We start from the raw sequence: 57,671 nt of genomic DNA, 5'->3' as shown, positions 1-57,671 counted from the left end.
CATCATGGCCGTCGATGTCGAACCGCGCGAAGCCCTCGTCTACGCCTCGCGCAGCGTTCTCGACACCCTCACTGCCGCCTATCTGGAGCCCATCCGCCTGCACCACCTCACCGACACCACCATCGTGCGCCGCAAATTCGTGAAAATCCCCGGTGTAAAGTATGTCCCCAATCAGGCGCGGCTCACCATCATTGCCGACCGCATGGTCGAGAAGACCGTGGAAGTGCCGGTGCAAGGGGTCAATTTCCCGGCCGATAAGACACTGCGCACCTTCCCCGCCAAGGTGAAGGTGACGTTCCAAGTCGGCATGAGCCAGTATAAGAAGGTGACGGACGAGAGTTTTGTCATCGTCATCAATTATGCCGACCTCATCGGCCGCAAAGAGCCTTCCATCCCCCTCTCGCTCAAGTCCACGCCCTACGGAGTCTACCGCCCGCGCCTCACGCCCGACCATGTAGATTTTATTATTGAAGACATCAATCCCTCCGACTTCCCCGACAATGACACACCTTGACGCCGCCCCGCAGCGCTGGGGCATCACGGGGGGCATCGCTTCGGGCAAAAGTTATGTGTGTCGGCAGCTGGAAGCCCAAGGTGCTCCGATTTTCTACACCGACCCCGAGGCCAAGCGCATCATCCGCACCGATGCCGAGGTGCAGCGCCGGCTACGCGATCTCGTAGGCGCGGAAGTCTACGATGCCGAAGGGCAACTCGTCAAGCGTGTGCTCGCGGCCTACCTCTGCCGGGGGCGCGACCACAGCGCCCGAATCGATGCCATCGTCCACCCCCGCGTGGCAGCTGCTTGGCAGGATTTTGTCGCGGCTCATCATGGCGCGCCCCGCGTCTTCATGGAGTGCGCCCTCCTCTTCGAGAGTGGTTTCGACCGCTTTGTCGATTGCACCCTTCATGTGTCGTGTCCCGACGACGAACGCCTGCGCCGATTGATGGCGCGCGACGGCATCGACCGCGAGGCCGCTCTCCGCTGGATGGCACTCCAACTCCCTGAAGCCGAAAAGTGCCGCCGCGCCCACCACGTCCTCCTCAACGACGGCCGCACCGACCTCGCCGCGCAACTCGTCCGTCTCGGCCTGGTCGGAGATTGAAAGAAATCACGATTTACCCACACAAAAACCTTATGCTCACCGAAGCCCGCATAGACAAATGGCTCTGGGCAGCGCGCATCTACAAGACCCGCACGCTCGCCACCGATGCCTGCAAAAACGGCCGCATCACCCTCGGCGGCGCCTTGGTCAAACCCTCCCGCACCGTGAAGGCCGGCGATGTGGTGACCGTGCGCAAAGCCCCCATCACCTACTCCTTTCGGGTGCTCTCCCCGATTGAAAAACGGGTCGGCGCGCGCCTCCTCCCCAAAATCCTCGAAAACATCACTCCACCCGAGCAATACGAACTCCTCGAAATGAGCCGCATCAGTGGATTTGTCGACCGCGCCCGCGGCACAGGACGCCCCACCAAGAAAGACCGCCGCGCCCTCGACGACTTTGCCGAAACGCCCGTCTTCCTCGATGGCGACTTCGATTTCGACCTCGACGACTGACACCGATTGCCCCCGAAAAACGCTCTGCCTCAGCGATAGTCTGTGCTATCTCTGAGGCAGAGCGTTTTTTCGGGCCGAAGACATTGCCCTTTCCGAAGCAGAAAGGTTCAGCCTAAGTCTCGGGATTGTGCGGCAGCCTGCTGCGGCGTCCACCCTTGGGCTTGGAGGGCAAATTCGTTGCCGTCGCGGGTGACGAGCTGCGCTCCCAGTTCGGCACGGGTGATGTGGCCGATGATGCGCACGTCGTCCATCGCCGCCACACGGTCGTGGTCGGTGAGGGGGACGGTGAAGAGCAGTTCGTAGTCCGCTCCGCCGTTGAGGGCGCAGGTGGTGAGGTTCATGTTGAAGCCCTCGGCCGCCACTGCCGTCTGATAGTCGATGGGGATGCGCTCTTCGAAGATGCGGCAACCCACACCGCTCCGGCGGCAGATGTGGAGAAGTTCGCTCGCCAGCCCATCGCTCACATCGATCATCGCCGTGGGGCGAAGGCCGGCCGCACGAAGAGCCTCGACGATGTCGCGGCGCGCTTCGGGTTTGAGGAGGCGTTCGAGGAGGTATTCACGGCCGGCAAAGTCGGGCTGGAAGTCGATGGCGCGGCGTGCGGCCTCAGTCTTTGCGGCGTCAATCTGCGAGAGGTAGACCGCCTTTTCGCGCTCCATGAGTTGGAGGCCCATGTAGGCCGCCCCCAGATTGCCCGACACGCACACGAGGTCGGTGTCGTGCGCACCATCGCGCCCCACGAGGTCGGCCTCCGCCACATCCCCGATGGTGGTGAGGGCGAGCGTGAGTCCCGTGAGCGAAGCACTGGTGTCGCCGCCCACGAGGTCGACGTTGTGGCGCTCGCAGGCCATCCGCAGCCCGGCATAGAGTTCGTCGAGGTCCTCCACCTCAAATCGGTTCGACACGCCCAGCCCCACGAGGAGCTGACGCGGGACGCCGTTCATGGCGTAGATGTTGCTCATCCCGGCCATCGCGGCCTTGTAGCCGAGGTGGCGGAGGGGGGTATAGACGAGGTCGAAATCGATGCCTTCGAGCATCAGGTCGGTCGTGGCGAGCACGCGCGTGGCGGGATAGGCCATGACGGCACAGTCGTCGCCGGCCGCGGTGAGGGTGGCGGCATTGACCGGACTCACGCCTTCATTGAGGCGGTCGATGAGGGCAAATTCGCCCAATTCTGCAATCTGCATGAGAAAGGAGGTGGAAAAGGTGGCGGAAATCAAAAAATCAACAACATCGCGCGGACTACGTCCGTCCCCGAAGGGGGCAATCATCAGGAACAACAGATGCCGTGGGGCTATAATAAAGTGATATTCGCCCCCGTCGGGGACGCACCGCTGGCGATACCCCTACCGTAGGTTCGTCGGGCTCTGCCCTCCTCGCCTACGGCTATTGGGAGAAGCCCCCTTCGGGGACTCCATGCGGCGTATGGGGGCACATTATGTATCGGTTGCGTTGTTCCCCTGTGCCCTATAGACCGTGCATCGTCTACATCGTCCCTCTGTGGCATAGGTATATGTTGTCACTGAACCGCAGATGCATAGCGGCGTCCCCGGTGCTGAAGACACCACCGCTCAAGGGGGAGTTGTCACTGAACCGCAGATGCACAGCGGCGTCCCCGAAGGGGGCGAATCTGAATAACCGTAGGCGAGGAGGGCATAGCCCGACGAACCTACGGACAGACATCGTGCATAGCGAAGCGTCCCCGAAGGGGGCGAATATCGTGATGCTTCAGAAGTAGAAGCCCAAGCCGAGGCGCACCCCCACCTCGCTGCCGCCGCTGAAGTCGTTGAGCGAAAGGCGATAGTAGGCCGCCGGCTCGATGGCCACGTGGCGGTTGAGATAGTAAGTGTAGCCCACTTCAAAGGGGAGGCGCAGGTTGTCGATGCCGGGGGAGAGATGGGAAAATTCCAGTCCGGCGCCGAGGGAAATGCCGTTTTCGAGGAAATAGTAGCGCGCACCGCCGCCCATCGTGAAGCGCTTGGCATCGCCGGGATGGCTATCGATGCCGAGCGTGCCGTGGAGCATGAGTTTGTCGATGATGAAGTAGCCGGCATCGGCATTGAGGCCGAGCTGGAAGTCAGTGTTTTTGCTGTAACTCATGTTCAGCCCCGTGAGCGAAGCGCCCACGTAGTAAGTGCCTTGTTTGAACTGTGCGCGGGCGGTGGTGGTCACGGCCAGGAGCAGGAGGAGTGCGGTGAGAATTTTCTTCATAAGCGAAAAAACGGCAGAGTGCCAACTAAAAAAAGATGAAAGTTTCGTGGTGGAAAAGGGCGTTTGCCCAATGGGCAATACCCTCCAACAATGCAGCAAAATTAAGCATAATCGCTGTAACCTCCGAAAGAATTAGAAACATTAACACTGCAAAGCCCCCTTTCTCGCTCCGATTGCGCGGTGGTCGTGCCCATCGGCTGCCGATTTCCCCTCCGCCAAGACACAGAACCTCTCCACCATAGTCCACCACGAACGTTCTTTCAAAAAGATAGGAGATAGAAAAATTTACCTCTGAGGTAGTTTTTTCTATCTCAGACGTAGAAAAAACTACCTCAGAGATAAATTTACCCCCGACACCGAAGGCTGAAATCCGCCCTGTTGCGGTGAGCGAGACGAGGAGGTGGCGCGGCCACGGACGCCCTTTTCCCCCGAGGAAGCGGACAGAAAAAACGACAGCCGAAGCGTGGGAAAAGTAAGCAAGAAGTGGGCAGAATGCAGCAAATGTCGTACCTTTGCAGCAGAAAGAGGGGCGAACGCTGCCGGCCGAAAGGCGCTGCGGTCGTTGTGCCTCGATCGAACTGAAGTGTCTTTGCTTTTCCTTTCTCCCCGACTTATGCCCAAAATCCACCACTACCACGGACTCACGCCCGACGAGGTACGCACCAGCCGCCAAGCCCACGGCGCCAACGTCCTCACACCGCCAGAGAAAGCGCCTTTGTGGCGACAATATCTCGACAAGTTTGGCGACCCGCTCATCGTCATCCTCCTCATTGCCGGCCTGCTTTCGGTCGGCATTTCCGTCTATGAATCTCATGGTCTGGACAAGGGGAGCGAGGTGTTCTTCGAACCGGTGGGCATCTTTGTGGCGATTTTTCTGGCCACGGGCTTGGCGTTCTACTTTGAGCGCTCGGCCGAAAAGGAATTTGCCGTGCTCAACCAAGCGGCCGACGACGAGGCGGTGGAAGTGGTGCGCGAGGGCAACGTGACCCTCGTGCCGCGCTGCGAGGTGGTGGTGGGCGACATCGTGGTGCTCAGCACCGGCGACGAAGTGGCGGCCGACGGCGAACTCCTCGAAGCGGTGCATCTGGGCGTGGACGAGTCGTCGCTCACCGGCGAACCGATGTGCGCCAAAAGTACCCGGCCGGAGGAGGCCGACCCCAACGCCACCTATCCCACCCACCACGTGATGAAAGGCACGAAGGTGATGGAGGGGCACGGCATCCTGCGCGTGCTCGCGGTGGGCGATGCCACGGAGCAGGGGAAGGTCTACGAGGCTGCGCAAATCGACGACAGCGTGACCACTCCTCTCAACGAACAGCTCGGCGGTCTGGCACGGCTCATCACGAAACTCAGCTACGGTTTTGCGGCCTTCATCATCGTGGGCCGCTTGTTGGCCTTTTTCCACTGGGCCCCCATCGCCTGGACGCTCGCCCTGCCCACGGCTCTCTTCTTCCTGCTCGTCATCACCCGCTTTGCCCGCTGGACGTGGCGCACCACCCTGCCCACCACCACGGCCTATTTTGTCGTGCTCCTCGGCCTCACCCTCCTGCTCCACTCCGCCCTCCACACCGGCGAAGACATCGCGGTGCTCATTGCCTACACGCTCAACACGCTTATGATTGCCGTCACGCTCGTGGTCGTGGCTGTGCCCGAAGGGTTGCCCATGGCGGTGACGCTCAGCCTGGCCTACTCGATGCGCCGCATGCTGCGCACCAACAATCTCGTGCGCCGCATGCACGCCTGCGAGACGATGGGCGCGACGACCGTCATTTGCACCGACAAGACGGGGACACTCACGCAAAATCAGATGCGTATCGACGACATCCGCCTCTATGCCCCCGACCTCGACCGGCGCGTGTTTCACGAAGGGCTGGCGGTCAATTCCACCGCGGCACTCGACTTTTCCGACAAGGCCCACCCCTTGGTGCTGGGCAACCCCACCGAGGGTGCGCTCCTGCTGTGGCTCAACGACGAGGGCGTGGACTATCGGACGCTGCGCGAGGCGGTGACGGTGGTCGACGAACTGCCCTTCTCGACGGAACGGAAATATATGGCCACGGTGGTGGAGTCGGCCGTGCTGGAAGGCCGTCGCGTGCTCTACGGCAAGGGGGCGCCGGAGATGGTGCGTGCCCTCTGCACCACGTCCGACGTTGCTCCCAATGCGCTCGACACGCTCCTGCGCGACTATCAAGGTCGGGCCATGCGCACGCTGGCTTTTGCCTGCTGCGTGCTTCCCGAGGGCGACCCCGGCATGACCGGCGGGCGCATCGTGACGCAAGGGCTTCGTCTGGTCGGCGTGGCCGCCATTGCCGACCCTGTGCGGGAGGATGTCCCGGCAGCAGTGGCCGAATGCTTTGCCGCGGGCATCGAAATCAAGATGGTGACGGGCGATACTCCAGGCACGGCTTGCGAAATCGGTCGGCAAATCGGGCTTTGGACGGGCCGGATGCCCGAAGACGCCGTCATCACAGGGCCGGAATTTGAAGCCCTGAGCGATGCCGAACTTGCCGCACGCGTGGGACGACTCAAGATCATTGCCCGCGCACGGCCGATGGACAAAAAGCGCCTCGTCGAAGCCCTCCAAAAGCAGGGCGAGGTGGTGGCCGTGACGGGCGACGGCACGAACGACGCGCCTGCCCTCAACGCGGCTCACGTGGGGCTGTCGATGGGCGACGGCACCTCGGTGGCCAAAGAGGCGTCGGACATCACCATCATCGACAACTCCTTTGCCTCCATCGGGCGTGCGGTGATGTGGGGTCGGTCGCTCTATCAGAACATCCAGCGCTTCCTCCTCTTCCAGCTCACGGTCAATGTGACGGCCTGTTTCCTCGTGCTCTGCGGTGCCTTTATGGGCACGGAGTCGCCCTTGACGGTGACGCAGATGCTCTGGATCAACCTCATCATGGACACGTTTGCGGCCATGGCTCTGGCTTCTCTGCCTCCCTCGAAGCGGGTGATGCACGACCCGCCGCGCGACCGCAACGCCTTCATCCTTTCGCGCAAAATGATGCTCAACATCGTGGGCGTGGGCGGCTTTTTCTTCCTCCTTCTGCTCGCCCTGCTCTACCTCTTCCAGCACGCCGACATCCGGCAGCTCACGGACCTTTTCTCCCTCCGCCTGACTGAGCAAGGCCACGTCACGCCCTACGAACTCACGCTCCTCTTCACCATCTTCGTGATGACGCACTTCTTCTACCTCTTCAATGCCCGCGCCTTCGGGACGGGACGCAGCGCGCTCCACTTCAAGGGCTGCCGCGGCCTGCTCACGATGAGCCTCATCATTCTCGTAGGGCAGGTGGCGATGGTCGAACTTCCCGGACTTCGGCAGTTCTTCAACGTGACGAGCCTCCGTCTCGACGATTGGCTCTTCATCATCCTGGCCTCCTCCCTCGTGCTCTGGGTGCGCGAGGGATGGCAACTGATTTCCAAGCGCTGAGCGCACCGCCATACAGTAACAGCCGCACACCTCCACGAGAGAGATGTGCGGCTGTTTGCGTGTTTTCAGCGGAGCAGCGCCCGACTTACTTCATAGCGCAGGTGGGTTTGATTTGCGTGAAGAAGTCGTTGCCTTTGTTGTCCACGAGGATGAAAGCGGGGAAGTCTTCCACTTCGATTTTCCAAATCGCCTCCATACCGAGTTCGGGATATTCGACACATTCGATGCTCTTGATGTTGTTTTGCGCAAGAATGGCGGCGGGGCCTCCAATCGAACCGAGGTAGAAACCGCCGTGTGCCTTGCAGGCATCGGTGACTTGCTGCGAGCGGTTGCCCTTGGCGAGCATCACCATCGAACCGCCGTGGCTTTGGAACAGGTCGACATAAGAGTCCATGCGGCCTGCCGTGGTGGGACCCATCGAACCGCAGGCCATGCCTTTGGGTGTCTTGGCAGGTCCGGCATAGTAGATGGGGTGGTTTTTGAGATATTCGGGCATCGCTTCACCGCGGTCGAGACGTTCCTTGATTTTAGCGTGAGCAATGTCGCGTCCCACGATGATGGTGCCGTTGAGCGACAGACGTGTCGAGACGGGATATTGGTCGAGCTGAGCCAGGATTTCAGGCATGGGACGGTTGAGGTCGATGCGCACGGCACCTCCTTCGCCGGCCTGACGGAGGGCTTCGGGAATGAGGCTGCCGGGATTGTCGTCCATCTTCTCAATCCAAATGCCGTCCTTGTTGATTTTGCACTTGATGTTGCGGTCGGCCGAACAACTCACGCCCAAGCCTACGGGGCAGCTCGCACCGTGGCGGGGCAGACGCACCACGCGGATGTCGTGGGCAAAGTATTTACCGCCGAATTGTGCACCCAAACCGATTTTGTGTGCTTCGGCAAGAAGTTCTTTCTCCAACTCAAGGTCGCGGAAGGCACGTCCGGTCTCGTCGCCCGTGGTGGGCAGCGCATCGTAGTAGTGCGTAGAAGCCAGTTTGACGGTGAGCAGATTTTTTTCGGCACTCGTACCGCCGATGACGATGGCAATGTGATAAGGCGGACAAGCGGCAGTGCCGAGCGTCTTCATCTTGCCCACGAGGAAAGGCACGAGCGTAGCGGGGTTGAGAATGGCCTTCGTCTCCTGATAGAGGTAGGTTTTGTTGGCCGATCCGCCGCCTTTGGTCACGCAGAGGAAGCGGTATTCGTCGCCGTGGGTGGCTTCGATGTCGATTTGAGCGGGCAGGTTGCAGCGCGTGTTCACCTCGTCATACATGTTGAGAGGGGCATTCTGCGAGTAGCGGAGGTTTTCCTCGGTGTAGGTTTTGTAAACACCGAGGGCAATGGCCTCTTCGTCTTCAAAGCCCGTCCACACCTGCTGACCCTTTTCGCCGTGGACGATGGCCGTGCCGGTGTCTTGGCAGATGGGGAGCTGACCTTTGGCCGACACTTCCGCGTTGCGTAGGAAGGTGAGCGCCACATACTTGTCGTTGTCGGAGGCTTCGGGATCGGTGAGAATTTTGGCCACTTGCTCGTTGTGCTCGCGGCGGAGGAGGAAGGATACATCGCGGAAGGCTTGGTTGATCATTCGGGTGATGCCTTCGCGCTCCACCTTGAGGATGGGCTTGCCTTCAAACTCGCTCACGCTGACGTGGTCCTTGGTGAGGAGGTAATACTCCGTGGTGTCTTCGCCCAACTGAAACATCGGGGCGTACTTAAATTCGGGGGCTTGTGCCATGGTTATGAAGTTGTTATGTTATGGTCGAAGGAAGAAGAAAGGGGAGGTTTATTCTTCGTTGTTTTCGTCTTCGTCGTCGCGTTTTCTGCGGCTGGTGAAGTAAAGCGCAAGGGCACCGACAAACAAGAGAAGCGGAAAAAGGATTTGCATAGGGGGAGATGTTTTTTTTGAAACGAAAAAGAAAGGAAAATCTTTCCGATGTCAAAAGAAAAGCGTCCGCTGCTCACCCTTTGAGGCTGCTCCACGTCCCAAAGCGGCAAGTGGAGCAGCCTCAGCGGGAGGCGGTGGCGAAAGAGGTTCAGTCCGAGGGGTTAGGCCTCCAACTGTCGGGCGATGAACTCCTGCATCTGCGGCATCGCGGCTTCCACACACTGGAGCAGGCGGAACTGATTTTGCGTGCGTTCCAAGTTGTGGGCGGGGTGCTGTACCTTGAAGTAGGTATCGCCGTTGAGATAGTCGGCCAGGAAGCGCACGGCCTGCATGTAGGGGAAGAGGGCGGTGGCGTAGGGCAGGTTTTCAATCTCAATGGGCAGCAGGAAGGAGCGTCCGCCGCGCAGATAGCCTTCGGTGAAGGCTTGGAAGATGTCGAAGCGGAAGGCCACGTTGCTCAGTTCGGGGTCGTCCTCGCGGGTGGCGTTGGCCGCCGAGCGCAGGAAGTCGCCGAAGTCGGAGAAGATGAAGGAGGGCATGACCGTGTCGAGGTCGATGACGCACAACACATGTCCATCGCGGTCGAAGAGGATATTGTCGACCTTCGTGTCGCAGTGGCAGATGCGTTTGGGGAGCTTTCCTTCGCGATAGAGGCGCTCGCTCTTCGTCATTTCGGCCTCACGCTTGAAAATCTCGTCGAGCAGAGTCTTGACCGCCGGCTCTTCCACGCGGCCGGCCTTGTTGTCGGCCACCGCTTCTTTGAGTTGGCGGAGGCGGAACTCGATGTTGTGGAAATCCTTGATGGTCTCGCCCAGTTCGGCGGGGATATCGGCCAGCATCGATTGGAAGCGGGCAAAGGTTTCGCCCACAATGGTGGCATTCTCCACACTCACCCCGCTTTTAGAGATGGTGTCGGGGATGAGCTTCATGATGCGCCAATACTTTTCGCCGTCGAAGTGGTAGAACTTACCATCGCGGGCAGGGATGAAAGTGAGCACCTTGCGCTCGATGTCGGGCGTACCCTCGGCTTCGAGTTTGCGGCGGATGTGGGTAGTGACTTCCACGATGTTGCGCATCAGGAGGTCCATATCGGGGAAAATGGCGACATTGACGTTTTGCATCACATAGTCGCAGCCGCTGCCTTCAGTCACGACGGCATAGGTGGTGTTGATGAGTCCGTTGCCCAGGGGGTGGATGTCGGTGATGTTGCCCTTGATTTGAAATTGGAGGGCGATATCTTTCATTTTTTGGTCCATGATATAGATGAGAAGTTAATGAGTTGATAGCGCAAATTTACGGAAAAAGGCGAGAATAGCCGTCTTTCTGCCGAAGAATTGTGTGTTTTCATCGGCTTTTTTCCGGAAGGCGGGCTTTCCGAGCGGGCAGGCAGCGAGGAGGGGAGGCACAAAAGGCGGTCAGAGGTTTTGTCCATTCCGAAAAAAGCACTATCTTTGCAACCGCTTCGGCACACTGTGGCCCGAATGGTGGAATGGTAGACACGAGGGACTTAAAATCCCTTGGCCATTGCGGCTGTACGAGTTCGAGTCTCGTTTCGGGCACAGCACAAAGGCTGATCATCGCAATGATGGTCAGCCTTATTTTTGTGCCTATACGAGGCGTGCCTATATTATATGGTGTGCCTTTATTGCATGATGTGCCGGCCTCAACCGCGAATCATGGTGAGCAGCATCTTGAAGCGCTGCTTGGCGTTGAGGGCGTGAGGCACACCGGCGGGCATGATGAGCATTTCGCCGGCTTTGGGGTAGTGGGCCACGCCGCCGAGGAGGATTTCGGCTTCGCCGTCGAGGATGGTGACGGTCGCGTCGAAGGGGGCGGTGTGTTCGGAGAGGCCCTGACCTTGGTCGAAGGCAAAGAGGGTGAGGGTGCCGGCAGTGTTGCGCAGGATTTCGCGCGACACGATGCTGCCCTCGGCATAGTCTACGCCGGCTTCGGGAGCGAAGACGCGGCCTTTTTCGATGAGTGCCATGATGAGAAGTGTTGAGTAGGTGAATAAATGAGAGATGTGCGGCAGCGTTCCTCAAGGCCCGCTTCGAGCAGGTGGGTTCTTCTGAAAGTCCGCCCTCCGCACCTTGCGAAGTTACGTCTTTGCCGAGGAACGACAAAATCTTGTTACTATTTTTGTGAGAAGATATCTCTATTTTTCGTTTTTTTCTTCCCGTTGATGCCGTCCGGCCGTTGCTGTCCCTTTGCTGCGAAACCATCCGTTGGCTTCCTTCCGAAGGGAAATGAGGCCGAAAGGGGGCAAACCGCTCACTTTGCAAAATCCTGCATAAGCCAAAGACACAACAATCTGTGAGACAGCTTACTACATCTCACTCTATGCAAGATTCTGCAATGTGAGCACTCTGCAGATTGCAAGATTTTGTGCACAGATTGCAAGATTCTGCAATGTAGTTTTAACACTTGGGAGTGTATCTTTGCAGCATCCATCAAAAAAAAGAAGTATCGCCATGGAGTCGTCACCTCATTCTGAAAAACAACCGCAGAAGAATCGCCGCTTCACCGACGACCGCATCCAGCTCCTCGACACCATCCGCGCGATGATAGACCTCGAACTCGATCGGCGCGAACAGGCGCGCAACTCTGCGCCTCACCCCGGGAAGCCGCCTCCGAAGGGATGGCGCTCCCTCTGGGGCTATCTCACCCACTGGTGGCGCTGAGGACACGCTGCTTCGACCGATATTCGCCCCGACAGCAGACGCATCCCAACCACTCTAAGTCGTAGAAAAATTTACCTCAGAGGTAGTTTTTTCTACCTCTGAGCCAGGAAAAATTACCTCTGAGGTAAATCTACCCCCTACCAAGCCACATTTATTCACCCGCAGCCACAGCGGCTGCACAATACTTCTACCTTATGAAAACAACTTTATTCCGGAACCTGCTTGCGACCCTTGTCGCACTGTTCGCTGCCCTGCTTGCCCTGCCGCAACCGGTGCAGGCGCAAACGAAAAACACCATCACCATCGACGGTTTCAAAAAAGAAATCCTCTCCACGGATTTCCAGAAAGATCCCAATGACAAGCATGGCTTCATGGTCTTTTTTTTCCTCTCGGAGGACAAGAATGAGTTCCTCGGCATCATGGGAAACGAAAAACTCCATGCCTTCTACGACTCCTTCCCACTCGATCGTTATGAAAGTAAACATCTCGGGAAGTCATATTGGGGCATCGCCTATCAGAAGAAGGGAAAAATCTTGTTCCAAAGCAGCGGCCACCCGGACCTTGGTCGTGTCCACTTCAGGCGTGGGGAGCTTCGTATTGACGGGCATCCTCGCCCCGACCGCTCCGTCTGCTCCTTCCAGCTTTGGGATGGAGAAATCATCGATGCAAAGCATGGCGACGGCAAGAAGCACACCCTCTCGATCGACTATCGCCACGATCGGGAAGCCCCCACAGCCGGCAAACTCAACGTGGGCACAGTCGACAAGACTTCCATCTCACTCTCGTGGACACCTGCCACCGACGAGGTCACCCCTGCGGACAAAATGCACTACGTCGTGGAATATCAGCGCATGGGGGGCCATGGTTGGATGATGCTGCCGGTGAAGAGTGCCACCTCCTACACCATCAAAGAGTTGACACCCGACACAGAGTATCGCGTGAACATTCGTGCCCTTGACGAGTCGGGCAACTACATCCGCTACGATGAACAAACCATCACGACTAAGTCTGAGACCACCATCTACGACCTCAAGATTGCCGGCACAGAGGTGACCTCGGCCAACTGCAAGGACCTCTCCGTCATCGACGGCGTGAGCGGGACGGTGACCTACGACCCCGACACCAAGACCCTCACCCTCGACAATGCCACCATCAAAACCACAGAGACAAAATCTTGGGGGCACTGCATCAGTAACCAGATAAATGGACTGAACATTCATCTTATCGGCAACAACGCCTTCACTTCGGAACAAAGTGGGCTTATCTACAACGATGATGATAAACAAATGACTTTCACCGGTGAGGGCAAACTCACCCTATCCAGTGGATTGACCGTGCCGGAAGGATTTCGTTACGGCATTCGGAATAGAGGGCATATCCTCGTAAAGGATTGTCATCTCGAAATCAGCACCGAGGGCAGTGCGTTGCTTCGCGGCACTTGGGAGTTCGACAATTGTCACGTGCGTGCCAAAGGTAATGCCGAGGGCAGCATCGTCCATTTGAAGGCAGAACCCACCTTCAAAGGATGCAGCATCACCAGTCCTCAGCACACCGTGTGGAAGTCGGTCGGTGCTGAATACTTCCTCCAAGATGCCGACGGAAAGAACGTGACCGACTGGGTGGAAATCAGCACCAAGCCCACTTCTGCTCAGGCCCTCCGGACCGATGCGCCTACCCGCTGCGGCATCTTCACCCTCACCGGTGTGCGGCTCGACACAAGCTTCAATCGCCTGCCTGCCGGCGTCTACATCGTCGACGGCAAGAAGATGGTGAAGCCCTAAGATAAGATTTGCCCCGCTTCCTGCGGTGGCCCTATTCCTAAAAACCCCACAGTGGGCAAGTCCTTTCAGAGGACTTGCCCACTGTGGCTTGTGTTGTGGAGAAAAGCCGCCGCGCTTTCCGTCACCACCTTGTCGTTTTCTCGAAAATAAAGCGTTCCGTCTTTGCTGTAGAAGGTCGGATTGTCGGGATGAATGCGGATGTATGGCACGCAGGGTCGTCCACGCACTCCTCGTCGTAGAAATCACGGGCAATCTCCCGAAGCGTTGAGGGCAGGGTGATGGAACACAAGGTACTAAAATTGTCATAGCCAATCTTCTCTACACCCTCGGGTCGGCAGGGTAAATCTTTTCTTCCATTTCTCAACAGATTAGGGTATTTTTCAGCATATTGGAATAATGCACACGGCAGCACATCCTTCCGAGGAAGAAAGTGCTGCCGTGGTGGGATGAGGGGCTGAGCCGAAGTTTATTTCACTTCGAGCTGAGCGCCGGCCTTGAACTTCACTACCTTCTTGGCAGGGATTTGAATCTTCTGCTTGGTAGCGGGGTTGATGCCTTCGCGAGCGGGGCGTTCGTTCACCGAGAACGTGCCGAAGCCGAGGAGAGCCACTTTGTCTTCGTTCTTGAGTGCACCGGCGATAGCGTCGAGCACGGCGTCTACAGCGGCTTTAGATTGAGCGTTGGTAAGGCCGGCCTGCTTGGCAACTGCGCTTACGAGTTCTGTTTTGTTCATATTGATAGCGTTTGTTTAGAGTTGTTGTCTTGTAAATCAAGAGAATTGGTGCTGCAAATATATTGTAATCTACGCATCTGCCCAAACATTTTGCGGCTTTTTTGAAAAAAAGTGTACGAAATTCGTGCTTTCCTTTGGTGAAACGTCCTTTTTCAAGCGGATTTATAGGGAAAATGCAGGGCCAGCGGCAGCACACGCGCTCAGCGCACGATGGCCACTTTGGCCACCGCGGCCCGCTGTCCGGAGGGGTCGAACACGTGGAAATGATAGACCCCCGAGGCCACGCGCACACCGTCGAAACCACGGCCGTCCCACGTGAAAGTGCCGCCCAGACTCATACCGGCGGCCACCACCGTTCCGGCGGTGTTGGTCACCTTCACCTCACTGTCGGCAGTGAGGCCGTCGAGGGTGATGACGCCCATATAATCGGGGCGAACGGGGTTGGGGAACACACGCAGGTGGCTGCGGTCGAGCGCGGGTTGCGGTTCGGTGGCATCGCTGCGGTAGGCCAAAATGCCTTCCTGCGTGCCAATCATCACTTCGCCCGTGGTGGGATGGCAGGCCACGCTCCAAATGTTGTTGGAAAAGAGCGGCGAATTGTCGGTGGTGAAATGGTGGAGGGTTTGCAGTCCGTCGGCCGAGATGAGATAAAGTCCATCCCCCTGTGTGCCCACCCACTTGCGGTCGGCACCATCGACGGCGATGGCCGTCACCGGTACGCCCGAGAGGAGGTAGTCGGCCAGATTGGTGCCATCGTTGCGCGGCACCTTGATTTGCGTGATGAGGAAATTGCGCTCGTGCCACTGCAAGGGGTCATCCACCTTGTACAGCCCCTGATCCGTACCGAGCCAAAGGCTGCCGGCATGGTCCTGCGCGATGGCATAGGCCGAGAGGATATTGACCGCCGTGCCGTCTTGATTGTAGAAAGAGGATCGGTAGGTGGCGCGGTCGTCGGCGGTGTTGTCGAGCGTGCGGTTGTAGTCGTAGCAAAGGAAACCGCCGGTATGGTTCGTCACGGTGCGGCGCGAAGTGACCCACAGTTGGCCGTGGCGGTCGAAGAGCGTGCGTTCCAGTCCGGGAGCGCGCTTCACCCCTTCGTGGTAAAGTCCCGTCCATTTGCCGTCGGGCTTACGCGCCCAAATGAGGGTGTCCTGCTGGTTGTTGAGGGCGAAAAGGTTGCCTTGGTCGTCGAAATTGACACCGTCGGTGCGGACGTAATTGTAGAAGTGCGGCGAACTGGCCGGCAGGAGGGAGTGGAAAGGCGAATTGCCTACGGTCGCCTGCGCGGTGATGGTGGCGGGGGTGTCGTAGTCGTAGATGCCCGTGCGCACGGTCGAAACGACATAGTGCTTTGGGTGGCGCGGGTCGCGGGCGATGCTCGTGGCACTTTCAAAAAGACTGCCTTTGGCGGCAAAGTCCGTTGTGCCGGGAGGGGCAAAGAGTGTCCAGTCGCGACCATCGTAGCGCATGGCCACCTGCGCCACGCGATCCACCTCGTAAGGGTCGTTGCGGCCGGTGGTGACGAGGAGTTCGCCGCCGGCATAAGTCATGTAGTAGGCACGATCCTGCCAAGGACCGAAGCCACCGAAGGTCATCGTGCTCCGCGAGAGGTCGATACGGCCGTCCACAATGGGGGTGCGGAAAAGGCCGCGGTTTTCCATTCCCACCCAAAGTCCGTCGGTGCCGTCCGGCTCGAAAGCATAGCCGCCGGCGCCTTTCTGAATGGCTACGGCCGTGCCGTCCGCCCCTTGGTAGCGGTAGAGGGCGGCGTCCGATTCGCAAATGACGGTGCCGCCCGCGTCCACATGTCCTCCCGTGAGGGCATAGGCACCCACGTGGGTAGCGGTGTGGGTGGCCGGCGTGTCGGCAGCGGGCTTCACCATCCACACCCCCTGTTGGGTGGGGGCGTCGCGCAGCACAAGCAGGTAGAGGGCGGCCGAGGTGGGCAGCAGGCGCGACACGGTGAGTTGGGTGTGCGGCTGCCACGTGGCGCGGTCGTTGAGGTTGGCGTCGAGGGGGGCAACAAGGGTGTGGCCGGCGGTGAGGGCGACAAAAATGTGGTGGTCAAACACCGTGGCCGAGCGGCAGTCGCCCAGCTGATAGAAACCTTTGACGAGCTGCCGTTTGAGGTCGAGCTGCACCACGCCCCCTGTGGTGGCGATGCAGGCCTCATCGCCGTTGACACTGAGGTCGTTGATGGCGAAATCGGTGGTGGCTTCGCGTTTGAGTTGCGGCAGATGCGTCACCGCTCCGCTCTGTGGCCGGAGGAGGTCGATGCTGCGGTCGGCATAGAGGAGCACGAGCATTTGCTGCATGGTCGACCACCCCATCTGCACGATGCGGCGGCCGCTCAATCCGTGGGTCACGCGGTCTACGGGAGTCACTTCGCCCGTTTGCGTGTTGCAAATCAGCAGGTTGCCGTCGAAGAGGGCATAAAGTTGGCTGCCGTTGCGGACGCATTGGGTCGCGGTGCGGTAGGCCAAATGAGCCGTCCAGCGGTCGGCGGCGGGAGTTTGTGCATTGAGGCCGAGAGCGGCACAGCAGGCCAAGAGGAGGGTGAAAAGGTGTTTCATGACGCAGAGTTTTGGGGAGGGAGAGTCGGGACAGCAGCAGGGTTTTAAGGCCGTCCCGATGGCGCAGCGGCCGGTGCTTTCGTGCGGCGCGTTATTCGGCCGTCGCAGGGGCGTCCGATGCGGTGAGATAGCGGCAGAGTTGCTGCACGGCGCGGGCGCGGTGGGAGAGACGGTTTTTCACGTCCGTCCCCAGTTCGGCAAAAGTCTTTCCCAGACCTTCGGGTTCAAACACAGGGTCGTAGCCGAAACCGCCCGTACCGCGGGGTGCGATGGCGATGCAGCCTTCCACTTTGCCTTCAAAGAGATGCTCCTCTCCTTGTTGTATTAACGCAATAATGGTGCGAAATTGTGCGCGGCGGTCGTTTTTTTCGTGCAATTCTTCGAGCAGCCGCACCACATTGGCCTCGGGGTCGTGCCGATCGGGGTAGGCGTAGCGGGCAGTGTGCACACCGGGACGTCCGTCGAGGGCCGCCACTTCCAGACCGGTGTCGTCGGCAAAAACGTCGAGTCCGTAGCGTTCGTAGACATAGCGGGCTTTGAGGAGGGCGTTGCCTTCGAGGGTGTCGGCCGTTTCGGGGATGTCGTCGTGGCAGTCGATGTCGGCGAGGGAGAGGATGTCGAAATGGTCGCCTACGATGGCGGTGATTTCTTGAAGTTTGTGGGCGTTGTTGGTGGCAATGACGAGGCGGGGTTTCATAGGAAAGGGGTGAGGGAATAAATGTTGTTTTTGGAGGGATGTGGAGAGAATATATCGGAGGGTGTGAGTCTCTACAACTGCTGCACGACAGAACGATAGGCGAAGCGAAGCATAGGGCTGACCTTCAGTCAGCTTCCGCTTGCGATTGTACCTACCCCACGAGAACGTGAGGTTACTCAGATGTGTCGCCTACAGCGACAGCATGCTGTGGAAAGAGAGGAAGTAAAGATAAGTGACTGCTACAACTGCTGCACGACAGAGCTATAGGCGAAGCGAAGCATAGGGTTGATCTTCAGTCAGCTTCCGATTGCGATGGCACCTACCCCACGAGAACATGGGGTTACTCAGATGTGTCGCTTACAGCGACTGCACGCTGCGGAAAGAGAGGAGATAGAGATAAGTGACTGCTACGGCTGCTGCACGACAAAACGATAGGCGAAGCGAAGTATAGGGCTGACCTTCAGTCAGCTTCCGCTTGCGATGGTACCTACCCCACGAGAACGTGGGGTTACTCAGATGTGTCGCCTACAGCGACAGCACGCTGCGGAAAGAGAGGAGATAGAGATAAGTGACTGCTACAACTGCTGCACGACAGAACGATAGGCACTCAATCCACATCGGAGGGCGCATTACGCCGAGCAAATCCCCCATCTCCATAGCGAGAAAACAGCGATGATACAAAGTTTTTTTTCTTCGTATCTGCCTGAAAAATATGCAATTCCTCAGGATTTCAGTAAGAAAAAGCAGAAAACAGCGTCATCGCTGAGGATGTATTGAAAGGAGGAGATGCTGCAATGTCGCTGAAAGCGACAACTTTGGATAACCCCACGTCCTCGTGGGGATTGTGCTGAACCACATGGAAGCTGACTGAAGGTCAGCCCGATTGTCCGCAGGAAGAACAACTCCTCTCTCAAGCGCACCTACCTCCGACACCGAGTGAACTACCTCAGAGATAGTTTTTTCTACGTCTGAGGTAAAAATTTTTATCTCTGAGGTAGAAAAATTTACCTCTGAGTTTTTTTCGGGGGCTTCCGACCGGCAGAAGCGACCGCCCCCAAGGGCTGCCCTCCATCGCGGGGATGCGTGGCGGAAAGGTCGAGGAGTCGGACAAAAAAACGAAGCGTGCCGACACCTGAGAGGCATCGGCACGCGTAGTGGAAAAGGCGGTGCGGAGCCGTCTTTACTTCTTGGCAGCAGCGGCAGCAGCACCCATGGCGGCACGCGTCATCTTGACAGTGACCACCACAACTTCTTTGGGCGTTACGAGTTCGAGACCTTCGTAAGAGAGGTCGCCGCACTTGATGGACTTACCCAGACCGAGCTTGGTCACGTCGATGGTGAGCTTTTCGGGGATGGCATCGACCGTGGCGCGCACCTTGAGTTTGCGCACCATCGTCACGAGCTTACCACCGGCGCGTACACCTTCGGCCAGACCTTCGGGAGCGATGGGCACAGCCATTACGATGGGCTTAGTGGGGTTCACTTCGTAGAAGTCAACGTGGAGGACGTTGTCCTTCACGCTGTGGAACTGGATTTCCTTCACCACAGCCTGACGCGTCTTGCCATCGAGGTCGATGTTGACTACGTAGATGTTGGGGGTGTAGACCACCTTGTTGATTTGCTTTTCGTCAACGAGGAAGTGGATGGCTTGGGGCAGACCGTTTTCGCCCTTGTCTTCACCATAGATAACGCAAGGCACCATGCCCTGCTTACGCACTTCTTTCGTGGCCTTCTTGCCGAGGTCGGTACGTGACTGACCGCTGATAGAGATTGATTTCATGTTGAGTGTTGTGTTACTCTAAATTAAACAATATAGTTGCATAATTCGCCATCACACATCGGCAGTCGCCTGCCGCGAGGGGGACAAATCGGCTGCAAAGTTACCGTTTTTTTTTCAACGCTCCAAATTTGTAAGGGGCTATTCGGCTGTAAATGGGAAATTTAGGGGAAGAAAATGCTAAAAACAAGGATTTTATTGCACGCAAATCTTAAAAGCACAAAAAAGCACCGCCCTGCTTGAAAAACAGGAGAAAAATACTTATCTTTGCTTCAGAGAAAACACAACTGCCGAGGGAACAAACACCACGTACCATCCTACACACGAAACGAAGCGGACGCTAAGTCTTTTGGCTCGAAGCTCTTAAATCCAATATCGATCATGAAACATTTCACACTCTTTCTCCTTGGATTACTCTTCTCTTTGCCGATTTTTTCGCAAAAGGATTCCATCACGGTATACGGTTTTATCGCCGACGCTTTTACAGGCGCGATAATTGAAGACGGCACTGTTGATGTGCTTTCTCCCGATTCGGTGTTCTTATTCTCCGGAAGATGGGCATACAACATTGATGACAATGTACGCACTGCTTCGCTCTATTCCTGTAAGATCCCCAAGGAAGGCAACTACCTCCTTCGTCTCCAGCACCCCAATTATTTCCCGCTCTACTTCCCCATTACCATAAAGTTGAGCGGTCGCAGCAATCATTTTGTGACCATTCCTCAAAAAGTCCTCATGCGCAAACGTCCCAAGGAGCAAAAGCTGGGAGAGGCCGTGGTGAGAGCCACGAAAATCAAAATGGTGATGAAAGGCGACACGCTCGTTTACAACGCCGACGCCTTCCAACTTTCGCAAGGCTCGATGCTTGATGCGCTGATCGAGCAACTGCCGGGGGCACAACTCAATGAGAGCGGCGTAATTACGGTGAACGGCAAGCGGGTGAGCAGTCTGCTGGTCAATGGTAGGGACTTCTTCCGCGGCGACCCCAAAATTGCGTTGGAAAACCTGCCGGCCTATATGGTCAACAAAGTCAAGGTCTACGAGCAACAAAGCGACTTTGAGGAGATGACGGGTCTGAAGGAAATAGAGCGGCCGCTGGTGATGGACGTCAATCTCAAGCGGCAATACTCCATCGGCTGGATTGCCAATGCAGAGGCTGCGCGCGGCACGAAAGACAAGTACTTGGCGCGACTGTTTGCGCTGCGGTTTTCAGACTTGTCGCGCTTGGCCATTTTCGGCAATCTCAACAACACCAACGACACACGGCGCCCGGGAGCAAAGGGCGAGTGGGCGCCGTCCTATCTGCCGCAGGGCTTGCAAACGAGCCAAACGGCCGGAGCGGAATACAACTACGAAAATCGCCCCAAGACGTTTGAATGGACGAGCAATGTGGACGTGACACACACCGACAACTACATGCTCACCACCCACAACCATGAGAGTTTTCTGCCCACTCAGCGCTCCTTCTCGCTCAGTCGTTCGGAAGCGAACAACCACACGACGTGGTTCAACACGAGCCATCGATTTTCTCTGAAGAAAGCGATGCGACAATCGGGGCAAATCAGTTTCAACTACGACAAAAACACCAACGACGCCACACAACGTGCCGGCGAGGTGGGCGTCAATCCGTTTGAGCTGGTGCCCAACGGAGAGGTGCTCGACGAGCTGTTCCGTCCGGGCAGCACGCGTCTGCAGCAGTTGGCACGCAACCGCCGCTATTCGTTGATGCGCGGCAATGGCGAGAATTGGCGCTTGAGTGCCCCCTATCAGTTACGTTGGCGTCCTTTTAAGCAGTTCGGGGTGAGCGACTTCTTCTCTTTTGATTTCTCAGGAGTTTACGACCGACATCGTGCTCAGACGTTCGACCACTATCGTTTGGAATATCTCGGTGCGGGAAGTGGAACGAACGATTTCCGCAACCGCTATCGCAACGCTCCCTTCCATCATTACAACTTCAACACGGAGGCATCTTATTTAATGCCTTTTGGCACGTTTTGGCCGACCTTGAGCTACAAATATTCACAAGACTATCGTGATGCCAACACCAACTTCTACCGCCTCGACCGGCTTGCGGGATGGAGTGCCGACACCGACTTCGCGCCGGGCATGCTTCCCTCGGCAACGGCCGACATGATGCAGGCGCTCGACGCGCCCAACAGCGGGCACTCGCGCTTGTGGCAAAGGCGGCATCAGGTGAGTCTGCGCTTGGAATACCGCACGAAGCATCAAAACCGCACTACGATAGCCCTCCAACTTCCGTTGCGTTGGGAACTGGATCATCTGTTGTTCGATAAAGTCGGGCAGCATTTCGACCGAAATCGAATGCAGCCGCTGTTTTCTCCGCAGGTCTATCTTCACCAACAGTTTCTGAAAGGAGAGATCAGCCACGTGTTCATCCTCAACTACTCGCTGTCACGCGCAATGCCCGACTTGGTCTATGCCCTCGAATTGGAGGACAGTGCCAATCCGCTCTACATCCAAAGGGGAAACGCCCATTTAGAGCCAAGCACCACGCAAAACCTTTCGTTCACAATGTACACGCTGAAGAAGGAAAGGAAACTCTACGACTTGAAGTTGTCCTACCAACGTACTTCCAACGCGCTGGCCACAGAACGCACCTACAATCCTGCCACGGGAGGCTATGTGACGCGCCCGGTCAATGTGAACGGCAACTGGCACACCGACGGCACTTTCAGCACCAATGGGCAGTTTGGTGTCAACAAGGCTTTCGATTGGAGCAATCAGTCCTCTTTCTCTTACGACCACAATGTCGATATGGCCAACGTGGTCGGCAGTACCACACATGAGTTGAGCACCATCGGCAGTTTTTATCTCCGCGAACGGCTTTCATTCAACTATTCGCAACACGGTTGGCACTTGGGAGCAAAAGTGCAAGGCAGTTACAATCGCATGACCGGCCGACGCAGCGACTTCAAAGAGATCAGCGCGTGGGACTACAGTTACGGACTGACTGCACGCCTCCCATTGCCGGGTAAGGTGGGGCTGAACACGGATTTCACCGTATTCAGTCGGCGAGGCTACACCGACACGCAGCTCAACACCAACCACCTCATTTGGAACCTTCGCCTTGAGCGCAGCATTCTGCACGGAAATCTGACTTTTGCTCTCGATGGTTTCGACCTGCTGCACGAGCTTTCTAACGTGACACGCACAGTCAATGCACAAGGCCGCACTGAAACCTACCACAACGTCATCCCTTCCTACTTCATGTTGCACGCCATCTATAAATTCAATCTGCAACCGAAGAAACGGTAGCGGGAACGTTTATAGAATATCTCTTTTCAAGAAGTCGGCTTGCATCTAACATCTTATATTACAACAGGTTATCATACAGTATAGATTTCTTCAATAGAGAGATAGAAGTTTTCTGTTGGTAGGAATAAAATGAAGGCGTACCTTTGCACCGTGAATGAGGAACAAACCTTCCCATTCAGGGGGCAACCCCAACATAGACATAACAATCCATTCAAACTCTAACTCCATACAACTAAAGCCATGAGCAAAATCAATATGCCTACGCTTCCTTACGCAGCCAATGCGTTGGAACCCGTCATCAGCGAGCAAACCGTCAATTTCCACTACGGCAAGCACTTGCAAAACTACGTGAACACCACCAACAGTTTGATTGAAGGTACCGAATTGGCAGACAAGAGTCTGGAAGAAGTGGTGAAGACTGCTCCCCTCGGCCCTACCTACAACAACGCCGGACAGGTGCTCAACCACAGCCTCTACTTCCTCCAATTCATGGCGCCCGCAGCCGACAACGCTCCTGCCGGCAAGGTGGCCGACGCCATCAACGCCGCTTTCGGCAGCTTTGAAGAGTTCAAAAAGCAGTTCGGACAAGCCGCTGCCACCCTCTTCGGTTCGGGCTGGGCTTGGCTTTCGCAGGATCAAGACGGCAAACTCGTCATCACCAAAGAGCCTAACGGCGACAACCCCCTCCGCAACGGCCTCAACCCCTTGTTGGGCGTGGACGTTTGGGAACACGCTTACTATCTCGACTTCCAAAACCGCCGTGTCGACCACGTGGCCGCCGTGTGGGACATCATTGACTGGAAGGTCGTGGAAAGCCGCTTGAAATAATCATTAGTTATCAAAAATAATCATCTAACAAATCCTACTGATATGCAATCTATCATCAATGCACAAGTACCCGAATTTAAGGTACAAGCCTTCCAAAACGGCGAATTCAAAACTGTAAGCAGCGAAGACATCAAGGGCAAATGGGCGCTCTTCTTCTTCTATCCTGCCGACTTCACCTTTGTTTGCCCCACCGAGCTCGTGGACCTCGCTGAAAAGTACGACGAACTCAAAGCGATGGGCGTTGAGGTGTTCTCTGTGAGCTGCGACACGCACTTCGTGCACAAGGCATGGCACGACGCTTCCGACAGCATCAAGAAGATTCAATACACCATGCTCGCCGATCCCCTCGGCACGCTCGCTAAAGGCTTCGGCGTGTACATTGAAGAAGAAGGTATGGCCTATCGCGGCACGTTCCTCGTCAATCCCGAAGGTCAAATCAAGGTGGCTGAAATCCAGGACAACAGCATCGGCCGTAACGCCGACGAACTCGTGCGCAAGGTACAAGCTGCTCAGTTTGTAGCCACTCACGACGGCGAAGTTTGTCCCGCAAAATGGAAGCAAGGCCAGGAAACCCTCAAGCCCAGCATCGACCTCGTCGGCAAGCTCTAAACCCTTACGGAACATAGATATGACAATGAAAAAGGCGAGGCTGCGGTCTCGTCTTTTTCGCTTTCTGTTCCCCTTTAAACGCAAAACATTATGCTTGACAAAGATATTCTGCAACAGGTAAAAACGGTGTTTGCCTCGTTGAAAACCCGCATTTCTTTCCTCCTCACGGACAACGGAAACCATGGCAGCCAGGCTGAACTCACCGAGTTTCTCAACGACTTGGTGGGCTGCTCCGAACAGTTGAGTCTCAAGACCCGCTCCGAAGCCGATGCCCCCTTCGGATTCAGTGTGCTGCGCGAAGGCGAGCCTACCGGCATCCACTTCCGCGGCATCCCCAACGGCCATGAGTTTACCTCGCTCCTGCTCGCTGTGCTCAATGCCGACGGACAGGGCAAGAACCTCCCCGATGCCGCGCTCAGCCGCCGCATCGCCGCCCTCAAAACCCCGCTCGACCTTCGCACCTACGTGTCGCTCACCTGCACGAACTGTCCCGATGTGGTGCAGGCGCTCAATGTCATGGCGCTGATCAATCCCGGCATTCGTCACGAGATGGTGGACGGCGGACTTTTCCAAGACGAGGTGGATGCTCTCAAACTCCAAGGCGTGCCTGCGGTGTTCCTCGGCGATGAGCAAATCCACATCGGCCGCGGCGACCTCGGTATGCTGCTCGACAAACTGGAAGAAAAGGCCGGCAGCCACGAACTGCCCGAGGCCGAAGCCGTGGAGCACCGCTTTGACGTGGTGGTCGTGGGCGGCGGCCCTGCCGGAACTTCGGCTGCGGTCTACTCCGCACGCAAAGGTCTCAACGTGGCCATCGTGGCCGAGCGCATCGGTGGTCAAGTGAACGAAACGCAGGGTATTGAAAACCTCATTTCGGTGCCGCAAACCACCGGCCGCCAACTTTCGGCCGATCTCCTCAGCCACTTGGAGGCCTATCCCATCGCGGTGTTTGCCAACCGCAGCATCAGCAGCGTGAGCCTCAAAGGCAAGGAAAAGCGCATCACGGCCAAAGGGGGCGAAACCTTCATCGCGCCAGCGGTCATCATCGCTACCGGTGCCAAATGGCGTCGGCTCAATCTGGAGCACGAAGACACCTACATCGGCCACGGCATCCACTTCTGCCAGCACTGCGACGGTCCCTTCTACAAGGGTCGCAAGGTGGCGGTCATCGGCGGCGGCAACTCGGGTATGGAGGCGGCCATCGACCTCGCCGGCATCTGCTCCCACGTCACCGTGTTTGAGTTTGCCGACACCCTCCGTGCCGACAACGTGTTGATCGAAAAGGCCAAGTCGCTCCCCAACCTCGACATCCACACCAACGCGCAGACCACAGCCATTCACGGCAACGGCAGCCAACTCACCGGCCTCAGCGTGAAAGACCGCACGACCGATGTCGAACAGCAGTATGACTTCGACGGTGTGTTTGTGCAAATCGGCCTTGCGCCCAACAGTGATTTGGTGGCCGACGAACTGGAACTTTCGCCTCGCCGCGAAATTCCCGTCGATGCTACCTGCCGCACCAGCGTTGCAGGAGTCTATGCCGCCGGCGATGTTTCGACCGTGCCCTACAAGCAGATTGTCATTGCCATGGGCGAAGGTGCCAAAGCCGCACTCTCTGCTTTCGACGACCGCATGCGCGGTGTGCTCTAAATCCAGAGTTCAAAGATATTTTTCCCAAGAGATAGAAAAATCTATTTATTTCCAAGATAGAAAAACTTGCTTCTTAGGAAAATAATGAGTATTTTTGCAGGCGAGACAATTATAACAAACGTGAATTTCGCGTAATTACAAACACTTCAAAAACAATGAAACATTTATTACTTTCTGCTGTTGCCCTCATGGGAATGGCATTTACGATGAGCGGATGTTCAAGCGATGAAGAAAAAACAAACACGCTGAACGGAACTGTCTGGGTGGGTGAAAAGAATGGAACTCATACTATCAAGTTTGCAGAGAAGACCTTCACCTATGACTACGTTTATCAGGATGGCAATTACAAAGGGCATGACAAGAACAGCGGCACTTATGAGTACCAACCGCCGGTGGTTCGTCTCACGTCATTAGACAAAGAAACAAATAAAATGGTCACCAACTCTGCAAAAATCGAAGGAGATAAACTGACTGGTGATGGTTTTGTTCTTCACAGACAAAAATAATCAAGCAACCTACCCCAGTCTTGATTGGGATAGTTTTACAAAAAAAGAGGAGGCTATAATGTCTCCTCTTTCTCTTTCTTCGACGGCCGCATACGCGGTGTGCTCTAATCGCTCGCTTCTCACACAACGCAAATCCCCACCCTGACCAGCTGGTCAAAGTGGGGATTTGCGTTGCATTTGGGTGGGAGAAAGGGGATTTCCGCTCAGAGAAAGCAGAACGCTATTCTAAGAAGACAAAAATCCATTCGGTGCAAACAGGACCTCTGCCTTAGAAGGGGAAAAAGAGGGGAATGACGAGCACGGCCACGATGCCCATAGCGATTTGGAGGGGTACGCCGACTTTGACGTAGTCCATGAAGGTGTAGTGTCCGGCGTTCATCACCATCGCATTCGGAGGGGTGGAGATGGGCAGGGCAAAGACTGCAGAAGCCGCAATGGCCGCTGCCATCATGAAGGGTGTGGGCGACACGCCGAGCTGTGTGGCGGCGCTCCAAGCGATGGGGGCAACGAGAATGGCCGTTGCCGAATTGGAAATGAAGGTGGAGAGCAGGGAGGTGACGACATAGACCCCGACGAGCACCGCCCAAGGGCCGTGGGCTTTCAGTCCGGTGACCACTTCGGTGGCGATGAAGTCGGAAATGCCGGTGGAGGAGAGCGCCGTGCTCATCGACATCATGGCGGCAATGAGGACTATCGACTCCCAACCTATCATTTTGTAGGCCGTATCGACCGAACGCACGCACCCTAGCAACACCATGAGCAGTCCGGCCACGATAACGGTAGTGACGGGCGGAATGCCGATTTGGTCGGCAAAGACCATGAGTGCCACCATGGCTATCATAATGCCGGCGGCGAGGGGGGCTTTGTGGTCGAGCGCCACGTTTTCGAGTTCTTCGGCCGGGTCGCCGATGATGATCCATTCGCGCAGGTTGGTTTTCATCTTTTTGATGTCGTTCCACGCGCCGTGCACCAGCATCATGTCGCCCGAATGGATGGTTTGCTGCTGCATTTCGTCGCTGATGCAGCGTCCGGCGCGCTTGATGGCGAGGACATTCACGTTGTTGCGCTGTCGGAAACCCGCATCTTCAATCGTTTGGTTGATGAGTTTGCTTTCGGGACTGATGAGGATTTCGGAAAGTCCGAGGTCGTAGAAGTCGAGTTTGGCGTGGTCTTCGCGCATCTCTTCGGCAAAGAGGGTGAGGTTGAAAATCTGCACGAGCTCGTTGATGTGTTCGCGTGTGCCGAGGGCGTAGAGCACATCGCCGACATCGAAAACGGTGTTGGCGCGGACGGTTTGCTGCACCACACTGCCGAGGAGCTTGTTGTGGTGGCGCTCTTCGAGGAGGGTGATGCCGAAGCGGCGGTGGAGGTCGAGCTCCTGCGGTGTCTTACCCACCATGGGGGAGTTGTCGCCGATTTGGAGTTTGAAGATGAGTTGGTCGAGTTCGTACTCGTTGAGGAGGGCGAGGAGGTCGCGTCCTTCATCATCGTTCTCTTTCTGCCGCGACTTTTTGTTCATGAAGACACGACTCAAAATGTAGAGCATCACCAGTCCGACCACGAAGCAGGCCGCACCGATCCCCGTGAAGTCGAAAAATCCGAAGCCGCCGAGTCCGTGGTCGCGCAGGTAGCCGTCGACAATGAGGTTGGGCGGCGTACCGATGAGGGTGAACATACCGCCCATGCTCGAGGCGAAAGCGAGCGGCATCATGAGTTTGGAGGGGGAAATCTTGGCACTTTTGGCCATGGCCAGAATGATGGGCAGGAGGAGCGCCACCGTTCCGGTGTTGGAAACGAAGGCGGCGACAAAGGAGGTGACGCCCATCACGAGAAAGAAGAGTTTGGTTTCGCTCGTGCCGGCCATGCGCAGGAGTTTGCGCGAAACGGTTTTGGCCAGTCCGGTCTGAAACACGGCACCGCCCACGATGAAAAGCGCCAACATGATGACCACGCTCGAATTGCTAAATCCCGCCAACGCATCTTTGGGCGTGACGATGCCGAAAGCCAAAAGCGATGCCATACAGCAGAGCGCCACAATGTCGCTACGGATTTTGGAGAACACAAAGGCTACGATGGTGGCCAAAAAGATGATGATGGTGAGCACTGCAGGCGTGTTGTTCATCAGGTCGTGCAGGTTGTTCATGGTAGAGGTAGAGAAAGGTGAGTAATGAGTTTTTCAAAGTCGGCGGTTTCCCTGTACAGTCGCCACCGCAAAAGTAAAATTTTGTCACGAAACCACCAAACGAAATAGGAAGATTTTGCAAATGAGGCTTAGCAAAACGTAAAAGAATGACGGAACATTTTGTCGCCACCGCAAAAGGCCGTAAATTTGCCAACATCAAACCAAGAGCGGCTCCATCTGCCTCTCTTCATTTCATCATTCTCCCAAAAACGACTCCTTTATGACTCCCAACATGAAAGCCCACCTCCCGCAGGTGGATCTCGACAAAATGGCTGCCCTCCTCGACATCGAAACCCGATTTGTCGAAGGCCGCATCTCCCTCGAAGACGGACGCAAAGAGATTGCCCAACGCGTGGGCAGCATCCGCCCCTACCACCTCGCCTTCATTGAGCAAACCATGACGGAACACACCGACGATGAGTGCATCCGTGAGAACATGGCGCAGAAAATCAAACTTTTTGAAGGCTTCATGGACACCTCGCGCCCCGACCTGCCGGCCGACCACCCGATCACGCACTACTATGCCGAAAACGATGCCTTCCGCAGCCTCCTCCTTGAGGTGGAAGACCTCGTGCAGTATCCCGTCATCAAAAATCAGTGGCTCGCGCTCTTCGACCGCCTTCGCCAATATCCCATCCACTACGCCCGTAAGCAAAATCAGCTCTACCCCGTGCTAGAGCGCAAGGGTTTCGACCGCCCCACCACCACGATGTGGACGTTCGACGACATGGTGCGCGACCTCATCCGCGACGCCCGCGCCCTCCTCGACCAAGCGGACGAAGCGGCCTTCATCGCCAAGTGTCAAGACCTCATCTACTACGGGCGCGACCTCATGGAGAAGGAGGAAACCATCCTCTATCCCACCTCGCTGGCCATGATTTCGCCCGCCGAATTTGAGGACATGAAGGAGGGCGACCGCGAGATTGGTTTTGCCTTCATCACGGTCGATGCTCCCACCGTGTCCCACGCCTCCGCCTCCCCTGCGACAGCACCCGCCGGCGAGGGCTTTGCCGCCGAACTCCAAGGGCTGCTCTCGAAGTATGGCTACGCCGCACCGGCACAAGACGCTCTGCTCGATGTGACCACCGGCCGCCTCACGCTCGAACAGATCAATCTCATCTACCAGCACCTGCCCATCGACATCTCCTTTGTCGATGAAAACGAACTCGTGTGCTTCTATTCCGACACCGACCACCGCATTTTCCCACGTTCCAAAAACGTCATCGGGCGCGAGGTGATGAACTGCCATCCGCGCAAGAGCGCCCACGTGGTGCGCGAGGTCATCGACAAACTCCGTTCGGGAGAGCAAGACAAGGCCGAGTTTTGGATCAACAAGCCCGAGGTGTTCCTCTACATCATCTACGTGGCCGTGCGCGACAAGGCCGGTCGCTTCCGCGGTGTGCTCGAAATGATGCAGGACTGCACGCGCATCCGTGCCTTCGAGGGTTCGCGGACACTCCTCAAGTGGGCCGACGACGAAGGCATCCCCACCGAAGCCCCCGCCACAGAGGCCGCTTCATCTACCTCAGACGTAGAAAATTCTACCTCTGAGATAAAAAATTCTACCTCTGAGGTAAAAAAAACTACCTCTGAGGTAGAAAACACCCCCACCAAGGCGGCGGACGACCCTGAGGCGCTCACCCCTACCACAAAGCTTAGCGCCCTCTTCGAGCGCTATCCGGAATTGCGAAATCGGATGACGGAAATCTCTCCCCTCTTCGCCATGCTCAAAACGCCTTTCGGCAAACTGATGGCTAAGAAGGCCGACTTGCAGGCCGTGAGCGACCGTTCGGGCGTGGCCTTCGACCGCCTCGTCGCGGGGCTGCAACGCATCATCGCCGACCTGCGCAAGGAATAAATTCCCTGCCGCTGTTGAGCTGCGCTGAAACCGCCTCAGAGTTTCGTGTTTACAAAACTTTTGCTTACCTTTGCAGGGCAGAACCTAAAAAGTAATTATGATGGCTATGTTTCAACTCGCATTATTGGAGGAGGCCAAATCCTTCTTGGCATCGCTCTCCCCCTCCGCCTATAAAAAGATATTGTACAACATCGACCGAGTGGCTGATGGGGAGAAAAACAGCGAACTCTTCAAGAAGTTGGAAAACTCTGAAATCTGGGAGTTTCGCACACTCTATAATGGAATTGCCTATCGCCTGTTTGCCTTTTGGGACACAGATCGGAGAGCTTGGATTGTCGCCACGCACGGCATCATCAAGAAAACTCAGAAGACACCTTCCAAAGAGATTGCAAAAGCGGAAGCCATCATGAGAAGATATTTTGAACTCAAAAAAGGATAAGATATGGAACAAATTGGCAATATGAAACTCTACTCCTTCGAGGAGGTAAAAGACGAACTGATAGGCAAGGTAGGCACTCCCGAACGCGACGAGCACGAACGCAAAGTGGCCGAAGCCGTCCACGCCTACCACATCGGCGAAGCCATCAAAAAAGCGCGCCTGCTGCAAAATCTCACCCAAGAGCAACTGGGAGAGCGGGTGGGCGTGAAGAAAGCCCAGATTTCCCGCCTGGAGCGCGGCTACAGCATCACCATCCCCACGATGAGCCGCGTGTTCAAGGCCCTCGGTATCTCCACCGCCACCCTCGATTTGGGCATCGGCGGCAAGGTCGCCTTGTGGTAGCCCCACGGCACACGACACCCGTACACCCCAAGAGGAGGACGCCCCGTCCTCCTCTTTTTTCGGGCCTTCCTGAGCCGAAACGGAAAAAACGCTCTATTCTAAGTAGGTGTTCAGAATTAATGGATACTGGATTTGTTTCATTTTCTCGCCAGGTCGTCTTTGTGAAGAAGGAGTGGCGAGCTACACGAGGGATGAACAAAGGCGAGATGACGGAAAAGGGGGCAAAGATGGTATCAAAGTAAAGAACGTTTTCGTTTAGTCAAACGGGCAGTGCCAAAACGAAGGATGAGTTTTGAGCAATGCCGTGGCGAGAAAACGTCTGTAAAACGAACATCCCACGACTAAGATAATTACGATTAATTTTGAACGCCTACTTATATTTTCGGTACGCAAACGCCCTGCAATTCAAAACTTTGTTGTAATTTTGCCGCATCTATAGTATCTTCTCATCATGGCAAATACATCCACCACACAGCGCACCCTCAAAACGGCGCTCATCTCTGTGTTTCACAAGGACGGACTCGAACCCCTCCTCCGCGCACTTCATGCCCAAGGCGTGGCCTTTCTCTCCACCGGCGGCACCCACGACTTCATCGTCAGTCTGGGCCTACCCTGCCAAAAGGTAGAAGACCTCACCACCTACCCCTCCATCCTCGGCGGACGCGTCAAGACGCTCCACCCCAAGGTGTTCGGCGGCATCCTCGGGCGTCGAGATTTGGAGAGCGACCGTGAGCAAATGGCACAATACGACATTCCGGCCATCGACCTCGTGGTGGTAGACCTCTATCCCTTTGAGCAAACCGTAGCCGATGGGGCAAGCAGTGCCGACATCATCGAAAAAATCGACATCGGCGGCATCTCCCTCATCCGTGCAGCGGCCAAAAACTTCAACGATGTGGTCATCGTGCCTTCCAAAGCCGAATATCAGCCTCTGCTCGACATCGTGAACAAACAAGGTGCCGTCACCTCCCTCGAACAGCGCCGCTGGTTTGCCACTCGTGCCTTTGCCACTTCCAGCCACTACGACACAGCTATCCACGAGTGGTTTGCCGCTTCGGAAAAATAAAGGCACACACCTGCCTGCGGGCAGCACATCCTCCTCCCTCTCAACATCATCAACTCTTCTAAATGGGTATTTTCTCTTCCTTCTTCTCCATGAAGCGCGAGCTTGCCATGGACTTGGGCACAGCCAACACCATCATCATCAGCGATGGCGAGATTGTGGTCAACGAGCCCTCCGTCGTTGCCCTCGACCCCAACACCGAAAAGACCATTGCTGTGGGCGAGCGCGCCAAACTGATGTACGAAAAGACGAGCGAAAAGATTCGCGTGGTTCGTCCGCTCCACGATGGCGTCATTGCCGACTTCAACGCTTGCGAACAAATGATGCGCGGACTCATCGGCATGGTCCACACCGGCCGACGCCTCTTCACCCCCTCCATCCGCATGGTCATCGGTGTGCCTTCCGGATCGACCGAAGTGGAACTCCGTGCCGTGCGCGACTCTGCCGAGCATGCCGGCGGACGTGACGTCTACCTCATCTTCGAACCCATGGCCGCGGCCATCGGCATCGGTCTCGATGTCAATGCGCCCGAAGGCAACATGGTGGTCGACATCGGCGGCGGCACCACGGAGATTGCCGTCATTTCCATGGGCGGCATCGTGTCGAACAACTCCATCAAAATGGCCGGCGACGATTTCACGGCCGACATCCAAGACTACATGAGCCGTCAGCACAACGTCTCTGTGTCGGAGCGTATGGCCGAGCGCATCAAAATCGCTGTGGGCAGCGCCCTGAGCGAACTTCCTGCCGAACTCGCGCCCGAGGACTATATGGTGCACGGTCCCAACCGCATCACGGCCCTCCCCATGGCAGTGCCTGTGTGCTATCAGGAGATTGCCCACTGCCTGGAGCGCTCCATCGCCCGCATCGAAACGGCGGTCCTCAACGCTCTGAGCAACACGCCTCCCGAACTTTATGCCGACATCGTCAAGAACGGCATCTACCTCACCGGTGGCGGTGCCTTGCTCCGTGGTCTCGACAAGCGCCTCACGGCTAAAATCAACATCCCTTTCCACGTGGCCGAAGATCCCCTCCTCTGCGTGGCCAAGGGCACGGGCATTGCGCTCTCCAACATCGATGCCTATCCCTGCTTGATGCGATAGGCCCGGCAAACGGCATTAATACCGCCACACTCCACAGATACAAGACTATCTAAGCAAGAGGTTTCATCCTCTAAAAAAGTAGGGCAGGTTTGTTTTGAACACTCAGCGATGATACTCCATCAAGATAGACCATAGAGGGAGTTTTAGGAAGACAGCCTCTCCTAAGACTGCCTCTTTTTCCTTTTCTAAAACTTATGCGTGAAAGTATTCTCATTCGTCATGTCGGTCCATTGCACGAGGTGCATATCGACGAGATAAAGCCCATCACCTTACTTATCGGAGCTTCTGCCAGTGGTAAAAGCACCTTACTGAAGGTGTTGGTGTGTATGCGCTATGTCTATAAGATGCTGAATATCCGCGCCTATTTGCGGTATGCTGATATCAGCAAGTCGCCTTTCCGCATCCGTACTGAGGGGCTGTTTTCAGAAGATCTCAAAACGGCCCTCTCTTCTCAGTCTTTCATAGAATATCGTGTTACCATCGGCGAACGGGTGTACAGTATTCGTTATGACGGGAGTGTCAAGAAACAGAAGTTGAGCTTTAGCAAAGATTTTGATTCGACCGACCTTTGCTTTTTCAAAGAGTCTTTCATTGCCGAAACGCGCAATCTTATTCCACAATGGCAAGACAAGGGCAGCCTCATTCGCGGCAAAGCCCTTGATTTCTATTTTCAAGAAACGTATGACGATTTTGCTGCTGCCACGGACCTCATCAAAGAGCAGCCCCTCCGCTACATCGGCTACACGCTCAACGTGCAGCGAGTCGGAAAGGTGAAGCAACTCACCATCACCCCCGTCGACGACAGTCATCGTCCGATCAATCTCAAACACGCCTCCTCGGGACTTCAGACTTCGGCCTCGTTGATGACCATTGTGCGCTATTTCGCACGAGAGTTTTCTTTCTCCGAAGCTTTCCGACGCTCGGTGCTCAGCTACATTTTCGACAATAGCGAACTGCTCATGAAGTTTCTCCCTACCATTGAGTTTGGAGACATGCGAAAGTACGTGCACATCCACATCGAAGAACCCGAACTCAGCTTGTATCCCGAAGCACAACGCCGGCTGCTCAATGAGGTGGTGCAGGAAGTCATTGAGCCTCGGGCCGGCGACGGCCGAAAGCTCAGCGTGATGATTGCCACCCACAGCCCCTACATCCTCAATCAGCTCAACGTGCTGCTCGAAACGGGCTATGCTCACCCCGACAACACACCAAACCCCGCCCTATCCGAGCGAGATGTAGCCGCTTACTTCTTAGACAATGGGCGATTGACGACACTGTTGGCAACCGACGACGAAACCGGGCACACGCTTGTGGATACTTACCATTTGAGCGAGACGATGGAAGCCATCAGCAACGACTATTTTGCACTGAGAGGAGGCGGACGATGACCGGCGACTTGCTCCTCAATGGGATGGCAACCGCCTTTGGCATTCCCATCGAAGAGGTTTTGCCCTTTGTCGAAACTACGGTGAAGAGCCGGTTCGAGCTGAAAGACTGCACTCCCTGCCTGCGCCCCTACAACACAACGGACAATACGGCTCATGTCGAAAATCACGATTCCGCCTTCACACAAACGCAAATCGTCCATTTCGAAAACTTTATCGACAGCTTGTCGAATCTCAGCCGGAAGCCCACAAAGTGCGACTTTCTCCTCTCGAAGACCAACAGCAACAGTACTATCGCTTTTCTCGAACTTTCGGAAAGTGCAACGCAGTATGCCCTCGAAAGTAAATACTCTACAGCGCAACATCAGTTGCGAGCCGCCATAGAACTCGTAGCAGAGCGAGATAGGCAACTCTTGCCACAATATGGACAGCGGCTGGCTGTTTATGCCTACCGCATCACAGATGACGATTCACATCCGATGCAAAAAAATGCACAATTATGGGGCAGAGCAACGCGTCCCAACAGCATCACCTCGCAGGCCGACTTCGGATATGGATTTCAGTTTAAGATGGTGCGCTATCCTGCCCCGATTGTTCTATAAAAAGAGGAGACCTGACCCCATAAACTTTGAAGTTGAGCCATTCTGCCAACCCACTTACGTTCTCATCTTTAATATGCAAATCCTCCTCGACTTTCTGCGTCGCTACAACTACCTCTTTCTTTTTGTGGCGCTCGAAATCATCAGCATCACTCTCCTCGTGCAATTCAATCGCTATCAGGGGAGCGTGTGGCTCACAGGGGCCAACGATGTGGCGGCACGCGTCAATCGCCTCTATGCCGATGCCGACTCCTACTTCCGACTGCGTACCCTCAACACCCAACTTTCGGACGAAAACATCCGCCTCCAGCAAGAGGTGGAAGCCCTCTACAGCACCCTCAAAGACCTGCAGCCCGACAGCAGTTTCACCGCACAACGTGTGCGCCAACAGCTCGCGGGCTATCGTCTCATCCCGGCCCACGTGGTGAGCAACAAGGTGGCGCACTCCAGCGAGGGCTATCTCGTCATCGACCGCGGCGAGCAAGACGGTGTGCGCTCGGAGATGGGCGTGGTGAGTGGTGGCGGCGTGGTCGGCATCGTCTATCTTGTCAATGCTCACCACTCCCTCGTCATCCCCGTGACCAACAGCAAGTCAAGCATCTCTTGCCGCGTGCGAGGGCAGAACTATTTCGGCTATTTGCAGTGGGACGGTGCTTCGACGCGAATGGCCTACGTCGACGACATCCCCCGCTATGCCAAAGCCCGCAAAGGCAGCGTTGTCGAAACCTCGGGCTACAGTTCCGTCTTCCCGCCGGGCATCTTCGTGGGACGTGTGCACCACGTGTCCAACAGCAGCGACGGACAGAGCTACCGCCTTGACGTGGTGCTGGGCAACGACCTTGGCAACCTCCGCGATGTGAGCGTTGTAGCCACACCCTACAAAGCCGAAATCGACTCTCTTACGCTCCGTGCCGACAGCCTGATGCGACAATAAGTCATTCAGTTTAAGTGTTACGCTTAAGTTGGTTCTCAAAATTAATCGTAACTATCTTCTGCGTAGGATGTTCTCTACTTTGACACCATCTTTTGTGTCAATTAATTTCGAGCACCTACTTAATTTTTGCACACTTACTTATTCCTATGAATTTAGTCAAAACACGCGACGGCCACAACTATCTTGTGCCCTTTGCGCTCATCACCTCCCTCTTTTTCCTATGGGGATTTGCCCACAGTATTTTGGACGTACTCAACAAGTATTTCCAAGACACGATGGGACTCACCAAAACGCAGTCGGCACTGGTTCAGGCCGTGGTCTACGGCGGCTACTTCCTGATGGCACTTCCCGCCGGTGCGCTCATCAAGCGGTGGGGCTATCGGGCAGGAGTGCTCACGGGATTGCTCCTCTACGGCATCGGCGCCCTCCTCTTTATCCCCGGCGGACAACTGATGAATTTCGGTTTCTTCCTCTTTTCGCTCTTCATCATCGGTTGCGGATTGACCTTCCTCGAAACGTCGGCCAACCCCTATGTCACCGTGTTGGGGCCGAGCCAAGGGGCGGAACAGCGCATCAATTTCTCGCAATCGTTCAACGGACTGGGGTGGATTCTCGGGCCGTTGGTAGGCGGTATGTTCCTGTTCACCCAACCCGGCGAACAGCCCAACATCACCCTGCCTTATGCCCTGATCGGCATCGTGGTACTGGCCATCGCCCTCGTCTTTGCCCGCGTGCGACTGCCGGAAGTGGCGGCGGCTCCCGAACAGACGGACGACGTGATGGAAGGCGGGGTGCAGGCTGGAGGTTACATTCCCTTGTTCCGCCACAAGAAGTTTGTGTTCGGACTGGTGTCCCTCTTTCTCTATGTGGCCGCACAAACGGGCGTCAATAGTTTCTTCATCAACTACGCCGTCGAAGAAGCCACCGTACCCCGTGGTGCCGCCGCCACGCTGTTGGGTATCGGCTGTATGGGCTTGTTTATGCTCGGCCGCATGGGCGGCAGTTGGCTGATGGGCTACATCCGCGCCGAACGCCTGCTTGCCCTCTGCGGTGTGGGTGCCACGTTGAGCACGGCACTGGTGGTGTTTGTGCCGGGACAGTTGGGCTTCGGAGCACTGTTTGTCGTCTATCTCTGCGAAAGCATCATGTTCCCCACCATCTTTGCCTTGTCGCTGCGCGGACTGGGACGCCACACAAAATTGGCCTCTTCTTTCCTGATTATGAGCATTGTAGGCGGTGCGGTAGCGCCCCTGCTCATGGGTTGGATAGCCGACCGAAGCGGTATGTCGCTCGGCTTCATCGTCCCCCTCGTGTGCTACGTGGTCATCGCGGTCTACGGGCAGTATGTCGGCCGGAAATAGTGCCTTCGTCCTCCCTCCCGATTTTGTCAAAATCCCTCCTTTCCCCATCCTTCCATGGCTCACAAGAAAAAAGAAAATGCCGCATCGCGTGCGGCTTATAAGGCCGACAACGAAGCCTTTTTGGACAACCTGCGCCGACAGCCCGATGTGCACGAATTGCGCTGCGGGGTGCTCTATCGCATACTGAAGGCCGCGCCCGATCCGGCTCAAGAGAGTGACGAACGCCGCCGTCGCAAACTCGAAGCGAAGCCCTCACCGCGCACCGTGGTGACGGTACACTACACCGGCCGCCTCATCGACGGACGGCAGTTTGACTCCTCCCGACGCGGCGCCGGCACCCCCGTGGCCTTCCGCGTCAACGAACTCATCACCGGTTGGCAGGTGGCGCTGGTCAATATGCGCATCGGCGACCAATGGGAACTCTACGTTCCTGCCGAAGCGGGCTACGGCGAGCGCGGAGCAGGGCGCGACATTCCCGGACACAGCACCCTCATTTTTCAACTCGAACTGCTCGATATGGCTTAGGGTAGATGCAGAAAACCGACCGATGGTTTTCAGCATCTACCCTAACCTCCGAAGCCTTCCGGCCTTTTCTGAAAAATTTTCTCTCCCGATGAACCATCTCAAACTCAATGTCGAAGAAATGGGGCGGCTCGATGTGGCGGCCTTTCAAGAAGCCCCGAAACTCCCGCTCATCGTGGTACTCGACAACGTGCGCAGCCTCTACAACGTAGGGAGCGTGTTGCGCACGGCCGATGCCTTCCGTTTGGAAGCCGTTTGGCTCTGCGGCATCACCGCTACGCCGCCGCATCCCGAAATTCACAAAACCGCCCTCGGGGCTGAAGATGCCGTGACGTGGCGGCACTTTGCCGATACCCTCGAAGCCGTCGATGCTCTCCGGCGTGAGGGCTACGAAGTGGTGGCCATCGAGCAATGCCGCGATGCTCAGTTGCTGCCCGATTTTCGGGTGGATCCCACGCGCCGCTATGCCTTTATTTTGGGCAATGAAGTGAAGGGCGTGGCACAGGCAGTGGTGGATCGTGCCGACCGCGTGATTGAAATTCCCCAGTTTGGCACGAAGCACTCGATGAATGTGAGTGTAACGGCCGGTATCGTGATGTGGGAATTGCGCCGCCAATGGGGAGCGTTGGAAGGCGGCAGATAGTCGAATTTCCCACCTGCTGAAAAAGGGCAAAAGCGGTCTTCCGCTTTTGTCCTTTTTGTGGCGCATTATCCTTGCTCCTGCTCGGCGCGTTCCGCACGATTGCGGGGAAAACAGGTGAGCACCTGTTCGCGCAAAAAACGGCTGTCGAGATGCGTGTAGATTTCGGTCGTGCCGATGCTCTCATGCCCCAACATTTTCTGAATGGCGCGCAGCGATGCCCCCCCTTCGAGGAGGTGGGTGGCGAAGGTGTGGCGGAAGGTGTGGGGAGAGACCTCTTTTTCGATGCCTGCGGTCTGGACGTACTGCTTAATGTTGTGGAACACCGTGATGCGCGAGAGGTGGCGTCCGCGGCGGGCGGAGACAAACACATAGTCCTCCTCTTCGGGCTTGATGCGGATGTCGCGGCGGGTGTCAAACCAGTTGTGCAGTTCGTGTATGGCGCGGTCGGAAATGGGAACGAACCGCTGTTTGTTGCCTTTGCCGGTGACGCGGATATACCGCTCTTCGTCCTTGAGGAACAAGTCGGAAAGGCGCAGATCGCAGATTTCGCTCACCCGCAGTCCGCAACTGTAAAGCAGTTCTATCATGCAGTGGTCGCGCTGTCCTTCGGGAAGCGACAGGTCGATGGCGGCCAAAATGCGCTCCACCTCATCGAGCGTGAGCACCTGCGGCAGGTGAGCCGGCAGACGTGGACTTTCGAGCAGTTCGGTAGGGTCCTGCGCCACATGGCCGTTGAGTTGCAAAAAGCGGTAGAACGAGCGCACCCCGCTCAACATACGCGCCACCGAGCGCGGCGCTGCCCCGATTTCGGCCAGCCACGAGGTGTAGCGGTGCAAATCGGGGAGGGTGATGGCCAGCACTTCCAGTCCTTCTTCGGCCACATATTCCAAGAAGCGCACCACATCGCGCTCATAGGCCGAACGGGAATTTTCGGACAATCCTTGTTCGAGGAGCAGATAAATCTTATATTTTTCTAACAGGTCGGTCGTTGGCATGAAATGACACTAAGATTTCAGCGCGGGCATTTGATGCTCCGCGCCTTTTTTCGTAAATTTGCAGCCAAATATACAACAATTTTCGCAAACCCACCACGTCTATGAAGATTTTAGTGCTCAACGGCCCCAACCTCAACCTTTTGGGGCAGCGCGAACCGGGCATTTACGGGCGGACAGGTCTGGAAGAAATTTTGGAATCCCTGCGCCGCCGCTATGCCGATCGTTTGGAGTTGCAAACCTTTCAGTCCAACCACGAAGGGGCACTCATCGACCGCTTGCAGCAAGCCCACCGCGAGGGCGTGGAGGGCGTAGTGCTCAACGCCGGTGCCTACACCCATACTTCCATCGCCCTGCACGATGCCATCCGCAGTGTAGCGCCGATGCCGGTGGTGGAGGTGCACCTGAGCAATGTCCACGCCCGCGAACCTTTCCGCCACACCTCGATGATTGCTGCTGCCTGCCGAGGCGTGATTGGCGGTTTCGGTGCCGACAGTTACCGTTTGGCCATCGAAGCCCTCCTTGCCGCGCACGACTAACCCCACGTCGGCCGGTGCGCACGGCCTTTTCCGCCCATCGGCAAAGGGCTGTGCTTCTTTCCTACTCAACTTCAAAAATGAAAAAACTTTTTATCGAAACTTACGGCTGCCAAATGAATGTGGCCGACTCCGAGGTTGTGGCGAGCGTCATGAAGATGGCGGGCTACGAACCTTGCGAAAGCGTCGACGAGGCCGATGCCGTCTTTCTCAATACCTGCTCCGTGCGCGACAATGCCGAGCAGAAAATCATTCACCGCTTGGAGCAACTCAACGCTGTGCGTCGCCGTCGTCCCCTCATCTTAGGGGTGCTGGGCTGCATGGCCGAGCGCGTGAAAGAAGACCTTCTCAACAAGCACCACGCCGACCTCGTGGCAGGCCCCGATGCCTACCTTTCCCTGCCCGACCTCATTGCGCAGGCCGAAACCGGACAGAAGGCCATCAACATCGACCTTTCGCTCACCGAAACCTACGGCGACGTGATGCCCGAACGCTTCTGCGGCTCGAAAATCTCCGGTTTTGTCAGCATCACCCGTGGGTGCAACAATTTCTGCCATTACTGCATCGTGCCTTACACCCGTGGCCGCGAACGCAGCCGTGCTGTGCAGAGCATCATCAACGAATGTCTTGACCTCCAAAAGCGAGGTTTTAAGGAAATCACCCTCTTGGGGCAAAACGTCAATTCCTACAAAGCCCGCCGCGATTCGGCAGCCGAAACCGAGAATGCGCCTTCCGAAATCGACCCTTCGACCCTGAGCGAAGAGGCGGCACAGCGGGCGGCGATAGAGCAAACGAAAATCGAATCGACCGAGGAGCAGGCCAACGCCAATCCCGAATTCGTGTATTTCCCCGAACTCCTCCGCACCGTGGCACGCGCCGTGCCCGACATGCGCATCCGTTTTTCCACCCCGCACCCCAAGGACATGAGCGACGCTACGCTCCACGTCATCGCCGAAGAGCCCAACGTGTGCCGCCACATTCACCTGCCGGTGCAGAGCGGTTCGAGCGTCATTTTGCGTCGTATGAACCGCAAGTACGATCGTGAGTGGTATTTGGGACGTGTCGAAGCCATTCGCCGCATCGTGAAGGATTGCGCCATTTCGACCGACATCTTTGCAGGCTACTGTGGAGAGACCGAAGAAGACCACCGGCAGAGCCTTGACATGATGCGCCGCGTGGGCTACGATTCGGCCTTCATGTTCAAATACTCCGAACGCCCCGGCACCTACGCTTCCAAGCGGTTGCCCGACGACATCGACGAGGCTACGAAGATACGCCGTCTCAACGAACTCATCGCCCTGCAAAACGAACTTTCCCTCACCGCCAACCGCGCCTGGATTGGCCGCGAAGCCGACATCCTCATCGAGGGCGTGAGCAAACGCAGCCGCGAAGAACTTTTCGGCCGTACGGAGCAAAACAAAGTGGTCATCATCCCGCGCGAAGGTCTGCGCGTGGGGCAGACGGTGCGGGTGCGTATTCTCGAAGCCTCCAGCGCCACGCTCAAAGGCGAACTCGCGTAAAGGCGGTATGGCATCGGCTTTGTCGGTCAGCCTATGAGCGCTGTCGGTGCCACCTTGCGGCCTACGCCGCCCCACTCCCCCTCTCTCCGCTCCGCCATGTGGTGGACGCAACATCAAGAACAAACAAAAACAGGAATGATATATCCCGACCACTTTGAACGAAAAATCGGTTTTGCCGAGGTGCGCACGCTCCTCAAAGGGCGCTGCATGTCCACCTTAGGCACGGAGTGGGTAGACAATCACGTGCAGTTCTCCTCCAACTTCGACGAGGTGAGTGAAGCCCTCAGCCAAGCCAAAGAGTTCGGCGACTTCATGCAAGCCGAAGAGGAGGTCTACGAAGAGAACTTCTACGACGTGCGGCAGTCGCTCATGCGCATCCGCCCCGAACGCACCTACCTCGAAGAACTCGACTTGTTCGATTTGAAACGCTCGTTGCAAACGGTGGTGAGCATCGTGCAGTTTCTCCGCACCACAACGGCGGAGGAAGAGGCGCACGCTGCCGACGACACCGTGGCTTCGGCCGCAACGACCGAAGGCGACACCGCAGCCGACAACCTCGACGAGCGGGCTGCCCACGCCAAATATCCCGCCCTCTACCGCATGACGGAAGGGGTGGGCTGCTTTCCGCAAATCATCCGCCGCATCGACACCGTCCTCAACAAGTACGGAAAAATGAAGGATACGGCCACGCCCGAACTCCTCAGTATCCGCCACAACATCGAGGTGACCACGCGCAGCATCAGCCATTCGCTCCGCTCCATCATCACCCAGGCACAGGCCGACGGCTACATTGACCGCGACGTCTCGCCCACCCTCCGCGACGGCCGTTTGGTCATTCCGGTGGCACCGGCCTTGAAGCGCAAAATCAAGGGTATCATCCACGACGAGAGCGCGACAGGCAAAACCGTCTTTATCGAACCGGCGGCTGTGGTCGATGCCAACAACCGCATCCGCGAACTCAAAGCGGCCGAACGGCGCGAAATCATCCGCATCCTCCAAATCCTGTCGGGCGAAATCCGTCCGCACATCAACGCGATTTTGGGTTCGATGCAGTTTCTCGCCCACATCGACTATCTGCGCGCACTGGCCATCTTCTCCGAGCAGTTTCAAGCCGTTGTGCCCCAACTCCAGCGCGGGCCCCGCATCGACTGGGTGCAGGCGCGCCATCCGCTCTTGCAACAAAGTCTGGAGCGCCACGGCAAACAAATGATTCCGCTCGACATCACCCTCCGTGAGCGCGGCCGCATCCTCCTCATCTCGGGGCCGAATGCCGGTGGTAAGTCCGTCTGTCTAAAAACGGTAGGTTTGCTCCAGTACATGCTGCAATGCGGTATGCCCGTGCCGGCGCGCGAAAATTCCATCGTGGGTATTTTCGACGACATCTTTATCGACATCGGCGACGAACAGAGTTTGGAAAATGACCTCTCCACCTACTCCTCCCACCTCCTCAACATGAAGACGATGATGCGCCGCTGCTCTTCCCGCAGCCTTTTGCTCATCGACGAATTCGGCAGCGGCACCGAACCGCAAATCGGTGGGGCGATGGCCGAAGCCATCTTGCAAAAATTTGTGGAGCGCGGGGCTTGCGGCATCATCACCACCCACTACCAAAACCTCAAGCATTTTGCCGAAACCTGCACCACCGTCATCAACGGTGCGATGCTCTACGACCGCGCTAAGATGCAGCCGCTTTTCGTGCTGCAAATCGGAAATCCCGGTAGTTCTTTTGCCGTGGAAATCGCCCGTAACATCGGTATTCCCGAAGAGGTGATTCGCTATGCCTCCGACCTCGTGGGGAAGGACTATGTGATGAGCGACAAATATCTGCAGGACATTGTGCGCGACAAACTCTATTGGGAAAACAAGCGCCGCAACATCCACGAACGCGAAAAGAAACTCGAGCAGACCATTGCCCGCTACGAAAACGAACTCAGCCACCTTTCTACCGAGAAAAAGGAGGTGCTCCGCACGGCGCGCGAAGAGGCCGAACGCCTCATTCAAGACTCCAACGCCATGATTGAAAGCACCATCCGCACCATCAAGGAGAGTCAGGCGGAGAAGGAGCGCACCCGCGAGGCACGCCGCGAACTCCATTCGTTCCGTGAGGAGATGAAAACCCGCGACCAACAGGCGGCCGACGATGCCATTGCCCGAAAGATGGAGCAAATCCGCCGGCGTCAGGAGCGGAAGAAAGAGAAACGTCCGCAACAGCCCGCTGCGCTCGGCAACTTGGTGCAGGCACTCTCCGGCGGCAAGACCGGCAACACGGCTCCTGCCGCTCCCGCCACGCCACAGAAGCCCCAAGTGGGCAGCTACGTCCGCATCAAAGGGCAGAACACGGTGGGACGCATCCAGAGTATGCAGGGCAAAACGGCACGCGTCCTCTTCGGCGTGATGGTAACTACGGTGCCGCTTTCGCGCCTCGAAACGACCACCAAGCCCGTGGAGAAAACCTCTATTTCCAAGGTGTCTACGTTCATCAGTAAGGAAACGCGCGATGCCGTCTACGAAAAGAAACTCCGCTTCCGTCCCGAAATCGACCTGCGCGGTATGCACGGCGATGAGGCGCTCACCGCGGTGCACTACTTCATCGACGACGCCATCCTCCTCGAACAACACACCGTCCGCATCCTTCACGGCACGGGAACCGGTGCGCTGCGCACGATGATTCGGCAGTATCTCAGCACCGTGGGCGGTGTGAAAAGTTATCGCGATGAGCATGTGCAGCTCGGCGGTGCGGGTATCACCATCGTCGAACTGGCGTAGCCACCTCTTCCTTCCTCTCCCTACACATCGAAAGAAGCCATAGGAGGTATAGCAAAGTCTATACAACCTATGGCTTCTTTTTTGGGCACCGCAACAAGAGGAGGTTGTCCAATAAAAGTGTTCAGTGAGCCTCCAAAAAAAGTTGCACCTTTCGCCGAGGAAGGGTGCAACTTTTTTTTGAGAGCTTGCAGGGCGGAAACCAACTTACTTGCGGCTGCCGTATTGCTGGTCGAGGTTGAAGATGGCGTTGTCGCCCATCTTGCGGATGCGGTCGACGATGCCGCTGGCGGTAGCCTCTTCTTCCACCTGTTCGCGTACGAACTGCCAGCAGAAATCCTGCGTAGCCTTGTCGTTTTCGCTGAGGGCGAGGTCGTGGAGGGCGTCGATACGCGCACTCACGCTGCATTCGTGCTTGTAGGTATCTTCAAAGGCAGCGAGAGGGCTTTCCCAGCTCTGTTTCACCGGGGCGGTAACGGGGCTGACGAGAGCCGTTCCGCCGCGTTTGATGAGGTAGGTAGCCATTTGGAAAGCGTGATCCATTTCCTCTTCGCTTTGCTTCTTCATCCAATTGGAGAAGCCCGAAAAACCCTCCTTTTCAAAGTAGAAAGCCATGGAGAGATAGAGGTTGGCCGACTGCATTTCGTAAGCAATCTGTTCGTTGAGTGCTTGTTCGAGTTTTTGAGAAATCATGTTGTAGAATCTTGTTATGTTATGTTATGCTATGTCCGAAAGAAAGGCGTCTGCACGCGACCCATGCAGCAAAGATTTTGAAGCCCCACTGCCGGATTTGTGTCGTAGACAGTGCGAAGTTACGACTTCTTTTTCAAATAAGCAGTATTATCTTGTCGCTTTCGGCAGAAATTTGTATTTTCGCAACACTTCCTTGACTCAATTTGTTATGTCTACTCCCACATTGAAAGAAAAAGCCGCCCGAGGCCTCCTTTGGGGCAGCGTGAGCAACGGCATGCAGCAGGTGCTCAACTTGGCTTTTGGCATCGTGTTGGCACGCACCCTTTCGCGCGCCGACTATGGTATGGTGGGGCAGATTGCCATCTTTTCGCTCATCGCGGCCAGCATTCAAGAGAGTGGATTTACGGCCGCATTGGTCAATCGTCCTCGGTTGGAACACCGCGACTACAACGCCGTCTTTTGGTTTGCCCTGCCGATGAGCCTGACGCTCTACGGCCTGCTCTTTGCCTGCGCACCGCTCATGGCGGCCTACTTCCACACGCCCGAACTCACCCCCTTGGCGCGCTACGTCTTCTTGGCTTTCGTCATCTCCGGACTGGGGATTGTGCCCTCGGCACGGCTCTTCAAAACCCTGCGGGTGCGGGAGCGGAGTTTGGCCAATCTCGCAGCGCTGGCCATCTCCGGCTGCGTGGGTGTCACACTGGCTTTGCGGGGCTATGCCTATTGGGGCATTGCCACCCAAACCCTCGTCTACAACGCCATCAACACCCTCCTTTATTGGGCATTGGCGCGCTGGCGTCCCACCTTGGAATGGGACTATCGTCCGGTGCGCGAAATGTTTCACTTCTCCTCGCGCCTACTGGCCACCAACATCATCTCCCACCTCAACAACAATTTCTTTTCCATCGTGTTCGGCCGCCTTTACACCCCCATCGTGGTGGGCGACTACAACCAAGCCAACAAGTGGAACTACATGGGACATTCCGTCGTCACGGGCGTGGTGAACGGTGTGGCGCAGCCGCTTTTTGTCGAGAGCCGCAACGACCCTCAGCAGCAGGTGCGGGTGTTTCGCAAGATGCTCCGCTTCACCTCCTTCCTCTCCTTTCCCGTGATGTTGGGCATCGCCGCCATTGCGCGCGAATTCATCGTGCTGGCCATCGGAGAGAAATGGCTCGAAAGCGCCACCATGCTCACCATCCTCTGCGTGAGCGGCGCGTTCCTCCCCATCACCACCCTCTACACGCAGTTCCTACTGAGCCGCGGCCGTTCGAGCACCTACATGTGGGGACTGTCGGCGCTCGTGGTCACGCAGCTGCTCACGCTTGTGGTTTCTGCGCCCTTCGGCATTCTCACGATGCTCTGCATCTACACCCTCATCAACCTGTGTTGGACGCTCGTTTGGCACGCTTTCGTCCGTCGCGAACTGGGCATTTCCTACGTGCAGGCCGGCCGCGACATTCTGCCCTTCTTGTGCATCGCGGCCTTGACGATGCTCGCCACCCACTTCGCCGTCACAGCGCTCCACCTGCCGCTCCTCCCCACCCTCTTGGCCAAAGTGGCGATGGCCGCCCTCCTCTATCCCGCCTTGATGTGGCTGTCGGGCGCGGCCATTTTCCGCGAAAGCGTGGCCTTCCTTTTGAAAAAGAAAAGGTAATCTTTCCTCGCCACTGTTGATGACCACCCCCTCTCTCTACACCGCACAATGACAATTCCCGTATTCTTTACCTTCGACGAAAACTACGTGGTGCCGGCTGTTGTGACCCTCCACTCGATGCTCTCCCATGCCGACCCGCGCCACACCTATCCCCTCCACGTCCTCCACATGGGGCTGTCGGAACGTGCCCGACGGGAACTGCATCGCGCCGTCGCGCCCTTTCCCAACGCCACGCTCTCGTTCATCGACACCTCGGCCTATGATGCCGGGATTGAAGCCTGTCCGGGGAAGAGTCATTTTTCCCGCGAAATCTTCTTCAAACTCACCGCGGCCGACCTCTTTCCGCAATACGACCGCATCCTTTGTTCCGATGTGGACATGCTCTACACGGGCGACATCGCACCCTCGTTTTCCGTCTTTGAAGGGGAAGATTTCTACTATGCCGGAGTCGACACCATTCTCCCCTCCACACGCATGAGCCTCTACCCTTCCTTTACGGACGAAGAGCGCTATTGGCTCGAACGCGAAATCAATGCCGGCTACCTTCTCTTCAACCTTGCCGCCATCCGCCGCGATGGTATGCAACGCATCATGACGGACTACTACAAGGCCAACTACGCGCGGCTGCCGTTTCCGGAACAAGACTGCATGGCGCTCTGCTGCCGCGAGCGGGTGCGCCACTTCCCCATGCGCTACATGGTGTGCAACAACTTCTACACCGTCCACCCCGACACCACCGACTTCTACACCGTCATCGCCTCGCTCCCTGCCGACGATGCCGCGCGCCGCGCTGCCTTCAAGGCCGCCCTCGCCGATCCCGTCGAAATCCACTACATCGGCGCCCAAAAACCTTGGAACAGCCTCGGTGTGCCGCGCCAAAGTCTATGGTTGAAAGCCCTTTGGCGCAGCGGAGCCACGGCCTACTTCCTCCGCGTGCTACCCCACATTCTCTCCCGCAAAATGCAGCGCTACTCTCTCCGCCGCTTCTTGAGCAAACGCTTTTCGCGCAAGGCCGGCACCCCCACCGTCTAACCCTCTCTTCCCCTGCTCATGTACAACAACCGCATTGTCGTCTACACCTCCGGAACTTTCGACATGTTCCACTCCAACCACCTCAAAATGATCAAATACGCCCGCGGCTTGGGCGACACCCTCATTGTGGGCGTTTCCACCGACGAACTGGTGAGTTCTTACAAACGGCCGCCCGTCATCCCCTTTGAGGAGCGGCTCGCCATCCTCGAAGCGCTGAAATATCCCGACGTGGTCATTCCGCAGCGCACCCTCGACCATACCGAAATCGTGCAAAAACTCAACATTGATGTCTTCGTGGTGGGCGACGACTGGCGCGGCAAATACGACTATCTCCAAGAACTCGGGGTCACGGTCTTCTATTTCCCCTATGGCGACGGCGTGTCGAGCACCAAAATCAAGGAAGAGGTGCTCCGCAACTACCAAGATCTCAAAAGCCAGGTGGAAGCCCGCGTCAATCCCGATGTTGTGGTCAAAGAATAATCCCTCTCCCGATGAACGCCCAACGCACGCAACTCCTTGCTTTGCTCGACCAATACCATCAGTTGGGCATTGCGCAGCAGGTAGATTATGACAAATTCTACCTCTACTCCCTCATCACGCACTCTACCGCCATCGAGGGGTCTACGGTCACGGAGGTCGAAAACCAACTGCTTTTCGACGACGACCTCCCTGCCCGAGGGCGTTCGATGCAGGAACTCCTGATGAATCTCGACCTGCGCCGCGCCTATGAGCAGAGCCGCCGGTGGGCTGCCCTCCACATCGACATCACCCCCGACCGCTTGCGCGAACTGGCGGCTTTGGTGATGCGCAACACCGGAGCGACCTACAACACCCTGGCGGGCAGTTTTGATGCCGCAGCAGGCGACCTGCGCTTGGTCAACGTCACTGCCGGAGCAGGCGGTACGTCCTATCTCCACTACCTCAAAGTGCCTGCCCGCCTCGATGCCTTCTGCACATGGCTCAACGCGGAACGCAAAAAACTCCTCGCCCAAGGCGATGCTGTGCAGCAATATGCGTTGAGTTTTGAAGCCCACTTGCGTTTGGTGACCATCCACCCGTGGGTGGACGGCAACGGCCGTATGGCACGTTTGCTCATGAACCACCTCCAATGGGAGTGCGGTCTTCTACCTTCCAAAGTAGACCACCACAACAAGGCGGCCTATATCGAAGCCCTCGTGGCAGCGCGGCAGACCGAATCGCCACAGCCGTTTCTGGACTTCATGTTTGAAGAGCACATCGGCAATCTCCGTGACGAAATCGACACCTTCCGACAATCTCAGGAGGGCTGACCTCCTCTCGGCCATGCCCGACAACATCCCGCTTTGATGGTCTGCCCTGATTGGCCGTTTCATTTTCTCCATCCTTTTCTTCCCATGCACATTCCCCTCATCGTTGGCGGTGCCGGCGGCATCGGTTTGGCACTGGCGCACCTACTGGCCGAGCGCCATGAAGTGGAGCGCGTCTACATCGTCGACCGCAACGAGGTGCCGGCCGCCCAACAGCACCCCAAATTCACCACCTTCCGCTTCGACCTCGAAACGGACGATTTCGATTTTTTCGGACGTTTCACCGACATCGACGCTTTGCTCATCACTGCCGGCTTCGGACGTCTGTCGCCTTTCCGCGACCTGACGGAACAGCACATCATTTCTTCGTTTGCCGTCAACACCACCGCCGTGGTGCGCCTGATTCACCGCTTTTTTTCCCGCATCGAGAGCCGCCGCCCTTTCCACACGATGGTCATGGTGAGCATCGCCGGCTTCATGAGCAGCCCCTTTTTCTCCGTCTATGGGGCGTCGAAAGCCGCCCTCCGCATCTTCATCGAGAGCGTCAACGTGGAATTGGAGAAGGCCGGCACGACCAACCGCATTCTCAACGTGTCGCCGGGCAGCATCAGCGGCACCGGCTTTGCTGCCGCTCCTGCCGCACAGTCCGAAAAGACGTCCGGAAATCCTACGAAGGAAGTAGAAAATTCTACCTCAGAGATAAATTTTTCTACCTCAGAGCCGGAAAAAACTACCTCTGAGGTAATTTCTCCCCCCTCTCCCGCTGCTCCGCCGCCCACCGATCTCGAACAGGTGCGACCTTTGGCCGCGGAGATTTTGGCACATCTCGAAGCCGGCGACGACCGCTTCATTCCACAGTGGGAGGAGGTGTTCCGCCACGTCCTCGACCGCTGTCACAACGACTTCCGCGCCGAAGGCCGCCGCTCCTACGATTACAAGGTGGCATCGGGGCGCGTGAAAGGTATCGAAACACCCCCCTAACCCCTTTTTCCAATGAAACACAAAATTATCACTATGATGCTATCTCTCTCGGCACTGGGCACGACCGCCCAAGCCGCCACAGCGGAGCACGACACGTTTCGCTACACCGATGAGCAGTTTGCCGACATCCAAATGTTGCGCTACAAGGTGGAAGGCTTTGAACGCCTCAACCTTCAACAGAAAACGTTCATCTATCACCTCACCGAGGCCGCACTGGCCGGACGTGACATCTTTTTCGACCAAAACGGACGCTACAACCTCCGCATCCGTAAAATGCTCGAAACGGTCTATCAACACTACAAGGGCGACCGCCGCAGCCGCGACTTCCAAGGGCTCACGACCTATTTGAAGCGCGTGTGGTTCTCGGGCGGCATCCACCACCACTATGGTTGCGAAAAGTTTGTCCCCGAATTTTCCGAAGCGTGGTTGCGCACCGCCTTGAAAGAAGTGGGCTACACGCTCGAAGAGGAAATCTTCCCCGTGATTTTCGACCCGCAGGTGATGCCGATGCGCGTCAATCAGAAAGACGGCGACGACCTTGTGCTCACCAGTGCCTGCAACTACTATGCACCCGGCATCACGCAGGCCGAAGCCGAAGAGTTCTACACCCAACGCAAGCCCACCGCCGACCCGCGGCCGGTGATGATGGGGCTCAACTCCCGCCTCGTGCGCAACGAGTTCGGCCTTCTCGATGAACGCGTCTACCGCATCGGCGGTCTCTACACCACCGCCCTCGAACGCATCGTGAAGCATCTCGAAGCCGCCCTGCCCTTTGCCGACCGCGAGGAGCAGAAGGCCGTCATCCGCAAACTCATCGAGTATTACCGCACCGGCGACCTCCGCACCTTCGACTACTACAGCATCCTTTGGCTCAAAGACACCGAAAGCCTGATTGACTTCGTGAATGGTTTCACCGAAAGCTACGGCGACCCGCTCGGCATGAAGGCTTCGTGGGAAAGTTTGGTCAATTTCAAGGACTTGGCAGCGACCGAACGCACCAAAAAGCTGTCGGCCAACGCACAATGGTTTGAAGACCACAGTCCGGTGGCACCTCAATTTAAGAAGCCCGAGGTGAAAGGCATCTCTGCCAAGGTCATCACCGCGGCCATCCTCGCCGGCGACCTCTATCCGGCCACGGCCATCGGCATCAACCTCCCCAACAGCGACTGGGTTCGCCGTGATTTCGGTTCAAAATCGGTGACCATCGCCAACCTCACCTCGGCCTATGCCAAGGCTGCCCACGGTTCTGGTATGGACAAGGAGTTTGTCATCGACGAACCTACCCGCCGCCTCATTGCCGACTACGGCGACAACTGCGACGACCTGCACACCGACCTGCACGAATGTTTGGGACACGGCAGCGGACGCCTCCTCCCCGGTACCGACCCCGACACCCTGCGTGCCTATGGGTCGACCATCGAAGAGGCACGTGCCGACCTCTTTGCCCTCTACTATCTGGGCGATGAGAAGCTCGTGGAACTCGGTCTGACGCCCAACATGGACGCTCACAAATCGCAATACTACTCCTACCTCCAAAACGGCGCGCTCACCCAACTCGTGCGCATCAAGGCCGGAGCCACCATCGAAGAAGCCCACATGCGTAATCGCGCTTTGGTGGCCAACTGGGTGCTCGACCATGCGCGTATGGCCAAGACGGCGCATCCTGCGGCCGAACTGGTCAAGGTGAAGGGCAAAACTTATGTGCGTGTCAATGACTATGTCGAGGTGCGTCGCCTCTTTGGCGAACTGCTGGCCGAAATTCAGCGCATCAAGAGCGAAGGTGATTTCAATGCCGCCCGCGACTTGATTGAGCGTTACGCGGTGAAGATTGACCCCAAACTTCATCAGGAAATCCTCACCCGCTACGAACGTCTGCACCTCTCTCCCTACAAGGGTTTCATCAACCCCGTTTATCACGCTCAGCGCGATGCTTCGGGCAACATCACCGATGTGACCCTCACTTACGACGAAGCCTTTGATGTGCAAAACCTCCGCTATTCGCGCGACTACAATTTCCTCCCGCTCGTCAACGAATAGGAGCGAGCAGCAACTCCACGAAAAAAGGGTATGTCCGAAATGGACATACCCTTTTTTCGTGGGTAAGTAGGTGATTATTTCACCCATTGCTTGCGGCCGTCGATGATGTAGAGGCCGGAGGGCAGTTCGCGAGGATCAGCCACTTCGATGCGGCGTCCATAGAGGTCGTAGATGCCGGTGCGCTTGGCTTTGGGAGCAAGCACGGTGTCAAGACCGGTGATGCGGTTGAAGGTTTCGAGGTCGGCTTCGAGGTTGGGATTTTCCACGAGCACCCAGCGAGCACCGTCGTCGTCGCTTGTCCAGCAGGCGATGGGGCTGTCGGAAAACTGAGGAGCGGCGCAGAAGAAGTTGGTGTTGGCTTCGGTAGTGTTGAAAGCAAAACCACCCTTGATTTCCGTCACGTTGATGGGAGTGGGGTCGGTCGTGAAAGTGCAGGGACGCCCCGTCTGTACATAACTCTTTGCAGCAATGTTGTAGAGATACCATTGACCTTGCTTGTCTTGGAAGAGTTGCCAGCCGCCGCTGAGGTCGTCGAGGCTGTAAGGCTTGCTGAATTCAGCGTTGGCCACGGCGTGAGTTGCATCTCCCTTCATACCGGCTACCCATACATTCGTCTCACCGGCCTTATTGATGGCATAAGTGGTGAAGTGGGCATTGTAGAGGGCGTAAGCCTTCGTACCATCAACATCAGCGAGAGTTGTCACTTCTGCACCGAGAGGTGCAATGACTTGTTGGAATCTCAAGAGTGAAGAGAACTTGTCGGTGAAGTAGTGTTCCGGAGCACCATCGTAAGTCTTATCCTCCGTGTTGATGATCCATGCGCCTTGAACGGCTGTACCATCGGCTTTTTTACCACGGGCAGATACGGCATAAAAACCACCGAAGTAGCTGAAGACTGTTCCTTCAGTTTTGGGAGAAGTATTAAACTTATGGAGTTTAATGGGGCTCATGACAGGGTCATAACTTGTGGTAAATCCCGTAGTGCTTTCGGTTTCGAGCCAATCCACGCCTTTATAAGAAGAGTGATTGCAAAGGTATTTGCCATCGGCGGTGGTGAAAGAATAACTTTTCTTATCGGCAGAAAGATGAGCGGTGAAATAGGCACTTGCAGCAGGAACAGCATCTTGGGGTTGTTCAGTCACCTTCACATCACTGCCGTCATAGTCGAGGTAGAAGTGAGTACCGTTTTTGGCCATCACGCGAATAATGTAACGCTTGCCGTCCACGGGCATTTCAACGTCTTCCTCATCATAGAATTTATCGACTTCTTCCATAAGTTGAGTATTGTTGAAGTCGGCAGGGGATTTGAGAATGGCCTCGAGGGCAACACGTGAGGGAGCATTTTCCTTGGGGTATCCCAATCCTTTGTAGTCGAGCAGTTGACGGAGAAGCTCAATATCTTCGGCACCAATCACGTTCTCGTCTTCACCAGGAGCAGGCACGGTAGAATCGTAGGTGTAGGCGTTGTCGGTGATTTCCTCGAGTGAGAGGGGGAGGTACACCTCGGTGTAGTCAGCGCCATAGGTAGACTCTTCATAGTAGAAGGCGATTTTTTCGTCCTTTTGGAGCAGCATGGTGCTGTAGGCCGATCCCATCTTGGAGATTTGCTTACGGCCGGTCCATTCGCGCGCGAAGGCTTCGGGAGTAACGTAAGCATTGAGCGAGGGCAATTCTTTATAATAGATGCCCACGTTGGTACGTCCATTACCGAAAGGAATGCTTTGCAAGGCCAAGAACATTTGCTGGTTGTCGCTGTTGCGCTTTACCGGAAGGATAAGGATTTCGCCATTACAAGCGTTTTCTTTTGCGACAACACCATTGTTGCTTTGGTCGGATTTGGCGGGAGTTCCCCAAGTACCTTCACCGGTTTGCTTGTTGCTGTAAGAGAAGATATTGAACAAGCGGCCGCCCGATGCACGGCTGGAAAGGAGAATGCGGCCGTCGGGAAGTTCTTCAATTTTAGGTTCGTCGCCACCGGGGCAAGGGAGAGCATCGGCGCCGCCCAACACATGCCAAGTCGCACCGAAGTCGTCGGAGAAGAGGACGCGGTTGCCGCCGTCGCGAGCAGCCACGGGAGCATAGACGCGATGGTGTGTGCCGTTCTTGATGGTGGAGCTTTGGCAGAGTTTACCGGAACCTACGAAAAGGCTCTTGACCTTACCATTTTTACTATTGTCGAAAAGACTGTACACTTGGTCGGTGATGTTTTCGTAAGGTTGCCAAGTCCTACCTTCATCGTGGCTGACAAAGCGCACAATGGGAAGGGGATTTCCTTGGCTGTAATCGGCGTGTCCATAAGGCACCTTTCCGGCTACGCAAAGCATAAGCACATCGTTCGTTTCACGGTCGGCCACGACAGCGGCATCGCCAAAGCCACAAGTAAGGGCAGAGCCGTTGCCATCTCCATCGGCAATGGTTACAGCGTTCGACCAAGTGGCTCCGTTGTCGTCGGAGGTGCGAAGTTGGATGTCCACTTCACCAAAGCCGATGTCGTTTCCATTGGGACGGTAGTCGCTAAAAGCGAGCAGACGGCCGCTCTTGGTTTTTGCCATCGCGGGGATACGGAAAGGTTTCTGCCCGGGGTGAGTGGTGTAGAGATATTTCGTGGAGTTGGCAACAGCACTTTTGGCCACTGTCACTTTCACATTTTTAATGAGCGCAAATGATTTATTTCCGGCAGTGGTGCTCACCGTAAAATTGACGGCTTGACTGGAAAGGTCGGTCAAGGCAACATGCTGCACTTCAGTGGTACTGCTACTGATCAAAGCAGCCTTTCCTTCCGGAGTAATCGTAACGGTCTTGCCTTTGCTCTCAGACAAGGTAAATTCAAATTCATAGCCTTTCACCTCGTAGCCGGGAGAAGCCATGATGGTGTAGTTACAAGAAGAGTTACCTCCCGTGAAAAGGAGAATTCCTCCGTCCTTGTATGCCATGTTGTTCTGATCGGTACGAAGAGTTACCTGTGGGTCGGACTGATTGCTTGTCCAAACCGCATGCCAGGTTTTCGCTGCGTTCGAGGATGTCCATTGCCCCGTGGACTGCTCGATGGCAATAGTTTGTGGAGTTGTTTGCGCTTGTACCACTTGTGTCGAAAACGTGGCCATCGTAGTGGTGGCGACAAGTAGGGACGCGTAAAATCCAATGTTCATGATGTTAACAATAAGGGTTAAAGAAAGATGGAAAGATAAATAGAATTTATAGAAGTCAAAGTAAGACGCAATTGTATGCGTTTTGCAATCTCGATGGTGCAAAGATAGCGAATTTAATCGATTTCTCCCAAATATTTTATCTAAATTCGGAGAAAAATCGTATTTTTGCTCCACAAACTTCCCTTACGTCCTTTCCGGCCATGAACACCAAACCCAAAGAATTAAGAAAAGTAGAATTGGACGATTTGCGCCCCTATGCCGCGCCCACATCGCCCGAAGGCGAGGACATTTTGATCGTCGAAGATTTCAGCCGCATCGACTTTGCGGGCAAGGCCTTCAAAAGCGACTTTTTCCTCATCGGATTCTGCGAAAGCGGAGTGAGCGATTTTTTTGTCAACAGCAGACCGGTGACTCTCCAAGCCGGCGACTTCTACATCCTCTTCGGACAGCAGGTCGTCGATCGGGTCAAGCAGAGTCCCGACTTCCATCTCGTGGCGCTCGTCCAAGACCGCAACTACGTGCAGGAAACGCTCATCTCCATGCTCCACCTTTGGCCCTACCTCTTCCATTTGATGGAAAGCCCTGTGCTTCGACTCACGCCCGACGAACAGGCCACCCTGCACCGCAGCTACAACACCATCCTTCAGAGATTGAGCAATCGTGGGCACACCTTCTGGCGCGAGAGCGTCAGGACGATGATGCAGACGTTCTACTTCGACATCTGCGACGCCGTGGAGCGCCGAAATCCGCAGCGCGAGCGTTTCCGCTCCCGCCTCAACTTCGTGTTCTACAACTTCATGCAGATTCTCTCGGCCAACTACTTCCGTGAGCGCGAAGTGGCGTGGTATGCCGAGCGACTCAAGCTCACGCCCAAATACCTCAGCGAGGTGGTGAAGCAGGTGAGCGGCCGCACCGTGAGCAGCTGGATTTCAAGCATGGTCGTCATGGAGATTAAAAACCGTCTCCGCAACACCGACCACAGTGTCAAGGAAATCGCCACTCAGCTCCATTTCCCCAACCAAAGTTTTCTGGGCAAATACTTCAAAAATCTCGTGGGCATCTCCCCGCTCGACTATCGCCGCCTGAGCGAAGAGGACACTTTGGAGCTTTCCGCCCCCAATGATGCCGTTCTCTCTTAGCCACACCACTTCTCCTTTACTTATGTCCAACTATATTGTCTCGGCGCGCAAATACCGCCCCACCAACTTCGACAGCGTGGTGGGGCAGAGCGCACTGACCACGACCCTCAAAAATGCCATTGCCACCGGCAAACTGGCGCACGCCTACCTCTTCTGCGGACCGCGCGGTGTGGGAAAAACCACCTCGGCACGCATCTTTGCCAAGACTATCAACTGCCTCACCCCCAACGAGCACGGCGAAGCCTGCGACCATTGCGAAAGTTGCGTGGCCTTCAACGAGGGGCGTTCGTACAACATTCACGAACTCGACGCCGCCTCCAACAACTCCGTCGACGACATCCGCGCCCTCATCGAGCAGGTGCAGATACCGCCGCAAATCGGACGCTACAAGGTGTTCATCATCGACGAGGTGCACATGCTCTCACAAGCCGGCTTCAACGCCTTTCTCAAAACCCTCGAAGAGCCACCCGCCCACGCCATCTTCATCCTCGCCACCACCGAGAAGCACAAGATTCTCCCCACCATCCTCTCGCGGTGTCAAATCTACGACTTCGCCCGTATGGAGGTGCCCGATGTGGTGGCCCACCTCAAGCGCGTGGCCGACCAGGAAGGCTACACTTACGAGGAAACGGCGCTCAACGTCATCGCCCGCAAAGCCGACGGCGGCATGCGCGATGCCCTCTCCATCTTCGACCAAGTGGCGGCCTTCACCGGCGGCAACATCACCTACCGGCAGGTCATCGAAAATCTCAACGTCCTGGACTACGACTACTACTTCGACCTGACCGACACCCTCCTCCGCCGCGACATCCCCAAAGTCATGCTCACGCTCAACGAAATCCTCTCCAAGGGTTTCGAAGCCCATCATTTCATGAGCGGTCTCGCGGCCCACTTCCGCGACCTCCTCGTCTCGCGCGATACCCAGACGCTCCCGCTCCTCGAAGTGGCCGAAAGTGTGCGTCAGCGCTATGCCGAACAGGCGCAGCAATGCGCCCCGGCATTCCTCTATCGTGCGCTGAAACTCTGCAACGACTGCGACATCAACTATCGCGCCTCTAACAACAAGCGCCTCCTCGTCGAGCTCACCCTCATTCAGGTGGCACAACTGCTCGAAGACGACGGCGCCGGCAGTGGGCTTGGCCCTACACGACGCCTCCTCCCCATCTTCTCCCCTGCGCCCGCCCCTCAGCGTGCCGCGCAGCCCGCACCCGCTCCTGCTGCCGCCACGGCACAGCCGTCGGTGCCTCCCCACGCCACGTCTGCACCCGC

At 56.4% G+C, this 57,671-nt stretch carries 48 protein-coding genes and 1 tRNA gene (1 of these 49 running past the window's edge); 34 read left to right on the top strand and 15 right to left on the bottom strand.

Annotated features, from left to right (window positions below):
- The 3 genes in view from H8527_RS03150 to H8527_RS03140 are tightly spaced (at most 32 nt apart) and all read left to right on the top strand, a layout consistent with a single transcriptional unit that may run on beyond the window.
- Nucleotides 1–514, top strand: the 3' portion of a protein-coding gene (locus tag H8527_RS03150) for a CdaR family protein (protein WP_187545526.1). It extends 419 nt beyond the left edge of the window; the window shows 514 of its 933 coding nt (coding positions 420–933); its start codon lies off the left edge, out of view; the stop codon is at nucleotides 512–514.
- Nucleotides 501–1,103, top strand: a complete 603-nt coding sequence (gene coaE, locus H8527_RS03145) for a dephospho-CoA kinase (RefSeq protein ID WP_187545524.1) — start codon at nucleotides 501–503, stop codon at nucleotides 1,101–1,103. Before H8527_RS03150 ends, coaE begins: the two co-directional genes overlap by 14 nt.
- Before the next feature lie 32 nt (nucleotides 1,104–1,135).
- On the top strand, nucleotides 1,136–1,555 hold the full coding sequence (locus tag H8527_RS03140) for an RNA-binding S4 domain-containing protein (protein ID WP_187545522.1): 420 nt from the start codon (nucleotides 1,136–1,138) through the stop codon (nucleotides 1,553–1,555).
- Between the two features lie 107 nt (nucleotides 1,556–1,662).
- Here H8527_RS03140 and thiL read toward each other — a convergent pair whose 3' ends face one another.
- The 3 genes from thiL to H8527_RS09725 form a co-directional block, all read right to left on the bottom strand.
- Nucleotides 1,663–2,742, bottom strand: a complete 1,080-nt coding sequence (gene thiL / locus H8527_RS03135) for a thiamine-phosphate kinase (RefSeq protein WP_187545669.1) — start codon at nucleotides 2,740–2,742, stop codon at nucleotides 1,663–1,665.
- A gap of 541 nt (nucleotides 2,743–3,283) precedes the next feature.
- Complete coding sequence (locus tag H8527_RS03130; protein ID WP_187545520.1) at nucleotides 3,284–3,766, bottom strand: hypothetical protein; 483 nt, start codon at nucleotides 3,764–3,766, stop codon at nucleotides 3,284–3,286.
- Between the two features lie 25 nt (nucleotides 3,767–3,791).
- On the bottom strand, nucleotides 3,792–4,403 hold the full coding sequence (locus H8527_RS09725) for a hypothetical protein (RefSeq protein ID WP_222935098.1): 612 nt from the start codon (nucleotides 4,401–4,403) through the stop codon (nucleotides 3,792–3,794).
- On the opposite strand from H8527_RS09725, the gene H8527_RS03125 reads away from it, so the two are divergent.
- The gene (locus H8527_RS03125) at nucleotides 4,380–7,202 is read left to right on the top strand and encodes a cation-translocating P-type ATPase (RefSeq protein ID WP_187545519.1); all 2,823 of its coding nucleotides are present in this window, start codon (nucleotides 4,380–4,382) and stop codon (nucleotides 7,200–7,202) included. The two genes, H8527_RS09725 and H8527_RS03125, sit on opposite strands and share 24 nt — an antisense overlap.
- 85 nt (nucleotides 7,203–7,287) lie before the next feature.
- Here the strand turns inward: H8527_RS03125 and H8527_RS03120 are convergent, their stop codons facing one another.
- Nucleotides 7,288–8,928 (bottom strand): fumarate hydratase, encoded by a 1,641-nt coding sequence (locus H8527_RS03120; protein WP_187545517.1) that lies wholly within the window; start codon nucleotides 8,926–8,928, stop codon nucleotides 7,288–7,290.
- A gap of 311 nt (nucleotides 8,929–9,239) precedes the next feature.
- Nucleotides 9,240–10,322 carry a phosphotransferase enzyme family protein gene (locus tag H8527_RS03115; RefSeq protein ID WP_187545515.1) on the bottom strand — a complete coding sequence of 361 codons (1,083 nt, stop codon included), beginning with the start codon at nucleotides 10,320–10,322 and terminating at the stop codon, nucleotides 9,240–9,242.
- 231 nt (nucleotides 10,323–10,553) lie between these two features.
- On the opposite strand from H8527_RS03115, the gene H8527_RS03110 reads away from it, so the two are divergent.
- Nucleotides 10,554–10,637: transfer RNA gene (locus H8527_RS03110), tRNA-Leu, on the top strand.
- A 104-nt stretch (nucleotides 10,638–10,741) separates the two neighbouring features.
- On the opposite strand, the gene H8527_RS03105 is transcribed toward H8527_RS03110, so the two are convergent.
- Complete coding sequence (locus H8527_RS03105; protein WP_187545514.1) at nucleotides 10,742–11,065, bottom strand: cupin domain-containing protein; 324 nt, start codon at nucleotides 11,063–11,065, stop codon at nucleotides 10,742–10,744.
- 484 nt (nucleotides 11,066–11,549) lie between these two features.
- Here H8527_RS03105 and H8527_RS03100 point away from each other — a divergent pair, with 484 nt between their 5' ends.
- The gene (locus H8527_RS03100; protein WP_187545512.1) at nucleotides 11,550–11,759 is read left to right on the top strand and encodes a hypothetical protein; all 210 of its coding nucleotides are present in this window, start codon (nucleotides 11,550–11,552) and stop codon (nucleotides 11,757–11,759) included.
- A gap of 194 nt (nucleotides 11,760–11,953) precedes the next feature.
- Nucleotides 11,954–13,540 (top strand): fibronectin type III domain-containing protein, encoded by a 1,587-nt coding sequence (locus H8527_RS03095; RefSeq protein WP_187545510.1) that lies wholly within the window; start codon nucleotides 11,954–11,956, stop codon nucleotides 13,538–13,540.
- Between the two features lie 65 nt (nucleotides 13,541–13,605).
- Here the strand turns inward: H8527_RS03095 and H8527_RS09720 are convergent, their stop codons facing one another.
- The 5 genes from H8527_RS09720 to H8527_RS03075 all read right to left on the bottom strand — a co-directional run bounded on the left by H8527_RS09720 (nucleotide 13,606) and on the right by H8527_RS03075 (nucleotide 19,323).
- Nucleotides 13,606–13,749, bottom strand: a complete 144-nt coding sequence (locus H8527_RS09720; RefSeq protein WP_222935097.1) for a hypothetical protein — start codon at nucleotides 13,747–13,749, stop codon at nucleotides 13,606–13,608.
- A gap of 257 nt (nucleotides 13,750–14,006) precedes the next feature.
- Nucleotides 14,007–14,273, bottom strand: coding sequence for an HU family DNA-binding protein (locus H8527_RS03090; protein ID WP_187545509.1), 267 nt, complete (start codon nucleotides 14,271–14,273; stop codon nucleotides 14,007–14,009).
- Nucleotides 14,274–14,473: 200 nt separating this feature from the next.
- A complete protein-coding gene (locus tag H8527_RS03085; RefSeq protein ID WP_187545507.1) occupies nucleotides 14,474–16,846 on the bottom strand; it encodes a hypothetical protein in 2,373 nt (790 codons plus the stop codon).
- Nucleotides 16,847–16,937: 91 nt separating this feature from the next.
- Complete coding sequence (locus H8527_RS03080) at nucleotides 16,938–17,543, bottom strand: non-canonical purine NTP diphosphatase (RefSeq protein WP_187545505.1); 606 nt, start codon at nucleotides 17,541–17,543, stop codon at nucleotides 16,938–16,940.
- Between the two features lie 1,180 nt (nucleotides 17,544–18,723).
- Nucleotides 18,724–19,323: a 50S ribosomal protein L25/general stress protein Ctc gene (locus tag H8527_RS03075; RefSeq protein ID WP_187545504.1), complete on the bottom strand. Its 600-nt coding sequence runs from the start codon at nucleotides 19,321–19,323 to the stop codon at nucleotides 18,724–18,726.
- 378 nt (nucleotides 19,324–19,701) lie between these two features.
- Here H8527_RS03075 and H8527_RS03070 point away from each other — a divergent pair, with 378 nt between their 5' ends.
- The 5 genes from H8527_RS03070 (at nucleotide 19,702) to H8527_RS03050 (ending at nucleotide 26,189) form a co-directional block, all read left to right on the top strand.
- A complete protein-coding gene (locus H8527_RS03070; protein ID WP_187545502.1) occupies nucleotides 19,702–22,596 on the top strand; it encodes a hypothetical protein in 2,895 nt (964 codons plus the stop codon).
- Between the two features lie 240 nt (nucleotides 22,597–22,836).
- Entirely contained in the window at nucleotides 22,837–23,424 is a 588-nt protein-coding gene (locus tag H8527_RS03065) for a superoxide dismutase (protein ID WP_187545501.1), read from the top strand.
- Between the two features lie 42 nt (nucleotides 23,425–23,466).
- Nucleotides 23,467–24,033 (top strand): alkyl hydroperoxide reductase subunit C, encoded by a 567-nt coding sequence (gene ahpC, locus H8527_RS03060; RefSeq protein WP_187545499.1) that lies wholly within the window; start codon nucleotides 23,467–23,469, stop codon nucleotides 24,031–24,033.
- A gap of 90 nt (nucleotides 24,034–24,123) precedes the next feature.
- Nucleotides 24,124–25,683: an alkyl hydroperoxide reductase subunit F gene (ahpF, locus tag H8527_RS03055; RefSeq protein ID WP_187545498.1), complete on the top strand. Its 1,560-nt coding sequence runs from the start codon at nucleotides 24,124–24,126 to the stop codon at nucleotides 25,681–25,683.
- A 155-nt stretch (nucleotides 25,684–25,838) separates the two neighbouring features.
- Entirely contained in the window at nucleotides 25,839–26,189 is a 351-nt protein-coding gene (locus tag H8527_RS03050) for a hypothetical protein (protein ID WP_187545496.1), read from the top strand.
- Between the two features lie 268 nt (nucleotides 26,190–26,457).
- Here the strand turns inward: H8527_RS03050 and H8527_RS03045 are convergent, their stop codons facing one another.
- Nucleotides 26,458–28,332 (bottom strand): SLC13 family permease, encoded by a 1,875-nt coding sequence (locus tag H8527_RS03045; protein WP_255498500.1) that lies wholly within the window; start codon nucleotides 28,330–28,332, stop codon nucleotides 26,458–26,460.
- A 259-nt stretch (nucleotides 28,333–28,591) separates the two neighbouring features.
- Here H8527_RS03045 and H8527_RS03040 point away from each other — a divergent pair, with 259 nt between their 5' ends.
- The 11 genes from H8527_RS03040 (at nucleotide 28,592) to H8527_RS02990 (ending at nucleotide 38,620) form a co-directional block, all read left to right on the top strand.
- Complete coding sequence (locus tag H8527_RS03040; RefSeq protein ID WP_187545495.1) at nucleotides 28,592–30,229, top strand: DUF438 domain-containing protein; 1,638 nt, start codon at nucleotides 28,592–28,594, stop codon at nucleotides 30,227–30,229.
- A gap of 100 nt (nucleotides 30,230–30,329) precedes the next feature.
- A complete protein-coding gene (locus H8527_RS03035) occupies nucleotides 30,330–30,668 on the top strand; it encodes a type II toxin-antitoxin system RelE/ParE family toxin (protein WP_370539220.1) in 339 nt (112 codons plus the stop codon).
- A 3-nt stretch (nucleotides 30,669–30,671) separates the two neighbouring features.
- Nucleotides 30,672–31,010, top strand: a complete 339-nt coding sequence (locus H8527_RS03030; RefSeq protein ID WP_187545492.1) for a helix-turn-helix domain-containing protein — start codon at nucleotides 30,672–30,674, stop codon at nucleotides 31,008–31,010.
- 451 nt (nucleotides 31,011–31,461) lie between these two features.
- Nucleotides 31,462–32,076 (top strand): IMP cyclohydrolase, encoded by a 615-nt coding sequence (locus tag H8527_RS03025; protein WP_187545490.1) that lies wholly within the window; start codon nucleotides 31,462–31,464, stop codon nucleotides 32,074–32,076.
- Between the two features lie 62 nt (nucleotides 32,077–32,138).
- Complete coding sequence (locus H8527_RS03020) at nucleotides 32,139–33,176, top strand: rod shape-determining protein (protein WP_187545489.1); 1,038 nt, start codon at nucleotides 32,139–32,141, stop codon at nucleotides 33,174–33,176.
- 194 nt (nucleotides 33,177–33,370) lie between these two features.
- Complete coding sequence (locus H8527_RS03015) at nucleotides 33,371–34,564, top strand: AAA family ATPase (RefSeq protein ID WP_187545487.1); 1,194 nt, start codon at nucleotides 33,371–33,373, stop codon at nucleotides 34,562–34,564.
- The gene (locus H8527_RS03010; RefSeq protein WP_222935095.1) at nucleotides 34,561–35,163 is read left to right on the top strand and encodes a hypothetical protein; all 603 of its coding nucleotides are present in this window, start codon (nucleotides 34,561–34,563) and stop codon (nucleotides 35,161–35,163) included. The genes H8527_RS03015 and H8527_RS03010 overlap by 4 nt, the downstream gene beginning before the upstream one ends.
- A gap of 73 nt (nucleotides 35,164–35,236) precedes the next feature.
- On the top strand, nucleotides 35,237–36,094 hold the full coding sequence (gene mreC / locus H8527_RS03005; RefSeq protein ID WP_187545484.1) for a rod shape-determining protein MreC: 858 nt from the start codon (nucleotides 35,237–35,239) through the stop codon (nucleotides 36,092–36,094).
- Nucleotides 36,095–36,240: 146 nt separating this feature from the next.
- Nucleotides 36,241–37,455, top strand: a complete 1,215-nt coding sequence (locus H8527_RS03000) for a sugar MFS transporter (RefSeq protein ID WP_187545482.1) — start codon at nucleotides 36,241–36,243, stop codon at nucleotides 37,453–37,455.
- Between the two features lie 54 nt (nucleotides 37,456–37,509).
- Nucleotides 37,510–37,980, top strand: coding sequence for an FKBP-type peptidyl-prolyl cis-trans isomerase (locus H8527_RS02995; RefSeq protein WP_187545480.1), 471 nt, complete (start codon nucleotides 37,510–37,512; stop codon nucleotides 37,978–37,980).
- 88 nt (nucleotides 37,981–38,068) lie between these two features.
- Nucleotides 38,069–38,620, top strand: coding sequence for an RNA methyltransferase (locus H8527_RS02990; RefSeq protein WP_187545479.1), 552 nt, complete (start codon nucleotides 38,069–38,071; stop codon nucleotides 38,618–38,620).
- A gap of 65 nt (nucleotides 38,621–38,685) precedes the next feature.
- Here H8527_RS02990 and xerA read toward each other — a convergent pair whose 3' ends face one another.
- Complete coding sequence (gene xerA, locus H8527_RS02985; protein ID WP_187545477.1) at nucleotides 38,686–39,615, bottom strand: site-specific tyrosine recombinase/integron integrase; 930 nt, start codon at nucleotides 39,613–39,615, stop codon at nucleotides 38,686–38,688.
- A gap of 101 nt (nucleotides 39,616–39,716) precedes the next feature.
- Between xerA and aroQ the strand changes: the two genes are divergently transcribed.
- The 3 genes from aroQ to H8527_RS02970 all read left to right on the top strand — a co-directional run bounded on the left by aroQ (nucleotide 39,717) and on the right by H8527_RS02970 (nucleotide 44,434).
- Nucleotides 39,717–40,151 (top strand): type II 3-dehydroquinate dehydratase, encoded by a 435-nt coding sequence (gene aroQ / locus H8527_RS02980; RefSeq protein WP_187545476.1) that lies wholly within the window; start codon nucleotides 39,717–39,719, stop codon nucleotides 40,149–40,151.
- Nucleotides 40,152–40,228: 77 nt separating this feature from the next.
- Nucleotides 40,229–41,668, top strand: a complete 1,440-nt coding sequence (locus tag H8527_RS02975) for a MiaB/RimO family radical SAM methylthiotransferase (protein ID WP_187545474.1) — start codon at nucleotides 40,229–40,231, stop codon at nucleotides 41,666–41,668.
- Nucleotides 41,669–41,803: 135 nt separating this feature from the next.
- A complete protein-coding gene (locus tag H8527_RS02970; RefSeq protein WP_187545666.1) occupies nucleotides 41,804–44,434 on the top strand; it encodes an endonuclease MutS2 in 2,631 nt (876 codons plus the stop codon).
- A 204-nt stretch (nucleotides 44,435–44,638) separates the two neighbouring features.
- Here H8527_RS02970 and H8527_RS02965 read toward each other — a convergent pair whose 3' ends face one another.
- Nucleotides 44,639–45,124, bottom strand: a complete 486-nt coding sequence (locus H8527_RS02965; protein ID WP_187545472.1) for a ferritin — start codon at nucleotides 45,122–45,124, stop codon at nucleotides 44,639–44,641.
- Between the two features lie 208 nt (nucleotides 45,125–45,332).
- Here H8527_RS02965 and H8527_RS02960 point away from each other — a divergent pair, with 208 nt between their 5' ends.
- From H8527_RS02960 to H8527_RS02935, 6 genes are all read left to right on the top strand, one after another.
- Nucleotides 45,333–46,778, top strand: coding sequence for a lipopolysaccharide biosynthesis protein (locus H8527_RS02960; protein ID WP_187545470.1), 1,446 nt, complete (start codon nucleotides 45,333–45,335; stop codon nucleotides 46,776–46,778).
- A 48-nt stretch (nucleotides 46,779–46,826) separates the two neighbouring features.
- Nucleotides 46,827–47,810, top strand: a complete 984-nt coding sequence (locus H8527_RS02955; RefSeq protein WP_187545468.1) for a glycosyltransferase — start codon at nucleotides 46,827–46,829, stop codon at nucleotides 47,808–47,810.
- 18 nt (nucleotides 47,811–47,828) lie between these two features.
- Nucleotides 47,829–48,290 (top strand): adenylyltransferase/cytidyltransferase family protein, encoded by a 462-nt coding sequence (locus H8527_RS02950; protein WP_187545467.1) that lies wholly within the window; start codon nucleotides 47,829–47,831, stop codon nucleotides 48,288–48,290.
- Nucleotides 48,291–48,301: 11 nt separating this feature from the next.
- A complete protein-coding gene (locus H8527_RS02945) occupies nucleotides 48,302–49,099 on the top strand; it encodes a Fic family protein (RefSeq protein WP_187545465.1) in 798 nt (265 codons plus the stop codon).
- A gap of 84 nt (nucleotides 49,100–49,183) precedes the next feature.
- Entirely contained in the window at nucleotides 49,184–50,077 is an 894-nt protein-coding gene (locus tag H8527_RS09845) for an SDR family oxidoreductase (protein ID WP_255498499.1), read from the top strand.
- Between the two features lie 12 nt (nucleotides 50,078–50,089).
- Nucleotides 50,090–52,114, top strand: coding sequence for a dihydrofolate reductase (locus tag H8527_RS02935; protein ID WP_187545463.1), 2,025 nt, complete (start codon nucleotides 50,090–50,092; stop codon nucleotides 52,112–52,114).
- Between the two features lie 74 nt (nucleotides 52,115–52,188).
- On the opposite strand, the gene H8527_RS02930 is transcribed toward H8527_RS02935, so the two are convergent.
- Nucleotides 52,189–55,263, bottom strand: a complete 3,075-nt coding sequence (locus H8527_RS02930; protein ID WP_187545461.1) for a sialidase family protein — start codon at nucleotides 55,261–55,263, stop codon at nucleotides 52,189–52,191.
- Between the two features lie 200 nt (nucleotides 55,264–55,463).
- On the opposite strand from H8527_RS02930, the gene H8527_RS02925 reads away from it, so the two are divergent.
- Nucleotides 55,464–56,402 carry a helix-turn-helix domain-containing protein gene (locus tag H8527_RS02925; RefSeq protein ID WP_187545460.1) on the top strand — a complete coding sequence of 313 codons (939 nt, stop codon included), beginning with the start codon at nucleotides 55,464–55,466 and terminating at the stop codon, nucleotides 56,400–56,402.
- A gap of 22 nt (nucleotides 56,403–56,424) precedes the next feature.
- Nucleotides 56,425–57,671, top strand: a 1,247-nt coding sequence (locus tag H8527_RS02920; protein WP_187545458.1) for a DNA polymerase III subunit gamma/tau, incomplete at its 3' end; no start/stop codon positions are given.

It is taken from the genome of Alloprevotella sp. Lung230 (assembly GCF_014385435.1).
Classification (GTDB): domain Bacteria; phylum Bacteroidota; class Bacteroidia; order Bacteroidales; family Bacteroidaceae; genus Alloprevotella.
This window is presented reverse-complemented; position numbering and strand designations above follow the sequence as displayed.

Bases quoted from the DNA above. Each gene is read 5' to 3' on its own strand.
- coaE (WP_187545524.1), top strand. From the start codon at position 501: ATGACACACCTTGACGCCGCCCCGCAGCGCTGGGGCATCACGGGGGGC.
- H8527_RS03140 (WP_187545522.1), top strand. From the start codon at position 1,136: ATGCTCACCGAAGCCCGCATAGACAAATGGCTCTGGGCAGCGCGCATC.
- thiL (WP_187545669.1), bottom strand. From the start codon at position 2,742: ATGCAGATTGCAGAATTGGGCGAATTTGCCCTCATCGACCGCCTCAAT.
- H8527_RS03130 (WP_187545520.1), bottom strand. From the start codon at position 3,766: ATGAAGAAAATTCTCACCGCACTCCTCCTGCTCCTGGCCGTGACCACC.
- H8527_RS03125 (WP_187545519.1), top strand. From the start codon at position 4,380: ATGCCCAAAATCCACCACTACCACGGACTCACGCCCGACGAGGTACGC.
- H8527_RS03120 (WP_187545517.1), bottom strand. From the start codon at position 8,928: ATGGCACAAGCCCCCGAATTTAAGTACGCCCCGATGTTTCAGTTGGGC.
- H8527_RS03115 (WP_187545515.1), bottom strand. From the start codon at position 10,322: ATGAAAGATATCGCCCTCCAATTTCAAATCAAGGGCAACATCACCGAC.
- H8527_RS03105 (WP_187545514.1), bottom strand. From the start codon at position 11,065: ATGGCACTCATCGAAAAAGGCCGCGTCTTCGCTCCCGAAGCCGGCGTA.
- H8527_RS03100 (WP_187545512.1), top strand. From the start codon at position 11,550: ATGGAGTCGTCACCTCATTCTGAAAAACAACCGCAGAAGAATCGCCGC.
- H8527_RS03095 (WP_187545510.1), top strand. From the start codon at position 11,954: ATGAAAACAACTTTATTCCGGAACCTGCTTGCGACCCTTGTCGCACTG.
- H8527_RS03090 (WP_187545509.1), bottom strand. From the start codon at position 14,273: ATGAACAAAACAGAACTCGTAAGCGCAGTTGCCAAGCAGGCCGGCCTT.
- H8527_RS03085 (WP_187545507.1), bottom strand. From the start codon at position 16,846: ATGAAACACCTTTTCACCCTCCTCTTGGCCTGCTGTGCCGCTCTCGGC.
- H8527_RS03080 (WP_187545505.1), bottom strand. From the start codon at position 17,543: ATGAAACCCCGCCTCGTCATTGCCACCAACAACGCCCACAAACTTCAA.
- H8527_RS03075 (WP_187545504.1), bottom strand. From the start codon at position 19,323: ATGAAATCAATCTCTATCAGCGGTCAGTCACGTACCGACCTCGGCAAG.
- H8527_RS03070 (WP_187545502.1), top strand. From the start codon at position 19,702: ATGAAACATTTCACACTCTTTCTCCTTGGATTACTCTTCTCTTTGCCG.
- H8527_RS03065 (WP_187545501.1), top strand. From the start codon at position 22,837: ATGAGCAAAATCAATATGCCTACGCTTCCTTACGCAGCCAATGCGTTG.
- ahpC (WP_187545499.1), top strand. From the start codon at position 23,467: ATGCAATCTATCATCAATGCACAAGTACCCGAATTTAAGGTACAAGCC.
- ahpF (WP_187545498.1), top strand. From the start codon at position 24,124: ATGCTTGACAAAGATATTCTGCAACAGGTAAAAACGGTGTTTGCCTCG.
- H8527_RS03050 (WP_187545496.1), top strand. From the start codon at position 25,839: ATGAAACATTTATTACTTTCTGCTGTTGCCCTCATGGGAATGGCATTT.
- H8527_RS03045 (WP_255498500.1), bottom strand. From the start codon at position 28,332: ATGAACAACCTGCACGACCTGATGAACAACACGCCTGCAGTGCTCACC.
- H8527_RS03040 (WP_187545495.1), top strand. From the start codon at position 28,592: ATGACTCCCAACATGAAAGCCCACCTCCCGCAGGTGGATCTCGACAAA.
- H8527_RS03035 (WP_370539220.1), top strand. From the start codon at position 30,330: ATGGCTATGTTTCAACTCGCATTATTGGAGGAGGCCAAATCCTTCTTG.
- H8527_RS03030 (WP_187545492.1), top strand. From the start codon at position 30,672: ATGGAACAAATTGGCAATATGAAACTCTACTCCTTCGAGGAGGTAAAA.
- H8527_RS03025 (WP_187545490.1), top strand. From the start codon at position 31,462: ATGGCAAATACATCCACCACACAGCGCACCCTCAAAACGGCGCTCATC.
- H8527_RS03020 (WP_187545489.1), top strand. From the start codon at position 32,139: ATGGGTATTTTCTCTTCCTTCTTCTCCATGAAGCGCGAGCTTGCCATG.
- H8527_RS03015 (WP_187545487.1), top strand. From the start codon at position 33,371: ATGCGTGAAAGTATTCTCATTCGTCATGTCGGTCCATTGCACGAGGTG.
- H8527_RS03010 (WP_222935095.1), top strand. From the start codon at position 34,561: ATGACCGGCGACTTGCTCCTCAATGGGATGGCAACCGCCTTTGGCATT.
- mreC (WP_187545484.1), top strand. From the start codon at position 35,237: ATGCAAATCCTCCTCGACTTTCTGCGTCGCTACAACTACCTCTTTCTT.
- H8527_RS03000 (WP_187545482.1), top strand. From the start codon at position 36,241: ATGAATTTAGTCAAAACACGCGACGGCCACAACTATCTTGTGCCCTTT.
- H8527_RS02995 (WP_187545480.1), top strand. From the start codon at position 37,510: ATGGCTCACAAGAAAAAAGAAAATGCCGCATCGCGTGCGGCTTATAAG.
- H8527_RS02990 (WP_187545479.1), top strand. From the start codon at position 38,069: ATGAACCATCTCAAACTCAATGTCGAAGAAATGGGGCGGCTCGATGTG.
- xerA (WP_187545477.1), bottom strand. From the start codon at position 39,615: ATGCCAACGACCGACCTGTTAGAAAAATATAAGATTTATCTGCTCCTC.
- aroQ (WP_187545476.1), top strand. From the start codon at position 39,717: ATGAAGATTTTAGTGCTCAACGGCCCCAACCTCAACCTTTTGGGGCAG.
- H8527_RS02975 (WP_187545474.1), top strand. From the start codon at position 40,229: ATGAAAAAACTTTTTATCGAAACTTACGGCTGCCAAATGAATGTGGCC.
- H8527_RS02970 (WP_187545666.1), top strand. From the start codon at position 41,804: ATGATATATCCCGACCACTTTGAACGAAAAATCGGTTTTGCCGAGGTG.
- H8527_RS02965 (WP_187545472.1), bottom strand. From the start codon at position 45,124: ATGATTTCTCAAAAACTCGAACAAGCACTCAACGAACAGATTGCTTAC.
- H8527_RS02960 (WP_187545470.1), top strand. From the start codon at position 45,333: ATGTCTACTCCCACATTGAAAGAAAAAGCCGCCCGAGGCCTCCTTTGG.
- H8527_RS02955 (WP_187545468.1), top strand. From the start codon at position 46,827: ATGACAATTCCCGTATTCTTTACCTTCGACGAAAACTACGTGGTGCCG.
- H8527_RS02950 (WP_187545467.1), top strand. From the start codon at position 47,829: ATGTACAACAACCGCATTGTCGTCTACACCTCCGGAACTTTCGACATG.
- H8527_RS02945 (WP_187545465.1), top strand. From the start codon at position 48,302: ATGAACGCCCAACGCACGCAACTCCTTGCTTTGCTCGACCAATACCAT.
- H8527_RS09845 (WP_255498499.1), top strand. From the start codon at position 49,184: ATGCACATTCCCCTCATCGTTGGCGGTGCCGGCGGCATCGGTTTGGCA.
- H8527_RS02935 (WP_187545463.1), top strand. From the start codon at position 50,090: ATGAAACACAAAATTATCACTATGATGCTATCTCTCTCGGCACTGGGC.
- H8527_RS02930 (WP_187545461.1), bottom strand. From the start codon at position 55,263: ATGAACATTGGATTTTACGCGTCCCTACTTGTCGCCACCACTACGATG.
- H8527_RS02925 (WP_187545460.1), top strand. From the start codon at position 55,464: ATGAACACCAAACCCAAAGAATTAAGAAAAGTAGAATTGGACGATTTG.